Here is a 57,671-nt window from a genome sequence, read left to right on the forward strand (position 1 = left end):
CCTAGGCATTACTCACCCGTCCGCCGCTGAATTCAGGAGCAAGCTCCTGTCATCCGCTCGACTTGCATGTGTTAGGCCTGCCGCCAGCGTTCAATCTGAGCCATGATCAAACTCTTCAGTTCAAACATCTTTGGGTTTTGAGAAAACCCTAAACTTGGCTCAGCAATCGTTGGTTACATCTTTGATTTCTCGCGGAGTAACTTGTGATGCTGATAATCTGTTGACTAGCAGTCTGACTCCACAAGCACCCACACGAATTGCTTGATTCAGTTATTAAAGAGCGGTTGGTTAAGATCTTTCGTCTCAACCGAGGCGCGCATTCTACAGCAGCCTCATTTGCTGTCAAGTGGTATTTTTCAGAAGTTTTCAAGGATTTCCTTAACAACTTCAACCACTTGCGCTTCAGATCTCTCGTCAGCGGGACGGCGAATTCTACAGCGTTACACGCTGCTGTCAACACCTCTTTTTCAACTTCTTTCTGGCTTCGATGACCTGAAGCAACCCGCTGCCGAAAACTGCGTAACTCTTTGTTTTCCAAGGAGTTTTCCGTTTCGACTGCGCCGGAAGTGGGGCGAATTATAGACATCTGAAATCTGCCGTCAACACCTATTTACGCCTTTTTGGCAGAAGTGCCCTTTTTAGTCACTAAACAGGGGATTCGGCGAGCAAGAGGCGGTAATCGCAGCACTAATAGCACTGCACCTATAGATGCATAGATAGTCCACTCCTTCAGATCGGCGCGCACAATCCAGAGCATATGCAGCAGCCCAAGCCCGAGAACTACGTAAACCAGGCGGTGCAACTTCTTCCAGCGAGCACCAAATCGGCGCTGACTGTATCGATTGGAGGTCACCGCCAACACCAGCAAACACAAGAAGCCCATTACTCCGACAATAATGTACGGCCGGTTACGCAGCTCGACGCCGAGTTGCGACCAATCGAACCCAAGGATAAAAGTCAGGTAGGCAACCAGATGCAGAACCACATAAGCGAAACACCACAATCCCAATTGCCGACGGACAGCAATCCACCCCGCCCAACCGGTGAGTTTCCGCATCGGTGTCATGCTCAGTGTGATGAGCAACAGAATTAGCGTTCCCAATCCCAGCCGGTCGACTAATACCTTGCCAGGATCCGGCCCAAGCACATCCATCCAGGCCTGGTACAACCAGAACATTGGCCACACCATCACAACAACAAACACACCCACACGCCAAGCCGGATATCGCATCAGTAGTTCTTCCGCAGATCGAGCCCCGCATATAGAGAAGCGACTTCATCCCCATACCCATTGAACATCTGCGTCTCACGCACATTCGGCTTGAAGAGTCCGCTTGGCAGTCGACGTTCGCGTGCCTGAGTCCAGCGCGGATGGTCAACCGTAGGGTTCACGTTCGCATAGAAGCCGTATTCGTCCGAGGCGATGCTTTCCCAGGTGGTTTTAGGCTGTTCGCTGACAAGACTGATCCGAACAATGGACTTGATGCTTTTGAACCCATACTTCCAGGGCACCACCAGACGTAGTGGCGCCCCGTTCTGATTCGGTAACTCACGTCCGTACATGCCCACCGCGAGAATCGACAACGGGTTCATCGCCTCATCCAATCGCAGCCCTTCTATATAAGGCCAATCGATCAAAGCAAAACCGGAGCGTTGTCCCGGCATACTCTTGGGGTCCTGCAGGGTTTCGAACCGGATGAATTTGGCGCTGGAGGTTGGCTCAACTTCCTTGAGCAAAGCCGAGAGAGGAAATCCGATCCATGGAATCACCATCGACCATGCCTCAACACAACGAAGTCGATAGATACGCTCCTCCAATTGGTAAGGCTTCATGAAGTCTTCCAACGCATATCGCCCCGGCTTACCCACCTCACCATCCACAACAACGGTCCACGGCTGAGTCTTCAGCGCACCGGCGTTGGCAGCTGGGTCACCCTTATCCGTGCCGAACTCATAGAAGTTGTTGTAGTGGGTTGCGTCCTTGAACGGCGTGACCGCCTCATCCTTGACGTTTACTGCCCCCCACTCAATTGAGGGAAGCTTTTTGCCGAACCAGGAAGGTGCCTTTCCAGGTTCAACGCCCGCATAGCGCTCCACATCGTCGGCCGCCGCCGCCCACCGAGGTAGCCCGCTGATGGCCAAACCGGCAACAGCAGCACCCAATACATGGCGTCGAGAAAGATAGAGGGACTCAGGCGTGACATCCCACTCATGGCAGTCAGATGCTTTTGGGACTTTGATCAGCATGGCTACTCCGCAGCATTGGAGAACAGATGCACCAACAGACTGCGGAGTATGAGGGAAATTACATCACTCGGCGCTTTTGCGCCGACGAAGATGTAACAAGTACTGCACCGGACCGGATGCTGCATAGGCGAGGAAAACCAGCAGCAGAATGCGCGGTGGATCACTGAACACCACGGCGAACACCAGCACTACGACAAGGATCGCCACAAAGGGCACACGCCCCTTCAGATCCAACTCCTTGAAGCTGTTGTACTTGATGTTGCTGACCATCAGCATGCCCGCCGCCGCAACCATCAACGCAACCAGGAAAGACATCTTCGAACCCTGGATGCCGTAATCGCTGAACGCCCAGACAATGCCCGCCACCACACCAGCAGCCGCCGGGCTGGCCAGACCGATGAAGTAGCGCTTGTCGGCGGTACCGACCTGCGTGTTGAAACGCGCGAGACGCAACGCCGCACCCGCCACATAGATGAACGCCACCATCCAGCCAACCTTGCCCATGTCACCCAGGGCCCAGCCAAATGCCAGCAACGCCGGGGCAACGCCGAAGGCGACCATGTCCGACAGCGAGTCGTACTCGGCACCGAAGGCACTCTGGGTGTTGGTCATGCGCGCAACGCGGCCGTCGAGGCCGTCGAGCACCATGGCGACGAAAATCGCGATAGCGGCAAAAGCGAAATACTTGCTCGCGTTGACGGCGTCGCCAGCACTCAAGGCCGCCTGAGCACTCATCGAGTTGATGATGGAATAGAACCCTGCGAACAGGTTCGCAGTGGTGAACAGGTTCGGCAGAAGATAGATACCACGATGCCGGACTTTGCGACCTTCAGCGTCATGCCCTTCCTCGACATGTTCATCGATGGGCAGCAGGCTTTCGGCGTCAGGAGCCTGGTTTGGCTCTTCGGGGCGTTCGCTCATGGACATTACCTTGCAACGGGGTGGAAAGTTTGGACAGGTGTCTGGGACCACGATTCGGCCGCAAACGATGCAGCTTTATACCAGAACCGATCCTCCAAACGAAAAAACGCGGCCTAAGCCGCGTTTTTCGTACAAGCGCGTGACTTAGTTTTTAGCTTTGTCGACGATCTTGTTGGCACCGATCCACGGCATCATGGAGCGCAGTTGCTCGCCGATGACTTCGATACCGTGAGCGGCGTTGTTACGACGCTTGGCGGTCATCGAAGGATAGCCGGTAGCGCCTTCGCTGATGAACATCTTGGCGTATTCGCCGTCCTGAATACGTTTCAGGGCGTTGCGCATGGCCTGACGGGATTCAGCGTTGATGACTTCCGGACCGGTCACGTATTCGCCGTATTCGGCGTTGTTGGAGATTGAGTAGTTCATGTTGGCGATACCGCCTTCGTACATGAGATCAACGATCAGCTTCAGTTCGTGCAGGCACTCGAAGTAGGCCATTTCCGGCGCGTAACCAGCTTCAACCAGGGTTTCGAAACCGGCTTTGACCAGTTCAACGGTACCGCCGCACAGAACGGCTTGCTCGCCGAACAGGTCGGTTTCGGTCTCGTCCTTGAAGGTGGTTTCGATGATGCCGGTACGACCGCCACCAACGCCAGCAGCGTAGGACAGTGCAACGTTCTTGGCGTTGCCCGATGCGTCTTGATAGATCGCGATCAGGTCAGGGATACCGCCGCCCTTCACGAACTCGGAACGTACGGTGTGGCCTGGAGCCTTCGGCGCGATCATGATCACGTCGAGGTCAGCGCGCGGCACAACCTGGTTGTAGTGGATCGCGAAGCCGTGGGAGAAGGCCAGGGTGGCGCCCTTCTTGATGTTCGGCTCGATTTCGTTCTTGTACAGGGAGGACTGGAACTCGTCCGGGGTCAGGATCATGACCAGGTCGGCAGCTGCAACAGCGGAAGCAACGTCAGTCACTTTCAGGCCATGAGCCTCAGCCTTGGCAACGGTGGCAGAACCTTTACGCAGGCCAACAGTCACGTCAACACCAGAGTCTTTCAGGTTGCACGCTTGAGCATGGCCCTGGGAACCGTAACCGATGATGGCGACTTTCTTGCCCTGGATGATCGACAGGTCGCAGTCTTTATCGTAGAAAACTTTCATGAATTTCCCCTATATCAGGCCGTTCAGGCCATTCGCTAATTTGGTTTAGATGCTGAGTACTTTGTCGCCGCGTGCGATCCCGGTCACGCCGCTACGGACGGTTTCCAGAATCGAGGCAGTGCCAATGGACTGAATGAAGCTGTCGAGCTTGTCGCTGGTACCGGTCAGTTGAACGGTATACACGCTGGCGCTGACATCGACGATCTGTCCACGGTAAATATCGGTGGTGCGCTTGATCTCGGCGCGCTGGGCGCCGGTGGCCTTGACCTTGACCAACATCAGTTCACGCTCGATGTGAGCACTCTCCGACAAGTCGACCAGTTTTACCACTTCGATCAGTTTGTTCAGGTTCTTGGTTATCTGCTCGATAACTTCATCGTGACCGACAGTGGTCAGCGTCAGACGCGAAAGGGTCGGGTCTTCGGTTGGCGCCACGGTCAGGCTTTCGATGTTGTAGTTGCGCTGCGAGAACAGGCCGACCACACGAGACAGAGCGCCCGGTTCGTTTTCCAGAAGCAAGGAAATAATGTGCCGCATGATTAGGTACGCTCCGTCTTGCTCAGCCACATATCGCGCATGGAGCCGTCTTTGATCTGCATCGGATAGACGTGCTCGCTGGTGTCGACCGAAATATCGATCACCACCAGGCGATCTTTCATGGCAAACGCTTCTTCCATCTTCGACTTCAAATCTTTCGAATCGGTGATGCGCACACCAACGTGACCATAGGCCTCCGCCAGCTTGACGAAATCAGGCAACGACTCCATGTAGGAGTGCGAGTGACGGCTGCCGTAGCTCATGTCCTGCCACTGGCGAACCATGCCCAAGACACCATTGTTCAGGATGACGATTTTTACCGGCAAACCGTATTGCAGGCAGGTCGACAGCTCCTGAATGTTCATCTGGATGCTGCCCTCGCCGGTCACGCAGGCGACATCATCATCCGGGAAGCTCAACTTGATACCCATGGCCGCCGGGAAACCGAAGCCCATGGTGCCCAGCCCACCGGAATTGATCCAGCGGTTCGGCTTGTTGAACTTGTAGTACTGCGCCGCGAACATTTGGTGCTGACCCACATCGGAAGCGACAAAGGCATCGCCCTTGGTCACTTCGCACAGGGTTTCGATCACAGCCTGCGGCTTGATCACGCTGCCGTCGCCCTTGTCATAAGGGAACAGGCCGCGATCACCGCGCCATTCGTCGATCTGCTTCCACCAACTGGCAACAGACTCCTTGTTCGGGGTCTCGCCGATTTCCTTGAGGATCGCGACCATTTCGGTCAGGACGCTCTCAACCGGACCCACGATAGGCACGTCGGCCTTGATGGTCTTGGAAATCGAAGCCGGGTCGATGTCGATGTGAATGATCTTGGCGTTCGGGCAGAACTTCGAAGCGCCGTTGATTACACGGTCATCGAAACGCGCACCGACGGCAAGGATCACGTCAGCATGGTGCATGGCCAGGTTGGCGGTGTAGCTGCCGTGCATGCCAAGCATGCCGATGAACTGACGGTCGGTGCCAGGGAAGCCACCGAGACCCATCAGGGTATTGGTCACAGGCAGGTTGAGCATCTTCGCCAACTCGGTGAGCGGCGCAGAACCGCCCCCCAGAATAACGCCGCCGCCGGAATACATCACAGGACGCTTGGCCGCCAGGAGCATTTCTGCCGCCTTGCGGATTTGCCCGGAGTGACCACGAACAGCCGGACTGTAGGAGCGCAACTTGGCTTTTTTCGGGAAGACGTATTCGAACTTCTCCGCCGGGTTGGTCATGTCTTTCGGGATATCGACCACGACAGGACCAGGACGACCGGATTGGGCCAGATAGAACGCTTTCTTCATGATTTCCGGGATTTCCGACGCGTGCTTGATCATGAAGCTGTGCTTCACGATCGGCCGGGAGATACCGATCATGTCGGTTTCCTGGAACGCATCGGTACCGACCATAGTGCTCGGCACCTGGCCGGAAATCACCACCATCGGAATGGAATCCATGTAGGCCGTGGCGATACCGGTGATGGCGTTTGTGGCGCCAGGACCGGAAGTCACCAGTACCACACCGGCTTTACCGGTGGCACGGGCGTAACCGTCAGCCATATGGGTAGCCGCTTGTTCGTGACGAACCAGGATGTGGGTCACTTCCGGTTCTTTGAACAGGGCATCGTATACATGAAGAAGAGCACCACCCGGGTACCCGTAGATATATTTGACGCCTTCGTCACGCAAGAAGCGGACGAGCATCTCACCGCCAGATAAAAGCTCCACGTTGCTCACCTCTAAAACGCCAGAATACCGCCCACGAAAAATGGAACGGGTCTTAATAGGTTTACTTCTCAGCAGAGCATGAGCGACGGTGGTCGCCGACTACGTCAGCACTGACTGAGCAAGTATTGGGATCGTCCCAAGTGTTGCGGGGCTTTCCCACCCAGCGCGAGGTAACGCGTTGCGGGTGTAACAGGTCGACGCGGATATGCGCCTCATGATCTGCTGAGAGGGTCTGCTTCTGGCAGTCCCTGTACAGCGGACTTTGGATTCTTCTGTTTCGTCCCTTGCAAGTCAAGTCGTCTATGCGCTTTATTCTGGTAAGCGCATGAGAACGCAAGAAAAAACCTGTAAATACCGTGAGTGTTGGCTTCAATTGCGCAACTTTTAGCAAGAAATTGGCAGGCGTACGCACTTCACCGGCAGCGACCGACGATTGACCGGGGAGTATTATCGAAAACCGCCAGCAGGCACTGGCAGCTTTTGCTTCAGCGAGATGCCTTGATCAGCAGATCAAACTCTTTGAGCAACACTTGCAATTGCCGGTCCTTACCCCGGACATTGCGCCCGGCAAAGACCATTTCGGCCATTTCCTGTATGCCCGAGGCGTTGGGCAACGGTAGATCCTGTTCAAGAATCATCTTCATCCGCGGCAGGAAAATCCATTGCAGCCACTGCTCGAAGTCCAGGGTATCGACCGAAAACGGCTCCACACTGGAAAGCGCTTCAGCCGATGGCGCGACTTCGTCCCACCAGCCTTGCACCCGCAGTTCACGCTCGATCAGAAGCAACTGATCGGCAATCTTCAGAAAACGCGCATCCATCATGACGCAACCTTGGCTTTTTGACGGGCCAATGCTGCACCGGAAGAGTCTCCCTGTTTCTCACGCGCCTGCGCGATCAACTCCCACAAACTTGCCTGAAGTGCCGGACGACCATTGGCTAAAGTCAGTCCACGGCGAGCGAACTGCTCAGCCTGTGCTGCGTCACCCTGAGCCATGTGCACTTGCGCCAGGCGATAAAGCACTTGAGGTTCGCGCGGCGCCACACGCTGAGCGCGCTCGAGGCTGGAAGAGGCACCATTTAGATCACCACTGGCCTGTTGTTGCTGGGCCGTGGTCAACAGTGCGAGCACCGGGCCATCCAGTTGCTCGTCCGCGGACAGGCCACCAGCACTGGCCGATGGAATTCCGCTAGGCGTCGACGGCATGCTGTAACCGCCCTGATTGACCGGTGCGGATTGAACCGGCGACGTATCAATCGGGCCCGGCGTGATCGGGCCGGGAGTAATCGGTGTGGTGCTGATCGGCGTCGAGGTCGTCGCACCGCCACCTGGGACCATCACGACAACGCCGGTATCACCCTGCGGAATCGCTTGAGCCTGTGCCTGCACAGGACGTTTTACCGTCGTCTGACGGTAGCCGCCGTTCGCCGAAATCCGCTCGCTGTTGGACACCGCAGTACCGGAATCCACGACCGGAATCGAACCCCGTTGTACGGAGGAGCAACCGCTGAGCAAAGCCATGGCGGCAACCGCTGGAATCAACCACTTGTTCACTTGAAACCCTCTTTGCTTAATTCATCCAGCCTTTGACCCAATCCATCACCGATTCTCCGGAAGCGGGGCTTTCGCTCGCGCATGCGGCACCGGGAGGCGGTTCGCTGCCGCGAATATACGGCATCTGCACAGCGCCTGGGCAACCGGCATCAGAACCTTGGCCGGTGCGTGAATCGACCCAGGCCTGTACAACATTGTCAGGCTGTGGCATGTCCAGGGGAAGTGGGTCAGCCTTGCGCATGAAACTGGTCCAGACCTGCAACGCGCCAGTGGCACCGGTGAACGGCGTCTTGCCGTTGTCATCGCGCCCCAGCCAGACCACCGCCAGCAAATCCTGACTGAAGCCTGCGAACCAACTGTCTCGCGAATCGTTACTGGTACCGGTCTTGCCGGCCAGGGTCAGGGTCTTGGGCAGCACGTTATAAACCGAGCTGCCGGTGCCTTCGCGCATCACGCGCTGCATGGCGCTCTGGATCAAGTAAATAGAAGCCGGATCGAAACGCTGCTGAATCTGGAACGGATAACGCTTGAGCGGCTCGCCCTCGGCGGTCAGCACACTGCGAATCCCGCGCATCGGCGTGTTAAAGCCACCGTTGGCGAGGGTCTGGTACATGGTCGCCACTTCGATTGGCGTCATGCCGCCAGCACCGAGCAACATCGACGGGAAGGCAGGAAACTCGCGAGTCACCCCCAGCCGCCCCAGTGTTTTCAACACGTTTGGCACACCCACGGCCAACCCGAGACGTGCGGTCGACAGGTTGTACGAGTGCGCCAGCCCTTGATAAAGGAAGACCGTGCCATGGGAGCGGCGATCATAGTTCTGCGGTTTCCAGACCTGACCATCCGCCCCTTTGACCGAGAAGGATTCGTCCGACAACCAACTGGTCAACGTGTACTGACTCGGTTTCTCGAGCGCTGTCAGATAGACCGCTGGCTTGATCAACGAGCCTATCGGTCGCACCGCATCCAGCGCCCGGTTGAACCCTGCAAAACTGGCCTGACGACTACCGATCATGGCCTGTACTTCACCGGTTTCCGGATTGGTCACGACCATCGCCGCTTCAACGTCATCGGACCCTTTGCGCCCGGACAGGCGCTTGAAGGTGTCGTTGACAGAGGCTTCAGCCTTCATTTGCAGGATCGGATCGAAACTGGTGAAGATCCGCAGACCTTCTTCGGTCAAGTCTTCGTCGCGATAGTCTTCGCGCAATTGACGCTTGACCAGGTCAAGGAAGCCCGGGAACGAACTGTCCGCCAGACTGCCGCGCTTGGTCACGCCCAGCGGCATCTTCTTCGCGGCTTCAACTTGCTCGGCAGTGGCTACGCCCTGCTCTTGCAGCACATCCAGCACCAGGTTGCGGCGCTCAAGCGCACGCTCCGGATAACGACGCGGATTGTAGGAAGACGGGCCTTTGACCATGCTAACCAACAAGGCCACTTGATGCAGCTTGAGCTCTGCCAATGGCTGACTGAAGAAGAATTGGCTGGCGAGACCAAAACCGTGCACCGCACGCTGACCGTCCTGGCCAACAAACACTTCGTTGAGGTAAGCCTCAAGGATTTCGCGCTTGTCGTAATGCAGTTCCAGCAAGAGCGCCATCATGGCTTCGGTGAGCTTTCGGCTCAGGCTGCGCTCATTAGTCAGATAGAAGTTTTTGACCAACTGCTGTGTCAGCGTACTACCGCCCTGGCGCATGCGCCCAGACGAGCCGTTGACCCAGATCGCGCGGGCAATCGATTTCGGCGAAACACCGAAGTGATGATAGAAATCACGGTCCTCTACGGCGACCAGCGTATCGAGCAGGTACGGCGGAACCTGATCGATCTTGATCAGAATCCGGTCCTCAAGATTCTTCGGGTACAAACCACCGATCAGCAGCGGTTCCAGACGCACCACCGAAAGCTTCGAACCATTGGTCGCCGACAATTCGGCCACGTAATCCCCGGAGAAACGCACGCGAACAGGTTGCGCCTGCTCCATGCCTTCATAGAACTGGAAGCCACGGGTGTTGAGATCGATGGTATTGCCATTGACCGCCGCCGCACCCGGGCCATTGGCCACGCTTTCGCGGCGATAGCCCAAAGCATCGAGCTCGGTCAGAAAGTCCGCTTTGCTCAGCTTTTGTCCGACGAACAGTTCGAGCGGGCGCGCATAGACCTTCGCAGGAATCGTCCAGCGCTTGCCGGAGAACTTTTCCTGGACGATCGCGTCGAGGTAAACCGCGAAGCCGGCCAGCACTACAAGGCCGACCAGACTGAGTTTAATGGCCCAGCTCAACCATGGGCTCATGCCCTTGGCAGGTGGTTTTTTAGGGGTACGGGGAGATCTAGTACGAGTCATGGCGGCGGATTATACGCACTTTATTGCTCCTCAACAGGCACGCTCCGAGGTTTGCGTCGAGCGGACTTGCGGCCATAATGACGGCCTTGAATTTCCCAGACTCTGAAGGATCGCCTGTGAGCCAGTCCCTGATCGCTGCCCTGCAAAACCCTGCCCTCTATCCGCATCCCGTTGAGGAATTCCAGGTCATCGAAACCCATATCTCCTGGGTACTGCTCACCGGCCCCTATGCATATAAGGTGAAGAAGCCGGTTAATTTCGGATTTCTCGACTTCACCGGCCTTGAGGCTCGGGAACATTTCTGCAAGGAAGAATTGCGCCTGAACCAGCGCCTGACCGACGATTTGTACCTCGAAGTGCTACCGGTCACCGGCAGCATCGAAGCTCCGCAATTGGGCGGCGACGGCCCGGCCATCGAGTATGTCTTGAAGATGCGCCAGTTCGCGCAAAACGGACTGCTCAGCACTCTGCAAGCCAACGGCGAACTGACCCCTGCGCACATCGACGAAATGGCCGAACAAATTGCCCGCTTCCACCTCAGCGCACCGAAAGTCCCGAGCGAGCACGAAGCCGGCACTCCCGATAGCGTCATGGCACCGGTACGGCAGAACTTCGAGCAGATCCGCCCGTTCCTCAGCGACAAGGCCGATCTACTGCAACTCGACGCCCTGCAAGCATGGGCCGAAAGCAGCTTCGAGCGTCTCAAGCCATTGTTTGCCCAGCGCAAGGCCGACGGTTTCATTCGCGAATGCCACGGTGACATCCATCTCGGCAACGCAACCGTGATCGACGGCAAGGTCGTCATCTTCGACTGCATCGAATTCAACGAACCGTTTCGTTTTACTGACGTGTATGCCGACACCGGCTTCCTCGCAATGGATCTGGAAGACCGCGGCCTGAAGTGCCTGGCGCGTCGCTTCATCAGCCAGTACCTGGAGCTGACCGGCGATTACCGCGGCCTCGAACTGCTGAATTTCTACAAAGCCTACCGTGCCCTGGTTCGCGCCAAAGTCGCCCTGTTCAGCATGCCAGCCGAAGCCACTGCAGTGCAGCGCGCGACCACCCTGCGCCAATACCGCAATTACGCCAACCTGGCGGAAAGCTACAGCACCATCCCATCGCGCTTCATGGCCATTACCCACGGTGTTTCCGCTGTCGGCAAAAGCCATGTCGCAATGCGCCTGGTGGAAGCGCTGGGTGCGATTCGCCTGCGCTCCGATGTTGAACGCAAGCGCCTGTTCGGCGAGCAAACCGTCAAGAATGACCTGCAGGCCGGCATTTATAGTAACGATGCCAGCGTTGCGACCTATGACCGACTGCATGAAATCGCCGATGTCATACTCCATGCTGGATTTCCGGTGGTGATCGACGCCACTTACCTCAAGCGTGATCAGCGCAACAGCGCAGCGAAAGTTGCCGAGGCCACCGGCGCACCGTTCCTGATCCTCGACTGCAATGCGCCGCAAGCCGTGATCGAAAGCTGGCTGGCTTTGCGTCAGGCAGACAAGAAGGACCCGTCGGACGCCACCCTGGCCGTTATCGAAGCCCAGCAAGCCAACCGTGAAGCGCTGACACCGGCGGAAATTCTCTGCAGCAAGCGCGTACAGACCAATGAGAGCGGGACCCTCGATACCGTAGTCGCGCAAATTCGACAACGCCTTCCCGGGCTGTAAAAAGTATTTCAGCGTGAAGCCTTCATCGGCTTCACGGCTGTTAAATAGCGGCACTATACTGGCGTCATAAAACCAATAGGTGATGCGATATGAGCCAGCCGAAACTTCTCGACACTCCGCTTTATGCCTTGCTGCACAAAGACGACATCAGAGGCTTCAACAGCGAACGCACCACGGATGGCCCGATCGACATGGTCAGTGGCGATTTCCGGGGTCTGGACCTGCGGGAACTCAATGCCGATGGCGTAGACTTCCGCGACGCTTACTTCCGCTCTGCCGACTTGCGCGGCATTGACTTCAGTAAGGCCAACCTCGAAGGTGCAAGTTTGGGCCACGCGCAAATTTCCGGCGCCTACTTCCCCCGCGAACTCAGTGCAGACGAAATCCTGATGTCGATGAATTTTGGCACCCGCCTGCGATATCGAACTCGCTGAACAAGGCTACGCACTGAAAAGTCCAGCGCACTTATCGCGCCGGGTACAGGATGTCATTGCTGCAAAGGGCGATTTCTCACCGCCGTTTCTTGCGCATTTTCGAAGCGACCCACCCTCTCGACATTCGCCCCTTAGAAGCATTTGCGTCAAAAACGACCAAACAATCACGCTTTTCCTACTGATGGCTACACTCCTCAAATGCTTGCCCACGATCTCCATTTGGCCATCGCAAGGAGGCTTGATGAATGATGAATTGCAACACCTGAAGAATCTTGGCAAGACATCGGCGCAGTGGCTGCATGCCGTGGGCATCCACAGCGCCTCGGACTTGCGGCGCCTGGGAGCGGTGGATGCTTATCGGGCCGTGCGCACGCGCGGATTTCGGGCGTCCAAGGTGTTGTTGTATGCGATTGAAGGCGCCCTGATGGACGTGCACTGGAATGACATTCCTGCCGAACGCAAAGAGGCCCTGAATAAACAGCTGGAAGCCATCTCGTCGCGCCATAAGAACTGAGCGCATTAACGTTGTCCACTCCGGCTGCAGGTAGATCAAATTAATGGCCCCCTGAAAACGACAGATCAATACACAATGATTTCAACGACTTACTTCCAGCCTGCGACATGAAGTCGGCAAATGAGAAATCAGCTGTTGACTTGGTAATGAGAATCGCTATGATTATCACAACTGGTCGCGAGACTGGTCGATATTCTTGAAAGCCCTTGGTTCGGACTCTCAGATTATCTCCTCATCAGGCTAATCACGGTTATTTGACCCGGCTCTTGCCGGGTCTTTTTTTGCCTGTGAAAAAGTGCCGGATATCGGCGAATCCATCCGAAGGGTTAATGCAGCGCACCCTCTGGGTAAAAACCGTCAGACAGCCGCTTGATACCTTCCGGCAGACGGGGGCCCAACCCGCCTACCAGCAATGTCGGGTCGAGCTCCAGGACCCGTCCATCCCTTGCCGCGCGAGTAGACGCAAGAATCGGATTCTCCTTGAACAGCGCTGCCCGCGCTGCATCGCCGGCCAATGCACGATCGGCGAACACCAACACGTCAGGGTCCAGGCTGACCAGCGACTCAACAGAAAAAGGCTTGTAGCCGGTATGGATCGCCAGGTTATGCCCCCCGGCGCGTTGCAGCATCCAGTCGGCGGCCGTGCCTTTGCCGGCAATAAGCGGTTTGCCACCTGCGTGACCGAGCAGTAACAGGACACCTGGGGACTTTTGCGTCAACTGCGCCTTGGTCACCCGAATTTTTTGCTGTTCAAGTTGCTGTTGATAAGTTGCCAGTAATTGCGTGGCCTGATTTTCCGCCCCCAGCAGCTTGCCCAAATGTTGCACATTGTTTTGCAATGTCGACAGGTCCGGCTGCGCCGAGAACAATTCAACCTGCACCCCCGCGCTTCGGATCTGCGATAGCACCGGCGGCGGCCCCATTTCTTCGGTGCCGACAAGAATTTGTGGCTGCAGGCTCAAGACACCTTCTGCTGACAACTGCCGCTGATAACCAATGCTAGGCAGCGCTTTGAGGGACGCCGGGTGCTGACTGGTTGTATCGACACCGACCAGTTTCGATTCACCGCCAAGAGCGCTCACCCATTCTGACAGTGCCCCCCCGGCACTGACCCAGCGTTGCGGCAACTCGGCCGCCGCGGCGTGGTGACTGACGAAGAACCCCAAACAGATTGCAGTGACACGGGCGTTCAGGCGCATAAATAGCTTCCTTTGAAGCTTTCCCGGGCATCACATCAGCAGGCCAAGTATCCTCGGCACCATGGCGCGCGTCCCTTGCGGGCAAGTCAGCCATTTGATAATCGACAGCATTTGAACGTCAAGCTCGGACATATTCGGTCACGAGTTGCGAAACAGAGGATAGCGATGAAGTTGCTTTGTGCGGGCGCAGAACTGGTCAACGACCGCAGTCGGGGTTTCGAACTCGAGGGCCAAAAACTGTTTGCCGTGCGCCGTGGCGAACAGGTTTATGTCTACGTCAATCGTTGCCCGCACCGAGGCGTTGCGCTTGAGTGGCACCCTGATCAGTTTCTCGACTCCAGTCAAAGCCTGATCCAGTGCGCCACCCACGGCGCACTGTTCCTGATCGAAGACGGCGCATGCATTGCCGGTCCATGTGAAGGGCGATCACTGACGAGTATTCCCTGCAGCGAGGACGAACAGGGCATCTGGGTCAGCATTTAGTCTTCGAACACAACGTCCAGGCGTCGATCAACGACCATTTCCTCATGACTCAGGCGCACACCGTAAGCCAGCACTTCGACGCCGCTGGCCACCGCCTCGCGCAGTGCAGCGGCATACGCTGAATCGATCTCGACGGCAGGCCGCACCGACTCGATGCCAGTCAGGCACACACAATACAACTGCACCGCACGAATGCCATCCCGGGCTAAATGGGCCAACTCCCGAAGATGCTTGGCCCCGCGCTGGGTCACCGCATCGGGAAACGCTGCCACCGCCGTCCCGTCGAAGCCCAGCGTTACGCTTTTGACTTCGACATAGGCCGGCCCTTCGGGATAGTCGAGGCGAAAATCGATGCGGCTGTTTTCCTGACCGTATGCGACTTCACGCTTTAACCCGGTAAAGCCATTGAGCTCGCCGATCACGCCTGCTCGCAGTGCTTCTTCGATCAAAGCGTTGGCCCGAGCAGTGTTCACACAGAACAATCGCCCTTGCGGGGTTTCACCGACTTCCCAAGTGCCAGGCAGCTTGCGCTTCGGATCGTTGGAGCGGCTGAACCAGACCTGCCCACCCTCGACCTGGCAATTGAGCATCGATCCGGTATTCGGGCAGTGAATTGTCAGTAACTCACCGGTAACGGTTTCGATATCGGCGAGAAAACGCTTGTATCGACGAATCAACCGACCTTCTTCCAGTGGAGGATGAAAGCGCATCAGCCTTGCCAGCTCCGCAAGCCGCGAGCGATACGCTCGACCGCCTCCTGCAGGCGCTGAAGATTTTGCGTGTAGGCAAACCGCACATGATGACCGGCCTGATACCGCCCGAAATCCAGTCCCGGAGTAAACGCCACATGTTCGGTTTCGAGAAAATGCTTACAGAACGCGAAGGCATCGCCGCCGAACTTGCTGATATCGGCGTACAAATAGAACGCCCCTTCCGGCTCTACCGCGATGCCAAAACCCAACTCGCGCAAAGCGGGAAGCAAGAAATCCCGACGTCGACCGAACTCTGCCCGGCGCTCTTCGAGGATGCTGATTGTTGCCGGCTCGAAACAGGCCAGCGCAGCGTACTGAGCCATGCTCGGCGCACTGATGTAGAGGTTCTGCGCGAGTTTTTCCAATTCACCGACCGCGGCATCGGGCGCCACCAGCCAACCTAGACGCCAACCGGTCATTCCGAAATACTTCGAAAAACTATTCAGCACAAAGGCGTCATTGTCGACTTCCAGCACGCTGGCAGCATCGGTGCCATAAGTCAGCCCGTGATAGATCTCGTCCACGACCAGATGGCCGTGGCGCTCTTTGATCGAACGAGACAGCCCGGCCAACTCATCCCGGGTCAGGATCGTCCCTGTCGGGTTAGCCGGAGACGCCACCAGCGCGCCAACGCTATCGTGATCCCAGTAACGCTGGACCAGGTCCGGCGTCAGTTGATAGCGCACGTCGGGACCTACCGGAACCAACTGTGCAGCGCCCTCAACCAGTCGCAGGAAATGTCGGTTGCACGGGTAACCGGGGTCTGCCAACAACCAGTGCTTGCCCGGATCCACCAGCAAAGCACTGGCCAGCAACAACGCACCAGAACCGCCGGGCGTGATGAGGATGCGTCGCGGGTCGATGTTCAAGCCATAGCGCTGCTGATAAAAGCCTGAAATCGCCTCACGCAACTCGGGAATGCCACGGGCAGCGGTATAACGGGTTCGGCCCGATGCCAGCGCAGCCTGGCCGGCCTGAATGATCGGTTCGGCAGTGGTGAAGTCCGGCTCGCCGATCTCCAGATGAATCACATCGTGGCCGGCCGCCTGCAATTCATTGGCCCGCGCCAGCAGCGCCATGACATGGAAAGGTTCGATCGCACGACTGCGGGCACTGTAGGACTGAGCCATGGGCCTTCCTTCAACGGGAAAAAAACCGATTCTACCCAAGCGCAGGAACGAGCGAGAACCTAAAGCGGTCAGAAGCCTTAACACACTGGACACAAACGACTCATGCGGGTGCCCCAGGTTTGACTAAAATCAATAATTGAGCAGCGTTCCAGAGCCACCAGACAGCGCTTTGTCAGCATTTGAAAGCGCAACGGGCCGCAGCCTCGACATCCGGGAGTAGCGCGGTCTGATTTGATCTGGTAAGTTCGCCCGCTTGCAGCCGCAGGGCCGGCAGGTGTCGGTGATGGAGCAATCCTGCGCAGATGGATTACAAGAGTAGAGGCGGTCTATTTCATGTCCACCCAAGCAAAGCAGCAAAATCAGTCGATCAGCGGCTTCGAACCCTACAAAGAAGTGAAGGGCGAGGAGTACATGGGCAAGCCCATGCGCGCGCACTTCACCAAGGTCCTGAACAAGTGGAAACAGGACTTGATGCAGGAAGTCGACCGCACGGTTGATCACATGAAGGACGAAGCAGCCAACTTCCCGGACCCGGCAGACCGTGCCAGCCAGGAAGAAGAGTTCGCTCTCGAACTGCGAGCCCGTGATCGTGAGCGCAAGTTGATCAAGAAGATCGACAAAACGCTGCAATTGATCGAGGACGAAGAGTACGGCTGGTGCGAATCCTGCGGCGTCGAAATTGGCGTCAAACGCCTGGAAGCCCGCCCTACTGCCGACATGTGCGTCGACTGCAAGACCCTGGCGGAAATCAAGGAAAAGCAAGTCGGCAAATAATTGCGGCTTGAACGAAGAACGGAGCGTGCGAACGCTCCGTTTTTGTTTCTGAATTTTGCGATGCCCGTCTCGATATAATATCGCCATCACTGTAGGAACGAGCTTGCTCCGGGCGGCGTTCCGACGATGAACCTGAGATCGCCGAGTAGCAACAGGCTCCCAGCGTTATCGTTGACGACCTTCGCGAGCAAGCTCGCTCCTACGGGAATCTGACGACCGCCTGGAAAAGTAACGTTGCCTTCATGACCGCCATCACCAGACCTGACTACATCGGGCGCTTCGCCCCCACGCCCAGCGGCCATCTGCATTTCGGCTCACTGGTCGCCGCGCTGGCGTCCTACCTCGATGCCCGCGCCGTGGGTGGGCGTTGGCTGATGCGCATGGAAGACCTCGACCCGCCCCGTGAGGAACCGGGCGCGCAGGCAGCAATACTCAAGGCACTGGAGAGTTACGGCTTTGAATGGGACGGCGAACTGGTTCGCCAGAGCGATCGCCACGACGCTTACGCCGAAGTACTCAATGGCTTGTTCAATCATGGCCTGGCCTACGCCTGTACCTGCTCACGCAAGCAACTGGAGCCCTATCACGGCATTTATCCGGGGCTGTGCCGCAACGCTGGCCATAGCACGGAAAATGCCGCCATACGCCTGCGCGTGCCAACGCTGGAATATCACTTCGTTGACCGTGTGCAGGGCGAGTACCGCCAGCATCTGGGCCGGGAGGTTGGCGACTTTGTCATTCGTCGCCGCGACGGGCTTTATGCTTACCAACTGGCCGTGGTGCTGGACGATGCCTGGCAAGGCATCACCGACATCGTGCGGGGTGCAGACCTGCTCGACTCAACGCCCCGTCAGCTCTATCTCCAGGAGTTGCTTGGCCTGCGGCAGCCGCGCTATCTGCACATCCCACTGATTACCCAGCCCGATGGCAACAAACTCGGCAAATCCTACCGTTCGCCGCCGCTAACCGAAGATCAGGCAACACCTTTGTTGCTGCGAGCCCTTCGCGCACTGGGGCAGAATCCGGGCAGCGAACTGGCGTACGCCACGCCACGGGAGCTACTGAGCTGGGGTATTGCGCACTGGGATGCGTCGCTGATCCCGCGCACACTGAACCTGCCCGAGGCACAACTGCTGTGATCTTGCTTGCAGTGGCGCGCCCATCCGTTACCATCGCCGCACGTTTTCGGGCACGCGCATAAAAAAGAGAGGCCGGGATGTACATCTATCGCTTGGTCCTGCTTTTGGTAGTGGGGATTTACCTGTTTTCCCCGGCCATCATGGATTGGTGGATCGACGCCACTGGCGCCTGGTATCGCCCTTATCTGCTCTGGCTGATTCTGATTGTCGTGACCTTCATCCTGCAGAGTCAAAAAGATGCCGATGAGCTTTAGCCTGACCCAGATGATCCTGATCAGCGCCGCGTACCTGGCGGTGCTGTTCGGCGTGGCCTGGATCAGCGAACGGGGCATGATCCCCCGGGCGATTATTCGCCACCCTCTGACTTACACCTTGTCGCTGGGGGTTTACGCCAGTGCCTGGGCGTTTTACGGCACCGTCGGCCTGGCCTATCAATACGGCTACGGCTTCCTGTCCAGCTATCTCGGCGTGTCCGGGGCATTTCTGTTGGCGCCGGTGCTGCTGTATCCGATCCTGAAAATCACCCGCACTTATCAACTGTCGTCCCTGGCCGATCTGTTTGCGTTCCGCTTCCGCAGCACCTGGGCCGGTGCATTGACGACGATTTTCATGCTGGTCGGCGTTTTGCCGCTGCTGGCACTGCAGATTCAGGCGGTAGCCGACTCCATCGGCATCCTCACCCGCGAACCCGTGCAACACCGCGTGGCCTTGAGCTTCTGTGCCTTGATTACACTGTTCACGATTTTCTTCGGTTCCCGGCATATCGCCACCCGCGAGAAACACGAAGGACTGGTATTCGCGATTGCCTTCGAATCGGTGATCAAGCTGATCGCGCTGGGCGGCGTCGGCCTCTATGCGCTATATGGCGTATTCGACGGCCCGCAACAGCTTGAGCTGTGGCTGTTGCAAAACCAGACCGCCCTCGCCGCCCTGCACACGCCGCTGCAGGAAGGCCCGTGGCGCACTCTGCTGCTGGTGTTCTTCGCCTCGGCGATCGTGATGCCGCACATGTATCACATGACTTTCACTGAAAACCTCAACCCGCGCTCACTGGTCAGTGCCAGCTGGGGGTTGCCGCTGTTCCTGTTGCTGATGAGTCTGGCGGTACCGCTGATTCTCTGGGCGGGGCTGAAACTCGGCGCCACCACCAACCCGGAATACTTCACGCTGGGTATCGGCATTGCCGCCAACAGCAAAGCCCTCGCGTTGCTGGCGTATGTCGGCGGCCTGTCCGCCGCCAGCGGCCTGATCATCGTCACCACCCTGGCGCTGTCCGGGATGGCGTTGAACCACTTGGTGTTGCCGCTTTATCAACCACCGGCCGAAGGCAACATCTACCGCTGGCTGAAGTGGACCCGCCGAGCACTGATCGTCGCAATCATCATGGCCGGTTACGGCTTCTACCTGATGCTCGGTGCCGAGCAGGATCTGGCCAACCTTGGCATCGTCGCGTTTGTTGCCACACTGCAATTCCTCCCCGGCGTGCTGTCGGTCCTGTATTGGCCGACCGCCAACCGTCGCGGCTTCATCGCCGGCTTGCTGGCGGGGATTCTGGTGTGGCTGATCACCATGTTGCTACCGCTGGTCGGCAACCTGCAGGGCTTCTATATACCGCTGTTGAACATGATTTACGTGCTGGATGACACCAGTTGGCACATGGCAGCGATTGCCTCCCTGGCCGCCAACGTGTTGATGTTCACCCTGATTTCACTGTTCACCAATGCCAGTACCGAAGAAGCCAGCGCCGCTGAAGCCTGTGCCGTGGACAACGTGCGCCGGCCGCAGCGGCGTGAACTGCATGCCGCGTCGCCTCAGGAGTTTGCTACGCAATTGGCCAAACCGTTGGGCGCCAAGGCGGCGCAGAAGGAAGTCGAGCAGGCCCTGCGCGACCTCTATCTGCCCTTCGACGAACGCCGGCCGTACGCCTTGCGCCGCTTGCGCGACCGCATCGAAGCCAATCTCTCCGGCCTGATGGGGCCCAGCGTCGCCCAGGACATGGTCGAGACCTTCCTGCCTTATAAGGCCGGTGGCGAAAACTATGTCACCGAGGACATCCACTTCATCGAAAGCCGCCTCGAGGACTACCACTCGCGCCTGACCGGCCTGGCCGCAGAGCTCGATGCGTTGCGCCGTTATCACCGCCAGACCTTGCAGGAGCTGCCGATGGGTGTCTGCTCGCTGGCCAAGGATCAGGAAATCCTCATGTGGAACAAAGCCATGGAGGAATTGACCGGGATTGCCGCGCAACGTGTTGTCGGATCGCGACTGAGCACCATTGCCGATCCCTGGAAAGAATTACTGCAAGGCTTCATCAATCTGCCGGACGAACATCTGCACAAACAACATCTGACCCTCGACGGACAGACCCGCTGGTTGAACCTGCACAAAGCGGCGATCGATGAACCGCTCGCGCCAGGTAACAGCGGCCTGGTGTTGCTGGTGGAAGACCTGACCGAAACCCAGATGCTCGAAGACAAACTGGTGCACTCCGAGCGCCTGGCGAGCATTGGCCGGCTGGCGGCCGGTGTGGCCCATGAAATCGGCAACCCGATTACCGGTATCGCTTGCCTTGCGCAAAACCTGCGCGAAGAACGCGAGGAAGACGGTGAGCTGAAGGAAATCAGCGGACAGATCCTTGAGCAGACCAAACGTGTGTCACGTATTGTCCAGTCGCTGATGAGCTTCGCCCATGCCGGCAGCCATCAACACAGTGACGAACCCGTCTGTCTGGCCGAAGTGGCCCAGGATGCCATTGGCTTGCTGGCCCTGAACCGGCGCAATTTCGAGGTGCAGTTCTACAACCTGTGCGATCCGGATCACTGGGTTGAGGGCGACCCGCAACGACTGGCGCAGGTGTTGATCAATCTGCTCTCAAACGCCCGAGACGCCTCGCCTCCCGGCAGCGCGGTGCGAGTCAAAAGCGAAGCCGGCGAACACACGGTCGACCTGATCGTGGAAGACGAAGGCAGCGGTATTCCGTCGAGCATCATGGACCGATTGTTCGAACCCTTCTTCACCACCAAGGATCCTGGCGAAGGCACAGGTCTGGGCCTTGCACTGGTCTATTCCATCGTTGAAGAGCATTATGGACAAATCACCATCGACAGCCCGGCTGATGTACACAGCCAACGCGGCACCCGAATTCGGGTGACCTTGCCGCGTCATGTCGAAGCGACGTCCGCTGTGAACTGAGACCGTCGAGAGTATCGAATCAATGCCGCACATTTTGATCGTCGAAGACGAAACCATTATCCGCTCCGCCTTGCGCCGCCTGCTGGAACGTAACCAGTACCAGGTCAGCGAAGCCGGTTCAGTGCAGGAAGCACAAGAACGCTTCACCATTCCCTCGTTCGACCTGATCGTCAGCGATCTGCGCCTGCCGGGTGCGCCTGGCACCGAGCTGATCAAGCTCGCCCAGGGCACGCCTGTGCTGATCATGACCAGCTATGCCAGCCTGCGCTCGGCGGTCGACTCAATGAAAATGGGGGCTGTGGACTACATCGCCAAGCCGTTCGACCACGACGAGATGCTGCAAGCTGCCGCGCGAATCCTGCGCGACCGGCAATCAGCCCAGTCTGGTGTTGAGCCGGTGGCCAGCAAGGCCACCAATGGCGCAGTGAAATCCGCTACCGACAACAGCAATGGCGAAATCGGCATTATCGGCTCGTGTCCGCCCATGCAGGACCTGTATGGCAAGATCCGCAAAGTGGCACCGACTGACTCCAATGTCCTGATCCAGGGCGAGTCCGGAACCGGTAAAGAACTGGTCGCGCGCGCGCTGCACAACCTGTCCAAACGCGCCAAGGCACCGATGATCTCGGTGAACTGCGCAGCCATTCCGGAAAGCCTGATCGAGTCCGAACTGTTCGGCCACGAAAAAGGCGCTTTCACCGGCGCCAGCGCCGGGCGTGCCGGCCTGGTCGAAGCGGCGGACGGCGGCACGTTGTTCCTCGATGAAATCGGCGAGCTGCCACTGGAAGCCCAGGCTCGCTTGCTGCGCGTCCTGCAGGAAGGCGAAATCCGACGGGTAGGTTCGGTGCAGTCGCAAAAGGTCGACGTGCGTTTGATTGCCGCGACTCACCGCGACCTCAAGAGCCTGGCGAAGATCGGCCAGTTCCGTGAAGACTTGTATTATCGCCTCCATGTGATCGCACTGAAATTGCCTGCCCTGCGCGAGCGTGGCGCAGACGTCAACGAAATTGCGAATGCATTCCTGGCGCGGCAGAGTGCGCGAATCAACCGCACAGACCTGAAATTCGCCGCCGATGCCGAGCAGGCCATTCGTCACTATTCCTGGCCCGGTAACGTCCGCGAGCTGGAAAACGCCGTCGAGCGCGCCGTGATCCTGTGCGAGAGTCCGGAAATTTCCGCCGAATTGCTGGGCATCGACATCGAACTGAGTGACCTGGAAGACGATGATTTCATCGGCCTGCCCCCGCAACAGGGCAACGGTAGCTCCAGTAACACCAACCATGAGCCGACCGAAGATCTGTCCCTGGAGGACTACTTCCAGCATTTCGTGCTCGAACACCAGGACCACATGACCGAAACCGAGCTGGCGCGCAAACTCGGCGTCAGTCGCAAATGCCTGTGGGAACGTCGTCAGCGCCTGGGTATTCCACGCCGCAAGACCGGAGTGCCCAGCGAAAGCTGAATCGCACCTGTCTGATGTGCAGGTAACACGTGTTTTTGTGAAAAAACTGTTACCTCACTTTTTTCACGTAACAGAAGCCGGGGCTTACGGTAACGAAACCCCGGTTTTTTTTCGCCTTCATAAACCCACCTAACCGACCCAACCCCTTGTTTTACTAGGCTTCGCAAAAGTTGGCACGCACCCTGCTATATGTTTGGTACAAGAACAATAACAAGCAATGCACAAGACAATAAAAATAAGACGAATCGACTCACGCACAATAAAAACAAGACGGCGAGAGGCGCAGCTAACTGATTCTTTTGGAGAGGCGTTGTATTTGGGGCTAGCCCCACGACCAGGCCGAGAACAACAAAAAACTGTCCTAAGACAGAGCCTGTACTGGTTGGATCGAAAGATCACTGCAATTCAGCGACCAAAGCAATCCGTTTGCTCTTGGCTCCCGATTGGGAGGGTCATGAAGGAAAAGCTTCATGACGAGGGCACTCAACAAAAATAAAAAGCCCGAAACCAAAAATAAAAATAGAGCATGCAACTACTTCTTGGGGAGCTTCGGCTCCCCTTGTGGTTTCCGCGATTCAAAGAAATCACCCAGCCCCCTGTAGAAGCGAGCGTGCTCGCGAAAAACTCATAGGCGCCGCCTGGGCATCTGATTCCCCGCGTAATCGTTGACGACCATCGCGAGCATACTCGCTCCTACAGGGTCATAACGCGTCGTCCTACACCATCCCCCGACTAAATGCTAGAATCCCCGCCCATCATGCGGTCGTTCTTCTGGTATGGCCGAATATTCCTTCAAACAGTGCATCCCATGCTGAAGAAGCTGTTCCAGTCATTCCGTTCTCCAAAGCGTCATACGCAACACATTCGCAGTACGCCTGAAGTGCTCAACAGCGGCCAACACTCGCTGCAGAAGGCGCAATTCAGCCGTTATGCGGTGAATATCGTCGAACGCCTGCAGAGCGCCGGATACCAGGCCTACCTGGTCGGCGGTTGTGTGCGCGACATGCTGCTGGGTATCACGCCGAAAGACTTCGACGTTGCCACAAGCGCCACTCCAGAACAGGTACGAGCCGAATTTCGCAACGCGCGGATCATCGGTCGCCGATTCAAACTGGTGCACATCCACTTCGGCCGCGAAATCATCGAAGTCGCGACCTTCCGCGCCAATCACCCGCAAAACGAAGAAGAGGAAGACAGCAACCAGTCTTCCCGCAACGAGAGCGGGCGCATTCTGCGTGATAACGTTTACGGCACGCTGGAGGAAGACGCGCAACGTCGCGACTTCACCATCAATGCCCTGTATTACGATCCGGTCAGTGAGCGCATCCTCGATTACGCCAATGGCGTACACGACATCCGCAATCATTTGATCCGTCTGATCGGTGATCCGAAGCAGCGCTACCAGGAAGACCCGGTGCGGATGCTGCGGGCAGTGCGTTTCGCCGCCAAGCTGAATTTCGGCATCGAAAAGCACAGCGCCCAGCCCATCCGTGAACTGGCGCCGATGTTGCGAGAAATCCCTTCGGCCCGCCTGTTCGAAGAAGTGCTCAAACTGTTTCTCTCCGGCCATGCCGCCGATACGTTTGAAATGCTGGTCGACCTGCAACTGTTCGATCCGTTGTTCCCGGCCAGTGCCGAAGCGTTGGAATACAACCCCACGTACACGCACACCTTGATCAGCGAAGCTCTGACAAACACCGATCTGCGGATCAAACAGAACAAACCGGTAACCCCGGCCTTCCTGTTTGCAGCCCTGCTTTGGCCGGCCCTGCCGGCACGCGTCCTGCGCCTGCAAGAACGTGGCATGCCACCGATTCCGGCGATGCAGGAAGCGGCGCACGAGCTGATTGCAGAACAGTGCCAACGCATTGCGATTCCGAAACGCTTCACCATGCCGATCCGCGAGATCTGGGACATGCAGGAGCGCCTGCCACGCCGCAGCGGCAAGCGTGCCGATCTGTTGCTGGACAATCCACGCTTCCGTGCCGGTTACGACTTCTTGCTGCTGCGCGAAAGCGCTGGCGAGCAGACCGACGGTCTGGGCGAGTGGTGGACCGACTATCAGGACGCCAATGAAAGCGAGCGTCGCGACATGATCCGCGACCTCAGTGGCAAAGACGACGGCACCGGGGGGCCGCGCAAACGTCGGCGCAGCGGTGGTTCCAAGCGAAAACGCGCCGCAGGCGCTTCGAGCACCACGGACGAGTAATCCATGGAACGCGTTTATATCGGCATGGGCAGCAACCTGGCTGCACCCGCCGAACAGTTGCGCAGTGCTGTCGAGGCACTGGCGCAGTTACCCCATTCTGAGCTGTTCGGGGTTTCTGCGTTTTACCAGAGCGACTCGCTGCTGCCGGGTCAACCGCGCTACACCAACGCGGTCGCCGCACTCGACAGTACATTGGCGCCGTTGGCGTTATTGGATGCCCTGCAAGCCATTGAAAATGGACAAGGCCGCGAACGCCTTGAACGCTGGGGGCCACGTACGCTGGACCTCGATATTGTGCTGTTTGGTGACCGGTTGATCGACGAGCCGCGCCTCAAGGTCCCGCACTACCATATGCAGGAAAGGGCCTTCGTTCTGTATCCGCTCGCCGAGCTGGCACCGGCGGATCTGCGATTAGCCGATGGCCGGACCCTGGCCGAACTGCTCAAGGCATGCCCGTTCGTCGGCCTGGAGCGACTCCCCCCGAACTGACCCAAATCCCTTGCGCGAGCGGCCTGCTCGCGATGGCGGCAGTACATCCAATATTGGTATGTACTGATCCAGCGCCATCGCTGGCAGGCTCGCTTTTACATTGGTTTGTGGTGAACACAAAAGTGCAACTGGCCGCCGAATCGAACAAACCTGCTGAATCGCATCAGTTACCCCGGTAACACCCCACCCGTAACAATGCGGTAACACACACAATTGACTTCCCTCGTTCTCCTCACGACTATAGGCGTCCCGCTGCCGCCAACACGGCGTTAAAGGGCGCAATCCAGGCCTTAAAAGCACGACAGAAGAACGTGCGCCTGTGTTTATCGAAGAATCACGCGCGTTACTCGCAGTAGTTTCCACAGCGCCTGAATGAGGAACTTTTCATGCCAGCCATCACCCTGACCACCCTGCAAGGTCTCAAGCAAAAAGGTGAAAAGATCACCATGCTGACCTGCTACGACGCGACCTTCGCCCACGCCTGCAATCAGGCGGGAGTCGAAGTGCTGCTGGTGGGCGACTCCCTCGGCATGGTTCTGCAGGGTCACGACAGCACCCTGCCCGTTACCACTGCGGAAATGGCTTACCACGTCGCCTCCGTCAAACGCGGTAACAGCGATGCCTTGATTCTCGCCGACCTGCCTTTCATGGCTTATGCCACCACCGAACAAGCCATGACCAACAGCGCCCTGTTGATGCAGGCCGGTGCGCACATGGTCAAGGTCGAAGGTGCATTGTGGCTGGCCGACTCGATCCGCCTGCTAGCCGAACGCGGCATCCCGGTATGCGCGCACATGGGCCTGACGCCGCAGTCGGTGAACATCCTGGGTGGCTATAAGGTTCAAGGCCGCAACGAAAACCAGGCGCGGCAGATGCGTGCCGATGCAATTTCCCTGGAGCAGGCTGGCGCGGCGATGCTGCTGCTTGAATGCGTACCCAGCGAACTGGCTGAGGAAATTACCCAGGCGGTGAATATTCCCGTGATCGGGATCGGCGCCGGCCATCGCACCGACGGTCAGGTATTGGTCCTGCACGACATGCTGGGATTGTCCATTACCGGCCGCGTACCAAAATTCGTGAAAAACTTCATGACCGGCCAAACCAGTATTGATGCGGCCTTGCGTGCCTATGTGACTGAAGTCAAAGCGGCGACTTTCCCAGGAATCGAACACGGATTTTCTGCATGAACACCGTAAAAACCGTACGCGAACTACGGGCCGCTGTGGCCCGCGCCCGCAACGAAGGCAAGCGCATAGGCTTCGTGCCAACCATGGGCAACTTGCACAGTGGTCACGTGGCGTTGATTACCAAGGCCACCCAACGGGTGGATTTCGTGGTCGCGAGCATTTTCGTCAACCCGCTGCAATTCGGTGCTGGCGAAGACCTCGACAAATACCCGCGCACACTCGCCGCCGACCAGGAAAAACTCCTCGAAGCCGGTTGCGACCTGTTGTTCGCACCCACCGTTGAAGAGATGTACCCCGACGGCATGACGGGCCAGACCCGCGTCAGCGTCCCGCAATTGTCCGAAGGTTTGTGCGGCGCGAGCCGTCCGGGGCATTTCGAAGGCGTGGCGACGGTGGTCAACAAACTGTTCAACATGGTCCAGCCGGACCTGGCGATTTTCGGCCAGAAAGACTTTCAGCAACTAGCCGTGATTCGCGCACTGGTGCATGACTTGAACATGCCGGTCCAGATCATCGGCGAGCCAACCGTGCGCGCGGCCGATGGCCTGGCGCTGTCATCGCGCAACAGCTTCCTGAGCGAAGAACAACGGGCCATAGCGCCGATTGTGTATCGCACGTTGAGCGAGATCGCCGAGTCGATCAAGCAGGGCCAGAGGGATTTCCCGGCGCTGATCGACGCACAAATCAAACAGCTCGAAGCGACGGGTCTGCGTCCGGATTACCTGGAAATTCGCCATGCCCTGACCTTGCACCCGGCAACGGCGGAAGATCGCGACCTCGTGATTCTGGTGGCGGCGTTCCTCGGCACCACGCGGCTGATCGACAACCTGCACCTGAACCTCGACGCGCTCGTCTGAACACGAAAAAACCTGTAGGAGCGAGCTTGCTCCTACAGGGGTTGTGCTGTGCCCACCTGTAATGCATTGCCCCCACCAACCCTTCGGGCCATTTGCCCGCCGACCTGGGAAAGATCCATGCACGCCATCATGCTCAAAGCCAAACTGCATCGCGCCGAAGTCACCCACGCCGTCCTTGATTACGAAGGTTCCTGCGCCATCGACGGTGAATGGCTCGACCTGTCCGGTATCCGTGAGTACGAGCAAATCCAGATTTACAACGTCGACAACGGCGAACGCTTCACCACCTACGCCATTCGAGGCGAAGAAGGCTCGCGCATGATTTCGGTCAATGGCGCGGCCGCGCACAAGGCTAAAGTCGGTGACCGCGTGATCATCTGCGCTTACGCCCACTACAGCGAAGCCGAACTGCTCAACTTCAAGCCGCGCATGCTCTACATGGCGCCAGGCAATGAACTGAGCCACACCAGCAACGCCATTCCGGTCCAGGTCGCCTGATCCGGGCGCTTTCTCCTCCGTTTGTCGGACCGTTCCTAACTTCGATGTTAAAAAAGTACCGGAAACAGGTCAGACAAAGTCAAGACAGATCATGACGCGGGGTTTACTGTATTCGCCCTGCGCCATGAAATCGAATCGTCGCAGTTGACCGGACGCCCACCCACAGCGCTCCGGTATTTTCAGTATTAAAAATGCCGTTCAAGTAAAAAGGAAACCCGCAGCGATGGCGTACTACCGCACCCCTCACGACGTGACCGCTCTGCCCGCCTGGCAAGCGCTGAAAGACCACCGCCAAGCCATGCAGGATTTCAGCATGCGGGAGGCGTTCAATGCCGATCCGCAGCGCTTTACTCAATTCACTCTCAGCAGCTGCGGCCTGTTTCTCGACTACTCGAAGAACCTGATCAACGCCGAGACCCGCAATCTGCTGGTGGGCCTGGCTAACGAAGTCGACCTCAAGGGCGCAATCAAGGCGTTGTTCGACGGCGAAATCGTCAATTCTTCAGAAGGTCGCCCAGCACTCCATACCGCGCTGCGCCGTCCGGTTGGCGACAAGCTGTCAGTCAATGGCGTCAACGTGATGCCTGAAGTGCACAAGGTGTTGAACCAGATCACCGACCTCGTTGGCCGAATCCATGACGGCCTGTGGCGCGGTTACACCGAAAAACCGATCACCGACGTAGTGAACATCGGCATCGGTGGCTCCTTCCTCGGCCCCGAGCTGGTCTCCGAAGCACTGTTGTCCTACGCCCAGAAAGGTGTGCGTTGCCACTATCTGGCAAACATCGACGGCAGCGAATTCCACGAACTGGCCATGAAGCTGCGCGCCGAGACCACGCTGTTCATCGTCTCGTCGAAATCCTTCAACACCCTCGAAACCCTGAAGAACGCCCAGGCCGCCCGTGCCTGGTACCTGGCTCAGGGTGGTTCGGAAGCCGAGCTGTACCGCCACTTCATCGCGGTATCGAGCAACAACGCCGCCGCCGTGGCGTTCGGTATCCGCGAAGAAAACATCTTCCCGATGTGGGACTGGGTCGGTGGACGTTACTCGCTGTGGTCAGCCATTGGTTTGCCGATCGCCCTCGCCATCGGCATGTCGAATTTCAAGGAACTGCTGTCCGGTGCTTACACCATGGACCAACACTTCCAGACCGCGCCGTTCGAACAGAACATGCCGGTGCTGCTGGCCTTGCTCGGTGTCTGGTACGGCAACTTCTGGGGCGCGCAAAGCCACGCGATCCTGCCATACGACCACTACCTGCGTAACATCACCAAGCACTTGCAACAGCTGGACATGGAGTCCAACGGCAAGAGCGTGCGCCAGGACGGCACACCGGTTTCCACCGACACCGGGCCAGTGATCTGGGGCGGCGTTGGTTGCAACGGCCAGCATGCGTATCACCAGTTGCTGCACCAGGGCACCCAACTGATTCCGGCCGACTTCATTGTGCCGATCGTCAGCTTCAACCCGCTGTCCGACCACCACCAGTGGCTGTACGCCAACTGCCTGTCCCAGAGCCAGGCATTGATGTTGGGCAAAACTCTGCCCGAGGCCCAAGCTGAGCTGCGCGAGAAGGGCATGAGCGAAGACGAGGTACAGAAACTCGCCGCGCACAAAGTGATCCCGGGCAACCGACCGAGCAACACCCTGGTGGTTGAACGCATCAGCCCGCGCCGCCTCGGTGCGCTGGTGGCGATGTACGAACACAAAGTCTTCGTGCAAAGCGTGGTCTGGGGCATCAACGCCTTCGACCAATGGGGCGTGGAGCTGGGCAAAGAGTTGGGCAAAGGTGTCTACAACCGCCTGGTCGGCAGCGAAGAAACCCCTGCCGAAGATGCCTCGACACAAGGCCTGATCAACTACTTCCGCGGTCGTCACCGCGGATGATTTGACGGTGCGGCAGTAATGCCCTCCTCTGTAGGAGCGGGCTTGCCAGCGAAGACGGTGTGTCAGTCCGATAAATATTGACTGATCCACCACTTTCGCTGGCAAGCCAGCTCCTACGAGGGTCGTACCGCTCCCCTCTTGAACCCATTGACCTCTCGGCGCATCTTTATCCTTGTCGCAAAACAAGAATAAGGAACCGTCATGTTCGATATCAGCACGTTCCCCAAAGCCGATGCCGTCCGCCGGGCTGCACAATTGAGTCAAGACGACTACCACCGCCTCTACCGCCAGTCCATCGAACACCCCAGCACCTTCTGGGCCGAACAGGCCACACGCTTCCTCGACTGGAGCGCGCCGTGGGACACCGTCCAGCGCTATAACCTGAAAACCGGCGAAGCCAGCTGGTTTGCTGGTGGCAAGTTGAACGTCAGCTACAACTGTATCGACCGCCATTTGCAACAGCGCGGCGACCAGGTCGCAATCATTTGGGAAGGCGACGACCCTGCCGACTCCCTCTCGATCACCTACAAAACACTGCATGAAAATGTCTGTCGCCTGGCCAATGTGCTGAAAAGCCGAGGGGTGAAAAAAGGCGATCGCGTGTGCATCTACATGCCTATGATTCCGCAAGCGGCTTTCGCCATGCTCGCCTGTACCCGCATTGGCGCGGTGCACTCGGTCGTATTCGGGGGCTTCTCGCCTGACTCCGTACGCGACCGCATTCTCGACGCCGACTGCCAGACCGTCATCACCGCCGACGCCGGCGTTCGGGGCGGCAAACCCGTACCGCTCAAAGAGAAAGTCGACAAGGCGCTGCAAAGTTGTCCGAATGTCAGCACCGTCATCGTCGTCGAGCACACCCACAGTGAAGTCGAATGGATCGAAGGCCGTGACATCCGGTATCACCAGGCGCTACGAGACGCCAGCGCCGATTGCCCGCCCGAGCCGATGGACGCCGAGGATCCGCTGTTCATCCTCTACACCTCCGGCAGCACCGGCAAACCCAAAGGCGTACTGCACACCACCGGCGGCTACTTGCTACAGGCGACGATGACCTTCAAATACGTGCTGGACTACCGCGACGGCGAAGTCTTCTGGTGCACCGCCGATGTCGGCTGGGTCACGGGCCACAGCTACATCGTCTACGGCCCGCTAGCCAACGGCGCGACCACGCTGATCTTTGAAGGCGTGCCGAGTTACCCCAGCACTTCACGCTTCTGGCAGGTGATCGACAAGCACAAGGTGAACATTTTCTACACCGCCCCGACCGCTTTGCGCTCCCTGATGAGAGAAGGCCCGGAACCCTTGAAGCAAACGTCAAGGGCCAGCGTCAGGCTGCTCGGCACCGTCGGCGAACCAATCAACCCGGAAGCGTGGGAATGGTATTTCCACGCCGTCGGCGAAGAGCGTTGCCCGATTGTCGATACCTGGTGGCAGACCGAAACCGGCGGCATCATGCTCAGCCCGCTGGTCAGTGCGCAACGAATCAAACCTGGCTGCGCCACGCAACCGATGTTCGGCGTGCAACCGGTGTTGCTCGACGAACAGGGTAAGGAAATCAAAGGCGCCGGTAGCGGCGTGCTGGCGATCAAATCCAGCTGGCCCGCGCAAATCCGCAGCGTCTACGGTGACCCGCAGCGCATGGTCGACACCTACTTTAAACCTTACCCCGGCTACTACTTCACCGGCGATGGCGCGCGACGCGATGAAGATGGCGACTACTGGATCACCGGACGCATCGACGATGTGATCAATGTGTCCGGCCACCGCATCGGCACCGCCGAAGTCGAAAGCGCCCTGGTGCTGCACGACAGCATCGCCGAGGCTGCCGTGGTCGGTTACCCCCATGACGTCAAGGGCCAGGGCATCTATGCCTTCGTCACCCCCATGAATGGCGTCGAGCCCGACGATGAACTGAAGAAGGAGCTGTTGGCTTATGTCAGCAAAGAGATCGGCAGTTTCGCCAAACCGGACTTGATCCAATGGGCGCCGGCCTTGCCGAAAACCCGTTCGGGCAAGATCATGCGGCGTATTCTGCGCAAGATCGCCTGCGGTGAACTCGACACCCTGGGCGACACTTCGACCCTTGCCGACCCAAGCGTGGTACAAGGCCTGATCGATAAACGCCTGAATCAATAACGTACTGCCTTGCGTAGGAGCGAGTTCACTCGCGATGGACTCAAACGCACCGCGTATCCTCACGTCCATCGCGAGCATGCTCGCTCCTACAGGTTCATTATGGAATTCATCCGCACCCGCATCGAAACCCAGATCATGAGCCTGACCGGTTTATCCCTCGGCAAGCTCGATCTGGAAAATCCCAAGGGCGACCCTGGCCTGTTCGGACCCGATTCGGTGAGCTGGCAAGTCCACGGCGACTTCAGCAGCATGCTGATCGGGGGCATCAGTGCCTTGATGCTGCAAGCCCTGCATCCGCTGGCGCTGGCCGGGGTCTGGGACCATTCGAATTTTCGCGAGGACATGCTCGGGCGCCTGCGGCGCACCGGGCAATTCATCTCCGGCACGACCTTCGGCTCACGCCAGGACGCCGACTGGCTGATCGAAAAAGTGCGCACCATTCACCTGCAAGTGACGGGCACGGCGCCGGATGGGCGCCCTTACGCGGCCAGCGATCCGGACCTGCTGACCTGGGTACACGTCGCGGAAGTCAGCAACTTTCTCGCCGCGCACCTGCGCTATCGCAATCCACACTTGTCCCTCGCGGATCAGGATCGCTATTACGCCGAAATTGCCTTGGTCGCCGAACGGCTCGGCGCCCGAGATGTGCCCCGCTCGCGGCAAGAAATTCGCGACTACCTTGAACGCATTCGCCCGCAACTGTTGTGCGATGAACGCAGTCGTGAAGTGCTGCGCCTGCTATTGAATGCTCCCTCCCCCAGCCGCCTGGCCAAGCCTTTCGGCGGGTTGATGATGCAGGCCGGGATAGATTTGCTGCCGGACTGGGCCAGCGACATGCTCGGCGTCAGCCAGAACCCGTTGCAACGCAAACTGATCCGCGCCAGCGTCAATCGCAGTGCGCCGATGTTGCGCTGGGCGGTACGCAATGGCTCGGTGCAACGTGCCAGGCGGCGGATGGGCCTGTAGGAGCTGGCTTGCCAGCGATAACCAAAATGCGGATTGTCAGATAAGCTGTGTTGCGGCCTTCGCTGGCAAGTCGCAAGGCCGCATCGCAGCGCCTACAGGTTGCGCTCCAAACTGTTAAACTCCCGCGCCCAAATCCTCCAGCAAGGCGCCCAGCATGTCTTCCTTGAATCAGGCGCTGCGCGCCGCCCTCGAACATCGCCAGGACCTGCTTGCCGAACTGCATCAGCAGGGCACCGATTGCTACCGCCTGTTCCATGGCAGCCAGGAAGGCGCCGGTGGCCTGACCATCGACCGCTACGGGCCGCAATTGCTGGTGCAGAGTTTCCACCAGCCGCTGGAACGCGAGGCGCTGCTGCAATTGCACCAAGCGATCAATCAACACCTGGGCCTCGACTTGCTGCTGGTCTACAACGACCGTTCCCGTGGCAACTCACGCATCGACCGCGAAGACATCGTGTACCGTGCCGACGATGCCGCCCTGCAAGACCTGGTCGGTCACGAGTGGGGCCTCAATTACCGGGTTCGCGGGCGTCATGCCGGTCAGGACCCGCTGCTGTTTCTCGACCTGCGCAATACACGCGGTTGGGTCAAGGATCACAGCAAGAACAAAAGCGTATTGAACCTGTTTGCGTATACCTGTGGCGTCGGCCTCAGCGCCGCGGCCGGTGGCGCAAGCGAGGTATGCAACCTCGACTTCGCCGAAGGCAACCTGGCGGTGGGTCGGGAAAACGGCCTGCTGAACCCGCAGTTGCCGACCATGTCATTCATCCAGTCCGATTACTTCCCGGCGATTCGCCAATTGGCCGGACTGCCGATCAGCCAGCGTCGCGGGCAAAAACTCCCGAGCTATCAACGCCTGGAGCAACGTCAGTACGACCTGGTGTTGCTCGACCCACCAGCCTGGGCCAAGAGTGCTTTTGGTACCGTCGATCTGCTGCGCGACTATCAGAGCCTGCTGAAACCGGCGCTGCTGACTACCGCTGACAACGGCGTGCTGATCTGCTGCAACAACCTGGCAAAGGTCAGCATGGACGATTGGCGCGAGCAGGTCCTGCGCTGCGCCGAGAAGGCCGGGCGGCCCGTTCGGGAGTGGACGGTGATGAAACCGGGTGCCGATTTCCCGTCGGCGGATCAACAGCCGCCTCTGAAAACGCTTATTTTGCAGCTGTAAACTGACGTCGGATAAATCTGAAGTTTCCTGAATCGGGCGATTCCTTCGGAACCGTAATCGCATGCCATACTCCAAGGCACTCCGATTCAGACAGATGAAGCCACACATGCCCAAAGGATTGATTCGCGCCATCGGCGCCTTGTTGACTGCTCTGGCCCTCTACAGCTTGCTGGGCTTTCTGATCTTGCCGGGAATTGCGCTGCGCGTAGCCAATCAGCAACTGGCCAATTACGCCACCATGCCCGCCAAGATTCAGCGGATCGAACTCAATCCGTTCAGCCTTGAACTGACGGTCTGGGGCTTGAACATCGGCGAACCTGGCAAGGAACACGTAGGCTTCGAACGCCTATACGCTAACCTGCAGATCGACAGCCTCTGGACCAAGGCACTGCACCTGTCCGATGTTGAACTGGACAAAGCCAAGACAGAAATCCTGTTCGCCAAGGACGGCAAGCTCAATCTGCTCGGCTTGTTCAAGGTGCCCGCCAGTGAGCCGACGCCGACTGACCCGGACGCCAAGCCGTTTCCGTTGCGCATAGAGCGAATCAAATTCGCTGGCGGCGCCGTGCATTTCGAAGATGCCCGCCCCAGCGAGCCCATCGAATTCCTCTACGACACACTCGATTTCGAGCTGAAAAACCTCAGCACCCTGCCCGAAGACAGCGCCGACATGACCTTGGTGGCTATCGGCCCCAACGGCGGACAGATCGACTGGACCGGCAACTTCAGCCTTATCCCGCTCGCCTCCGAAGGTAAGCTGAAAATCACCGATGGCAAGATGAAAGCCTTCTGGCCCTATGTACGCGACGCCGTGCCGCTGGACCTCGAAAGCGGCATTCTCAGCGTCAGCACCGACTACAAACTCAACCTGTCCAAGGAAACCGAACTGCTGTTGAGTAACGTCTCGGCCACCATCGCCCCTTTCGCCATCAAGGCCCCAGACGGGCGTCCGCTGGTGAAGCTTGCGCGTCTGGACGTCAGTGAAACCACTGTGGACCTGGCGAAGCAGCAAGTAGTGGTCGGCAAGATCCGCAGCAACAAGCTGGAAACCTGGGCAGCGCTGGAGTCCGATGGCCAGCTCGACTGGCAGAAACTCTTCGCCAGCCAGCCAGCCAAACCGGTGGCCAAAGCCAAGGCTGACGCCGAACCCGCCACCGCACCTGCCTCCGCCGATTCGCCAAAACCCGAACCCACCGCGCCGAGCAAACCGTGGCAAGTGCTGCTCAAGGATGTGCAACTGCGCGATTACAAGGTGCATCTGGCGGATCGCAAGGCGCAACCTGCCGTGGAGCTGGAGCTGGCACCGCTAAATATCGATCTGGAAGGATACGACAGCCTCAATGGCTCGCCCTTCAAGCTCAGGCTCGATACCGGCGTAGGCAAACAAGGCAAGATCACGGCCGATGGCGAAGTCAACCTGGCACCGGTCAGCGCCAGACTGAATGTCCAGACCAAGGACATCGACCTGCGTGTCGCGCAGTCCTACATCAACCCATTCATTCGCCTGGAACTGCGCAGCGGCATGCTCGGCAGCGATCTGGCGGTCAACCTCAAGAGCACCGAACCGCTGGCTTTGAGCGTCACCGGCCGCGCCCGGATCGATCAGTTGCATACGCTGGACACCCTGAAAACCCGAGACTTCCTCAAATGGCAACAAGTGGTGGCCGAGGGTCTGAATTATCAGCACGGCGATAGCCTTTCGATCGACAGGATCAATCTGCTGCAGCCTTACGCGCGTTTCATGATCAACGATGACCGCACCACCAATATCGATGACCTGCTGATCCCCCAACCGGCCGATTCCGCTACCAAGACGACCACCGCCCAACCTGCCAGCAAAGACAAACCGTTGGGCATCCACATCGGTGGCATTTTCATCAATGATGGTTCGGCCAACTTCGCCGACTTCAGCCTGACACCGAATTTTGCGACCGCGATCCAGCAGCTCAACGGTCAGATTGGCACCATCGACAGCCGCCAGCCGAAACCGGCCAGTGTAGACGTCAAAGGCAAGGTAGATCGCTATGCGCCAGTGACCATCAAGGGCGCGGTCAACCCGTTCGACCCGATGGCCAGCCTCGACATCGCAACCAGCTTCAAACGCGTCGAATTGACCACGCTGACACCTTACTCGGGCAAGTTCGCCGGTTACCGCATCCGCAAGGGCCGACTCAACCTGGACCTTCATTACCGGATCACCAAGGGTCAGCTCAAGGCCGACAACAAAGTGGTGGTCGAGCAACTGCAACTGGGTGAAAAAGTCGACAGCCCGGACGCCGTAAGCCTGCCATTGAAGCTGGCCATTGCCCTGCTCAAGGACGTCGATGGCAAGATTTCCATCGAATTGCCCGTCACCGGCGACCTGAACAATCCACAGTTCAGCGTCATGCCGATTGTCTGGCAAACCCTGCGTAACCTGATCGTCAAAGCGGCGGCAGCGCCATTCAAGTTGATCGGCGGGTTGGTCAGTGGTGGCGGTTCGGAAGACCTGGGCACCGTCTCGTTCGCAGCGGGGTCCAGCGAATTGAGCAAGGATGCCGAAGGCGCGTTGGACAAACTGGCCAAGGCCCTCAAGGAGCGTCCGGCCCTGCGCCTGGAAATCGAAGGCACCGCCGCCAAGAGCAGCGATGGTCCGTTGATTGCCGAGCAACGCCTGGAACGGGAATACCAGTACAACTACTACAAAATGCTCCAGCGTCGTGGCGACAAGGTTCCCGCGCAGGCCTCATTGCTGGAAGTACCGGACAGTGAAAAGGGTCCCCTTCTGGAAGGCATCTTCCGCACTCGCCTTAAGACGCAACCAGCGCCGGAGTGGGAGGACTTGGGCAAGGAAGAACGCACCGCAAAAATGCGTGCCGAAGTGATCAAGTTCTGGAGTTCCAGTGATGTGCTGTTACGTCAACTCGGCCAGGAACGCGCCAGCAGCATCAAGGATTACCTGGTCGACAAGGGCCAGCTGGAAGATGACCGGGTGTACTTTATCGATGCCAACCTGGGCGAGGCGCAAAGTGACGGCCGGGTGATAACACCGTTGCATCTGGATGCGGAGTGAAAGCCCAGTCTTGCAACTGACGATCAATGTAGGAGCGAGCTTGCTCGCGATGGCTGACTGACATTCAACACAAATATTGAATGAAAGACCGCTTTCGCGAGCAAGCTCGCTCCTACAGGAATCATGTTGATTCCCCAAAAAAACAGGCCCCGGCACGAATGCGCGGAGCCTGTGGTGGCCAAATCCTTATGGCCGGTCGCATGAACTCTTCAAAGGCGACAGACGTATGACTTTTCCCGTCTGCCGCAACTTCTCCCGGTCCAGGCGAGAAGCATTGCCTTACTCGGCTTTCAGGCCGTCAGCGGAAACCGCTTTGACGCCTTCGATTTTCTTGGTGATCGCCACTGCGGTATCTTTCTGGGATTTAGTGACCGCTACGGTGGACGACAGGGATACAACACCCTTGTTGGTTTCGACTTTGATGTCGGTGCCTGGAATGCCTTTTTCGGTCATCAGGTCACTTTTGACTTTGGTGGTGATCCAGGTATCGGAAGTGTCCTGTTTCATTTCGGTCACTTCACCGGTAGCCAGCACCATTGGCGATTGGGTTGCCTGGCTGGTTTGAGCGAATGCAGCATTGGCCATGGTCAGGGTCAGCGCGGTAGCAGCAGCGGCAGTGATAGCGAACTTCTTCATACGAGTAACTCCTGTTTTTCGGAAAAGTCTGCCGGGTGTCATGTCGGCAGGGTTGTCTGGAGTATTGCGAACGCTGTGCCAACTTTTCGATTAGATAAAAAACTATAAAAATCAATAAGTTATAGAATTTCAATTTTCCCGGAATCATGCAAAATGCATGAGTAGCAAAAACACTGCATGCAAGTTGCAGGTTTGAAGAAAGTTCCTAAGCTCATGAATTTTTTGAGCTTTTTTTAGTAAATGACATGAGTTCTCGACATGCGATTGCTCACACTTGTGCAGGAGCGAGCTCGCTGCGGGCGGCGTTGCGACTATGGACTCGAGAACTCCGCGCTTAGCCAGTAAATACGCGTTATCGTTAACGACCATCGCTAGCTGGCTCGCTCCTACAGGGTACTGCGTCAGGTTGCAGAACCGATGCAACCCTTAGGCACGTAATCCTGCGACACGGTACTCGCGCAGGACCAGCCGGTGGTGCCGTTGCGGGTCAGGGTGATGGTTTTGCCTTGTACCTGACCGGGCGCATTCTGTAGCGTGCAAACAATTTTGCCGTCACCCGACTCGGTAGTGGCTGTCACCGTCAGTGCACAGTTGCTGGTCGAGGTCCCGCCTCCCGGGACCACGTTTTCGGTAGCGGGTGTACCGCCCTGATTGATCACATCCTCGAAAGGCACCTTCATCGCGGAAATTTCGGCCAGTCCGGCCGTGACTTTGGCTCGGGCCTGATACTTGGAATACATCGGCAAAGCAAAGGTGGCCAGGATCCCGATGATTGCCACCACGATCAGTAGCTCGATCAGAGTAAAACCTTTGTGATTGTTCATAGCAAAACTCCGTGCATGAGTGGAAATCTCATGATCTGACCTTGGGGGAGCACAGCTTGTGCCAAGGCTCTGCCCTCGTGTTTTCAAGGGATGCGACCCGTGCGAAGCACTTTCCTACCCTCAGGATCCGCACTATCTGACGCTTTTTGTCACCTGACCGACGCGGGTTGGGCTTCGCCCGTTGACTAGGCTATAAGTCTCGCGAGGCAGTTCGACTAATCGAGTCACCAAGGGCAGAACATGGCGGTCAAGGCAGCAAAAATCAGTGTCTATACGTGGGAAGGTACAGACCGCAAAGGCAGCAAAGTCACCGGCGAGCTCAACGGGGCGAACCCGGCACTGATCAAGGCGCAATTGCGCAAGCAGGGCATCACGCCCGCCAAGGTACGCAAGAAACCACCGTCACTGTTCAGCATCGGCAAACGCATCAAAGCCCACGACATTGCCCTGTTCACCCGGCAAATGGCGACCATGGTGAAGGCCGGCGTGCCGTTATTGCAGTCGTTCGACATCATCGCCGAAGGCTTCGATAACCCGGCCATGCGCAAAATGGTGGATGAGCTGAAACAGGACGTTGCAGCGGGCAACAGCTTCGCCGCGGCCCTGCGCAGGAAACCTCAGTATTTCGATGATCTCTACTGCAACCTGGTCGACGCTGGCGAACAGGCCGGCGCCCTGGATACCTTGCTGGAACGCGTTGCGACCTATAAGGAAAAGAGCGAGCGCCTCAAGGCCAAGATCAAGAAGGCCATGACTTATCCTCTGGTGGTGGTATTGGTCGCGGCCATTGTCACCGGGATTCTCCTGGTCAAAGTGGTGCCGCAGTTCGAATCCGTGTTCAAGGGCTTTGGCGCCGAACTGCCGGCGTTCACGGTGATGGTCATCAGCCTGTCGCAGTTCATGCAGGCTTGGTGGTGGGCGGTGCTGGGCGCACTGCTCGTTGCGATCTTCGGTATGCGCCACGCGCTCAAGGCATCCCGGGTTTTTCGCGAACGAGTGGACGCCTGGCTCCTCAACCTGCCGCTGGTGGGCAGCCTGATGTACAAGTCCGCCGTGGCCCGGTTCGCCCGCACCCTGTCGACGACCTTCGCTGCTGGCGTCCCATTGGTGCAAGCCTTGGGGTCCGTGGCCGGTGCCACCGGTAACGTCGTGTTCAAACGCGCCGTGCTGCGCATCAAGCAAGACATCGCAACCGGCATGCAATTGAATTTTTCCATGCGCACCAGCGGAGTCTTTCCGAGCATGGCGATCCAGATGACCGCCATCGGCGAAGAGTCCGGCACGCTGGACGCTATGCTCGACAAGGTCGCCGGCTTCTATGAGGACGAGGTCGATAACCTGGTCGATAACCTCACCAGTCTGATGGAGCCATTCATCATGGTGGTACTGGGTGTTATCGTCGGCGGACTGGTAGTTGCGATGTACCTGCCCATCTTCCAACTCGGCTCAGCGATCTGACATGCCCTTGAACGAAATTCTGATGCTCCATCCGCTGGCTTTTGTCGTCATCGCCGGGGTGATCGGCCTGTTGGTCGGCAGCTTCCTCAATGTGTTGATCTGGCGCTTGCCTAAAATGCTCGAACGCGACTGGCGCCTGCAAGCCCATGACATTCTCGGGCTCCCCGCCGAAACACCGTTGCGGACCTACAACCTGATGCTGCCGCATTCCGAGTGTCCGCACTGCGGTCACCGGATCCGTGCCTGGGAAAACATTCCTGTGCTCAGTTTTGTATTTCTGCGCGGACGCTGCTCCGCCTGCACGACACCGATCAGCAAGCGCTATCCACTCACCGAACTGGCTTGCGGCCTGTTGTCGGCCTTCATTGCCTGGCACTTTGGTTTTGGTTGGGCGGCCTGCCTGGTGCTGATCCTGACCTGGGGCTTGCTGGCGATGAGCCTGATCGACGCCGGGCATCAGATTTTGCCGGACGTGCTGGTGCTGCCATTGATGTGGCTGGGATTGATCGTCAACAGCTTCGGCCTGTTCGTGCCCTTACAAGAAGCCCTGTGGGGCGCAATCGCTGGCTACACAGCGCTGTGGGTGGTGTTCTGGCTGTTCAAGCTGATCACGGGCAAGGACGGCATGGGTCACGGCGATTTCAAGCTGTTGGCCATGCTGGGCGCTTGGGGAGGCTGGCAAATCCTGCCGTTGACCATCCTGTTGTCGTCACTGGTGGGGGCCATCATCGGGTTGGTCAGCCTGCGTCTGCGCCACGCAAAAACCTCAACTCCGATCCCTTTCGGCCCCTATCTGGCAATTGCCGGCTGGATTGCCTTGCTCTGGGGTGGTCAAATAACCGACTTCTATTGGCAGTTTGTCGGTTTGAAATGAATACCCCTGTGGAAAAACCCTGGATTCTCGGCCTGACCGGCGGTATCGGCAGCGGCAAAAGCGCGGCCGCCCAACACTTCATCGACCTGGGCGTGCACGTGGTCGACGCCGATCACGCTGCCCGCTGGGTGGTGGAGCCGGGTCGTCCGGCACTGGTGCAAATCGCTGAACACTTTGGCCCCGGCGTGCTGCAGGCCGATGGGCAATTGGACCGCGCCGCCTTGCGCAAGCTGATTTTTGAAGTCCCGGATGAGCGCCTTTGGCTGGAGGCCTTGCTGCATCCGCTGATCGGCGAGGAGATTGCCCATCACCTGGCGCTGGCAAAATCACCCTATGCGATCCTGGTTTCGCCCCTTCTCATCGAGTCCGGACAGTACGCCATGACTCAGCGAGTGCTGGTCATCGATGCCCCCGAGCAGCTCCAGATCGAACGCACATTGCGGCGTGACCAGACCAGCGAACAGCAAGTCCAGGCGATCCTCAAGGTGCAGTCCAGCCGCCACGATCGCGTGAGCCATGCCAACGACGTCGTGGTCAATGACCGCGACCTTGCCTGGTTGCACAGCGAGGTCGAACGCCTGCATCACTTTTATCTTTCTTTGCGTGGAGGCCAGTCATGAGCCAACCAACAACCGTCGAATGCCCAACCTGTGGCGCCCCCGTGGAATGGACCGCCGAGAGCAAGTTCCGGCCATTCTGCTCCGACCGCTGCAAGCTGATCGACCTGGGCGCCTGGGCATCCGAAGAACACAAGATTCCGGTGGCGCCCGATGCCGAGGACGAAATGTTCAGCGGCGATTTCGACCCGCGGCATTGATCCATCGAATCGGCGATTCCAGGTTTTGACGTGAATCAGGACTTGGGATCGTCGTCCTTCCACGGCGCCGAGAGATAGCGCGTGCGGTTGAATGTCTCGAGCCACTCGGGGCTGAATACCACCAGCGCACTGACGATCATGCCGTTGATGAACGCTTCAGGAAAAATGATCAGCCACAGGTATCCGACGAAATCCTCCAGCCAGTACGGCATCTCGAAACGCTCATCGAACCATAACAACCAAAGCGCCAGCAGCAGGCACAGCAACGCCGACAGTGCGGCGGCGAAGAAACCGGACACGAAGATATACACAAAGGGATTTCGTGGCTGCGCACGCTCCACCAGAAGGGCGCAGCACTCCGTGACCAGCACCGGAAGCGCAATCAACAGTGCGCCATTGACCCCAACCGCCGCCAGATCCTGTCGGCCAAGCAACACCAGCCCCATTTGCGCCACCAACCCGCCGACCAGCGCCAGCGGCCAGTCCAACAGCAGTGTCACCGCCGTCATGCCGATGAAGTGGTATGACACGCCAGTATCGAAGTCACGCCGTACCAGCCACAACAGAAACAGCGCAAACACTGTTCCGAACAGCAAATGCTGACGTCGGCTATCGGTGAACAATTCAACCCACGGTGCGCGGCTGATCGCCCAGATCAACACCGGCACGTAGATCAGCCAGCCGACCGCAAGGGTTTGCGATGACAGCAACTCTGCACCGATCATGGCTACGCGCGCCTCCTAGGCGAAGAACAACAGACACACAGTCTACACCGCCGCTGGCCCGCCCTTCGACTTCAAGCCCAATGCCGCGGATCGTTCATCACTGCCTCATGTTCGGCGAACACCTTCGGCAGTTCAGACTTGAGAAAGTCCACCCAGGTGCGCACCTTGGCATCGAGAAAACGCCGCGACGGATACAGTGCATACACATTCCGTTCGCGCAGGCGCCATGCTGGTAACACGCGCAGCAAAGTGCCGTCGCTCAAGGGCCGCGTCGCGGTGTAGAACGGCAGCAGGCTGATGCCCATGCCCGCCTCCGATGCCTTGACCATCGACTCGGCGACATTGCACTGAAAGGTCTTGGCCGGGCTGACGGCAAGCTCGCCGTGCTCGTCCTGGAACAGCCATTGATCGCTGTACAATGGGTCGAGCATGCGCAGGCATTGGTGATCGTTCAGCGCCAACGGCTGCTGCGGCACGCCCCGGCGTTGCAGATAGCCCGGGGAGGCGCAGGGTACGCTGTAGATCTGTCCGATGGCCTGCGCAACCATTTGCGAGTCGGCCAATTCGGCAGCGATCGAAATCACCACATCGTGCCCCTCCTCCAGCGGATCGGGATTGCGCTGCGACAAGGTCAGCTCGAACACCACATCGGGATAAAGCTCACTGTAGCGGGCGATCAAGGGTGTGAGCAGCACGCCCAGGCCGGTCATGCTGTGCACCCGCAGGCGTCCGGCCGGATTGATATGAGCGCCACGGGCCTCGGCCGTTGCCTCGTCCATGGCTTCGACAATTTGCCGACTGCGCAACAAAAAGCGTTCGCCGGCTTCGGTCAGGCTCAGGCGCCGTGTGGTGCGGTGCAGCAGACGCGCCTGTAGATGTTCCTCCAGATCCGCCACCAGTCGAGATACCTGTGCGGTCGACAAATCCAGTGCATCGGCGGCCCCGGTGAAACTGGCGCAATCGACAACGCGCATGAATACACGCAGGTTGTTAAGCACATCCATAAACCCTCCCCCGGGCGGTGACTGTTACGTTTTATGTAAGGCTGCATCCGCCGTTCACCCCTTTATCCGTCGGTGGCGAAGACTAAAATTCAAACATCAGAACCGACACGGAGCACACCATAATGAAAACGTTGATCAGCCTGTTGCTGACCGTCATCGCCACCTCGGCCATGGCCGCCGACAACGAACCTCTCGCGGTCCTGTACAACCCTGCGCAGCCGCTGGACATCGCCAAAGTTGTTTCCGTGTCGAACACGGCGACCGCGTGCGGGGTCGTACCGGCGACCATGGAGTATATCGATCATCAGGGCCAGACCCACCGCGTGACCTACAACGTCATGGGTGATTGCACCAGCAACCTGTGATCAATGGCTCACAGCAAGGTCCACGTGTAGCTGAGGATCAAGCGGTTCTCGTCGATATCACTGCGGTAGTTTGAGCGCGCCATCGCGTTGCGCACCCGGATGCCAAGGCCTTTGAGGCTGCCGCTCTGCAACACATAGCCAATGTCCAGGTCACGCTCGCGGTCCTTTCCTTCATAGCCCTTTCCGGTATCGACGTTATTGCCGCTGATGTAGCGCACGGTGCTGGTCAGCCCCGGGACACCGAGCGCGGCGAAGTCATAGTCGTAGCGGGCCTGCCAGGAACGTTCATCGGTGAAGGCGAACTCGTAGGTCGGCACTTCGTTGCCCAATGGCGAGATGTTGGCAAACACCCGGGGGAACGCGCTGTCGCCAAACATGCCTTGATAGCCGACGTAAAACGTATGGCCACCCCGCTTGGCCGACAGCAACGAGAAGAACGCCTGGTTGTCGATGTTGCCCAGCAGCTTTTTGCCGTCCTCTCGCGAGTCGAAATAACCGAGGTTCGCACCGAGGGTCCAGTCCCCCACCGGCTCGCTGTGCTTGAGACCGAAAAACCGTTGGCTGTAGATATCTTCCAGTTGCCCATACCAGGCGCTGACCGAGCTGCGCTTGTCGTTGAAGGCATAGTCGGCGCCTGCGAAATTGAAACCGTCACTGCTGACCTGGCGCTGCGGCACATGTCCCAGCATCGCTTGCATTTTTTCGTCGCCGGCCTCATTGCGCAGGCTGGTCGAGCTCAATTGACCACCCTGCAAGGTCAGGCCGTTGATCTCGCTGGAGGTGATGCTTGCGCCCTGATAACTCGGCGGCAGCAGGCGAATATCGCTGAACACCAGCACGGGCAGGTTGGGTTGCAACTCACCGACTTTCAGCTCGGTCTTGGAGTAGCGCATCTTCAACGCGCCTTCCAGACGACTGTAGTTGTCCGCCGCGCGGCCGTCGTCCTGCACCGGCAGCAAACCGGTATTGACCCGGTCCGGGCTGCTATCGAGCTTGAGGCCGAGCAAGCCGATGACGTCCACCCCAAACCCGAGGGGGCCCTGGGTGTATCCGGACTTCACGTTGAGGATGAAACCCTGAGCCCACTCTTCAGCCTTCGACTGCTGGTTGGCGCCGACGATGTCTGAATAGTCGCGACTGAAGTAATAATTGCGCGCCTGCAACGTCGCGGTGGTGTCTTCGATAAAGCCTTTTTCGGCGGCCATCGCGCCCGTGGAAAAACTCGAGACGACAGCCAGGGACAACGCCGAACCGGTTGTTGGGAGAATCTGTTTCATCGTTTTTCTCTTATTGTTATTGATCGACAGGTTGAAGGACTTCAGTTGCAGTGGATTTGCGAGTGGGAACGGGACGACGCACGCTCAACAGCACATGGGTGACCATGCCGAAAATCAGCCCCCAGAACGCTGCGGACAAACCGAACAACGACATGCCGCAAGCCGTGACCAGAAAGGTCACCAGCGCGGCTTCTCGATCGCTCGGCACAGCCATCGCGCCCGTCAACGCGCCGGCAATGGCGGCGAACAAAGCAAGGCCGGCCAGCGCCGCAATCAACTCTTTGGGGAACGCTGAAAACAGCGAGACCAGCGTGGCGCCGAAGATCCCCAGCAGCAGGTAACACAGGCCGCCGACGACCCCGGCCACGTAGCGTTTGCGAGGATCTTCGTGGCATTCGCGACCGGCGCAGATCGCCGCGGTGATTGCCGCCAGGTTCAGTCCATGGCAACCGAACGGCGCCAGCAGTGCCGTGCCCAGCGCGCTACTGGCGATGATCGGGCTTGCTGGTGTTGGGTAACCACTGGCTCGCAGCACCGCCATGCCGGGCACGAACTGACCGGTCAGCGCCACCATCACCAGTGGCAATGCGATGTTCAGGATCGCCCCCAGGCTAAACTCGGGGGTGATCCACACCGGCGTGGCCAGGCCGATCACCAGCGCGTCACGATGCAAATCACCGGTGAACGCGGCAATCGAACAGCCAACCAGCAGCACCATCATCACTGCATAACGCGGCATCACCCGCTTGCAGATCAGGTAGCAGGCAAACATCGCCAGGACCAGCAACGGCTTGCGCTGCATCGACACGAACAAGCCGGTGCCGAAGCTGAACAGGATCCCCGCCAGCATCGCCGCCGCGATGGCAGCGGGCAGCTTGCTGATGATCCGGTCGAAAGCACCCGAGATGCCAACCACGAAAATGATCAGGCTGCTGACCAGATAAGCTCCAACCGCCTCGGCCATGGAAATGTCCGGCAATAGCGTCACCAGCAATGCCGAGCCCGGCGCCGACCAGGCGATGATCACCGGAACGCGGTAGCGCAGGCTCAAACCGATACCGAGCACAGCGCTACCAATGGAGATTGCCCAGATCCAGGACGACAACACTTCCCGCGAAAGATGAGCCGCTTCTGCCGCCTGAAAGATGATCACCAACGGGCCGGCATAGGAAATAACCGTGGCAATGAACCCAGCCACAGCGGCTGACAACGAGAAGTCCTGGAAAAACGCTTTCATGTTTCAGGCACCCGTCGCTGACAACGCTGGGTTGACACCAGCAGCGCTGCGTCGGCTGCTGATGGCGAACACAGTCATGGCCAGGGCCGCCACCGCACCGGGCAAGGCAAACGCCATGAAGTTAAGTTGCAAGGGCAGACTGATCCCGAGCAAGGCACCACCCAGCAGCGGACCGACGATGGCCCCGTTGCGCCCAATGCCCGACGCCCAGCCCAGGCCGGTAGAGCGAATCGTCATGGAATAAAACTGCGCGGCGCAGGCGTACAAAAGAATCTGCGAGCCAATGGTGGTCGCACCCGCAATGGCGATCAGCAGGTACAACACCGGCATCGGGCTGTTGAAGCCCAACAGCGTGATCGATACCGCCGCCATGGCGAAAAACACCGCCAGCACTCTCGGCAGATTGAGTTTGTCGCCCAGCACCCCGCCGCCGACCGCGCCGAAGATTGCACCGAAGTTCAACACCAGCAGGAACGACAGGCTCGAACCCAGGCTGTAACCGGCGTTGGCCATCAGTTTCGGCAACCAGGAACTCAGCGCGTACACCATCAACAGGCAGCAGAAAAACGCCAGCCACAGCATCAGCGTGCGCAGCGCGCGGCCTTCACGGAACAACTGCAACACCGGGGTGCCCGTACCTTTCACTTCGGCCATGTGCAATTGATCAGACGTTTGCGCGACGTAGGCCGGATCGATGCGCTGAAGAATGTTGCGCGCCTCTTCATTACGCCCCTGACGCAACATGAAGCCCACCGATTCGGGCAGGAAATACATGATCAGCGGCAACAACAGCAACGGCAGGACCGCCACGTAAAACACCGACTGCCAGCCGAAACTCGGGATCAGCACAATGCCCAGCCCCGCGGACAACATGCCGCCCACCGAATAACCGCTGAACATGATCGCAACCAACGTGCTGCGGATTTTTTTCGGCGCGTACTCGTTCATCAGCGCCACCACGTTAGGCATCACGCCGCCGATGCCGAGCCCTGCAATGAAGCGACAGAGGCCAAACTCGGTGGGGTTGCGTGCGAAACCATTGAGCACGGTGAAACCACTGAAGAGCATCACGCAGATCGTGATGGCTTTCTTGCGGCCGATCCTGTCCGACAGCGGTCCGAAGAACAGCGCGCCAAACATCATGCCGAACAGTGCATAACTGCCCAGTGCACCGGCTTGCAGAGGACTGAGCCCCCACTCTTTCATCAGCATCGGCAAGACCACGCCGTAGATCACCAGATCGTAACCGTCGAAGATGATGATCAGGGCACACCAGAACAGCACCATCCAGTGAAAGCGGTTGAAACGTGCGTTGTCGATAACCTCATGTACGTCGATCTTGCGCATGGCATATATCTCTTGTTGTTGTTTTTTTAGAGCATCGGTAACACGGCTTACGTCCGTACAGCCGAGGGTAGAGCTGTCCGGTGCGAGGCAATATCCAGTGAGCGCAGATCACTATCCGTTTTGTGCAGAGCCCTGAAACGGGCATGAGGAGCAGAGGAATTGACCCAATGAGGCAAATTGTCTTCTTTGCGATCACGTTTGAACGCTAAGCTTGGGCCTATGGATGACTCAGATTATTTACGCCTGCTGACCATTGCGGCCGAGCAAGCCAACGCGTTCCTGTCCAATGCCCGCAAATGGGAGCGTGAGCGTTGGGTCTGCCAGCGCCTGTTACAAGGCTTGAACATCCCCTACCGCGCCGACGAGTTTGCCCCTGCCGGCGAGCCGCCGGACGTGCTGTTTCGTGATGCCAATTTCGAAGTGTTCTTTGTGCTCGATGAAGGCCGTCGCCTCAATGATGAATGGCGCGACGAACTGCAACGCCGCCGCAGTGCGTTCTCCCTGAGCCAACTGGTGCGCCGTGAAGCCAAGCCTCGACGCATCCCCGCCAACGAGTTCTTGCTGCGACTGGCGCCGACCTTGCGCAAAAAAGCCCACAACTACAAAGAACGTGGCATGGATCTGGGCGAACTGGACATCATCGCGTTCGCCAGCCTCAAGCGAGAAGTGCTGGACCTCAACAGCCACTTCCCTCCGCCCACCGAATACCTGCGCCAGGGCTGGCGATCGTTGTCGCTGGTCGGTCCGACCTTCGCCCGCGTGCTGTTCGCCCATCCGGACGCACCGGACTTTCTGCGCAGTAACCTGGGACGCAGCATTGTGTTCGACGTCGGGATCAGCCTGTGAGCCCATTGCAACAACTGATTGCCGACGTGCCGCAGCAAGGGCGCGTGCGCTGGATTGGCGTACGACCGTTCTCACATTCGCAGATGATTGAACTGGACGCCGTGGAAGCGCGTCTTGAAGCCGGCCTGACCGGCGATCACGCCCGCCCGGGCGTGCGTAATGCGCGACAGGTGACACTCCTTCAGTGGGAACATCTGGCCGTGATCAGTTCGCTGATGGGCCGTGCCCAGGATCATCCGGTTGGGCCTGAAGATCTGCGGCGCAATCTCGTTATCAGTGGGATCAACCTGTTCAGCCTCAAGGGCCGACGATTTCGCATCGGCCAGGCGATTTTCGAAACCACCGGTTGGTGTCAGCCCTGTGCACGCCTTGAAAACAACCTCGGCCCCGGTACCTTCCAGGCTGTGCGTGGGCATGGCGGAATCACCGCACGGGTGTTACAAAGTGGCATCATTCGCCTGGACGATACAGTGAGCGTCGAGCCCATTCCGGACAGCGGCTATGCTGCGTTCAACCCCGGATAAAACCACTGTAGCTTCTACAGATTTAGCAACGTCTACTGACGAGGCCCAAATATGACCAGCCGCCTGAACCCCGACGACCAAAAGCATGTCGAAGAGTACCTGCAGTTGTCTCAGCACCAAGTCGAGCGCCGGCCTTTTCGGCCGTGGATGCTCCTTGTACTGGTCCTGGCAGTGACCATTGGTCTGGGCCTGTTGAGCCGATTTATCAGTTACCTAACGCTATGAGCTGCCGAGGGTCTGTTGACGTTTAATGACGAACTGCGTTGCGTTCCAACGAGTGCGAGGCAAGGCGCGGGATGCCGCCAATGGTTGTTCCCTTGGCAAATCCCGCAACGCAGCCTCGCGCTCGTTGGAGCGCAACCCGAAGGGACGGACGCCCACGTGGCGGTCGTCATCAAACGTCAACAGACCCTCATGCTCGCTTGGGTAACGAAAAAGATTTCTTTTAGCCTTGCGAGTTATCCCCATGTCCCATCGTATTGTTATTGTCGGCGGCGGCGCCGGCGGTCTGGAGTTGGCTACCCGTCTGGGTAAGACTCTGGGCAAGCGCGGCACAGCCAGCGTGATGCTGGTCGACGCGAACCTGACCCACATCTGGAAACCGTTGTTGCACGAAGTGGCGGCCGGTTCCCTGAACTCCTCCGAAGACGAACTCAACTATGTTGCCCAGGCGAAATGGAACCACTTCGAGTTCCAGCTGGGGCGCATGAGCGGGCTAGATCGTGCGAGCAAGAAAATCCAGCTCGCCGCCACATATGACGAAGCCGGCCTGGAATTGGTACCTGCACGCGAAGTGCCTTATGACTCGCTGGTGATTTCCGTCGGCAGCACCACCAACGATTTCGGCACCCAGGGCGCGGCACAGCATTGCCTGTTCCTCGATACCCGAAAACAGGCCGAGCGCTTTCACCAGCAACTGCTCAACCACTACCTGCGAGCGCATGCCGGGCAGACCGACACCGTCGAGCAGATCAGCGTGGCCATCGTCGGTGCGGGTGCCACCGGCGTCGAGCTGGCCGCCGAGCTGCACAACGCCGCTCATGAATTGGCGGCTTACGGTCTGGACCGAATCAAACCGGAAAACATGCACATCACCTTGATCGAAGCCGGCCCACGGGTATTACCCGCGCTGCCGGAACGGATTGGTGGACCTGTGCATAAAACCCTGGAGAAGCTCGGGGTCAACGTCATGACCAATGCGGCGGTCAGTGAAGTCACCGCCGACAGCCTGATCACTGCCGACGGCAACGAGATCAAGGCGAGTCTGAAAGTCTGGGCTGCGGGGATTCGTGCACCGGGTTTCCTCAAGGACATCGACGGCCTGGAAACCAACCGCATCAATCAACTGCAAGTGCTGCCGACCCTGCAAACCACCCGCGACGAGAACATCTTCGCTTTCGGTGACTGTGCAGCCTGCCCACAACCGGGCAGTGATCGTAACGTGCCCCCACGAGCCCAGGCCGCTCACCAACAGGCTTCGTTGCTGGCCAAATCGCTGAAACTGCGCATCGAAGGCAAGGCACTGCCGGAGTACAAGTACACCGACTACGGCTCACTGATCTCACTGTCGCGTTTTTCGGCTGTGGGTAACTTGATGGGCAACCTTACCGGCAGCGTGATGCTCGAAGGCTGGCTGGCGCGGATGTTCTATGTGTCGCTGTACCGCATGCACCAAATGGCGCTGTACGGACCGTTTCGCACGGCAATGCTGATGCTGGGCAGCAAAATCGGGCGAGGTACCGAGCCGCGCTTGAAGCTGCACTAAGATCCGAGGGCCTCTTCGCTGGCAAGCCAGCTCCTACAGGACCGCATCGATCTTGTAGGAGCTGGCTTGCCAGCGAAGCTTCTCATGGGCTCCACAAAAAACCGGAACAAAAAAAATCCCCGTATCTTTCGATACGAGGATTTTTAATATGGTCGGGGTAAGGGGATTCGAACTCCTGACATCCTGCTCCCAAAGCAGGCGCGCTACCGGACTGCGCTATACCCCGGTAAAAAAAAGGCGACCTTACAAAAGTCGCCTTCTTCGATCAGCGCTTTTGGCCTCTGATCTTAAGATTCGATCCCAGCGTTAACTGGTTTCAAAAATGGTGGGTCGTGTGGGATTCGAACCTACGACCAATTGGTTAAAAGCCAACTGCTCTACCAACTGAGCTAACGACCCAAAAATGGTCGGGGTAAGGGGATTCGAACTCCTGACATCCTGCTCCCAAAGCAGGCGCGCTACCGGACTGCGCTATACCCCGGTTTGAAATTGGCTCCGTGACCAGGACTCGAACCTGGGACCCAATGATTAACAGTCATTTGCTCTACCGACTGAGCTATCACGGAACTACATATTTCAATTTACAACTTTGAAGCTTTACTGCGTTCTCTTCGACCCGTTTGCATCGCTGCGTTCGTGTGTCTGAGGCGCGCTATTCTACAATCTTCAGAACCTCTGTCAACCCCCTAAATTGCTTTCAAGTTAATGATTTGCAACTTATTTTGGATTCCTGCTTGGGGAGCGGAAACCCTGGCGGGTGACTTACTGCGGGGCGCACTTTACAAGCCTTTTCCTTTGAGTTCAACAGCCTAACGAAAAAAAGGTCCCGCAATGCGGGACCTTTTCAATTTTGTTGCGGTTATGGATCAGGCGAATACGATTTCGTCGTTTTCCACGACCCCGTGCGCAGTGTCGCCCGGCATGAACCGCCCCGACAGAATCAACTGTGCCAGCGGGTTCTCGATCCAGCGCTGGATCGCTCGTTTGAGCGGCCGTGCGCCGTATACCGGGTCGTAACCCACCGCGATCAGCTTATCCATCGCCTCGGGACTGAGATCAAGCTTCAGCTCCCGTTCGGTCAGGCGGCTGCGCAGACGACCCAACTGGATCTCGGTAATGCCGGCGATCTGATCCCGCGCCAAAGGCTCGAAGATCACCACTTCGTCGACACGGTTGATGAACTCCGGCCGGAAATGGCTGGAGATCGCATCCATCACCGCCGCACGTTGCGCCTCACGATCACCGACCAGTTCCTGGATCTGTACCGAGCCCAGGTTGGAGGTCATGACAATCACGGTGTTCTTGAAATCCACCGTGCGGCCATGGCTGTCGGTCAAGCGACCGTCTTCAAGCACTTGCAGCAGGATGTTGAACACATCCGGATGCGCCTTCTCGACCTCGTCCATCAGGATCACCGAGTAAGGCTTGCGACGCACTGCCTCGGTCAGATAACCGCCTTCTTCGTAACCGACATACCCTGGTGGCGCACCGATCAGGCGAGCCACGGAATGTTTCTCCATGAACTCGGACATGTCGATCCGCACCATCGCCTCTTCCGTATCGAAGAGAAATTCGGCCAACGCCTTGCACAGCTCGGTTTTACCGACACCGGTCGGGCCGAGGAACATGAACGAGCCGCTTGGCCGATTCGGGTCGGACAACCCGGCACGGGAACGCCGCACCGCGTTGGAAACCGCGACCACCGCTTCGTCCTGGCCGATCACACGCTGGTGCAACAGGCTTTCCATCTTCATCAGTTTGTCGCGCTCGCCTTCGAGCATTTTCGATACCGGGATACCCGTCCATTTCGAAACGACTTCGGCGATCTCTTCCTCTGTCACTTTACTGCGCAGCAACTGGTTTTCAGGTTTGCCATGCTGGTCAACCATTTGCAGGCTGCGCTCCAGATCCGGGATCACCCCGTACTGCAATTCGGCCATGCGGTTCAGGTCGCCTTTACGACGAGCGGCTTCCAGTTCCTGCCGGGACTGTTCAATTTTCTGCTGAATCTGCGCAGAACCCTGCACCTCGGCTTTCTCCGAGTTCCAGATTTCTTCCAGATCCGAGTACTCACGCTCAAGCCGAGCGATTTCTTCCTGCAGCTTTTCCAGACGCTTCTTCGCGGCATCGTCGCTTTCTTTCTTCAGCGCCTGGGATTCCACCTTCAGCTGAATCAGGCGACGCTCCAGACGGTCCAGCACTTCGGGCTTGGAGTCGATCTCCATGCGGATGCGGCTGGCGGCCTCGTCGATCAGGTCGATGGCCTTGTCCGGCAACTGCCGGTCGGTGATATAGCGATGGCTGAGCTTGGCCGCAGCGATGATCGCACCGTCGGTGATCGCCACCTTGTGGTGAACCTCATAGCGCTCTTTCAGGCCACGCAGGATCGCAATGGTGTCTTCCTCGCTCGGCTCGTCCACCAGAACCTTCTGGAAGCGTCGCTCAAGGGCCGCATCCTTCTCTATATATTGGCGGTACTCGTTGAGCGTGGTCGCACCGACGCAATGCAGCTCACCGCGCGCCAGGGCTGGCTTGAGCATGTTGCCTGCGTCCATCGAACCTTCGCCCTTACCGGCACCGACCATGGTGTGCAGTTCGTCGATGAACAGGATGATCTGCCCTTCCTGCTTCGACAGTTCATTAAGCAGGGACTTCAGCCGCTCTTCGAACTCACCGCGATATTTGGCACCGGCAATCAACGCCCCCATATCCAGGGACAGCAGGCGCTTGCCCTTCAGGCCATCCGGCACTTCGCCGTTGATGATGCGCTGGGCCAGACCTTCGGCAATGGCGGTTTTACCCACGCCAGGCTCACCGATCAGCACGGGGTTGTTCTTGGTACGGCGTTGCAGCACCTGAATCGTGCGGCGAATTTCATCGTCGCGGCCGATCACCGGGTCAAGCTTGCCGTCCTCGGCGCGCTTGGTCAGGTCGACGGTGTACTTGTCCAGCGCCTGACGCGATTCTTCGTGGTTTGGGTCGTTGACGGCCTCACCACCACGCAGGTTATTGATCGCATTTTCCAGGGCTTTCTTGCTCACCCCCTGGCCGAGCAACAGCTTGCCGAGCTTACTGTTCTCGTCCATGGCGGCCAGCAGCACCAGCTCACTGGAGATGAACTGGTCGCCTTTCTGCTGGGCCAGACGGTCGGCCTGATTGAGCAGACGCGCCAGATCCTGCGACATGTTCACGTCACCGGTCGGGTTCTGGATTTTCGGTAGCTGGTCGAGCTCTTTCGTCAGCTCTTTACGCAAACTGTTGACGTCGAAGCCCACCTGCATCAGCAGCGGCTTGATCGAACCGCCCTGCTGTTCGAGCAAGGCTTGCATCAAGTGCGCCGGCTCGATGGCCGGATGATCGAGCCCGACTGCCAGGGATTGAGCATCGGACAACGCTAACTGCAATTTGCTGGTTAAACGGTCTATACGCATAAGTCACCTTCCTTTTGAGCAGGTCGGACCTATAAAACGTCCTGAATGAAGAAACCTGCCAGATACCACAATAGATGCGGTCGATTCTGGGAGTTTCAAGCGTCAAGACATTGATGCAGATCAGACAAGCTTAGCGGGCGAGCCAGATCAGGGAGGCGAACCGACCGGTGCGAGGGGCACGGCGATAGGAAAAGAATCGTGGGTCGGTCACGGTGCAGAAACCGCCACCGTAGACAGCGGTGACGCCGCGAGCTGCCAGACGCAGACGTGCAAGCAGATAGATGTCGGCCATGAACTTGCCGGGGTTTTGGCTCGGCACAAAGGCTTCAGCCGCTTGCGGCAACTGGTGCACGAAGGTTTCACGCACTTCCGGGCCGACTTCAAAGGCTTGTGGGCCGATGGCTGGACCGAGCCAGACCAATACTTCTGCTGGTGGCACCGCCAGACTGTCGAGGGTGGCTTCCAGCACGCCCGCCGCCAACCCGCGCCAACCGGCATGGGCCGCCGCTACACGAGTGCCGGCGCGGTCGCAAAACAGCGCAGGCAGGCAATCGGCCGTCATCGCCGCGCAGGCGATCCCCGGTGTTGATGTCCAGCTGGCATCAGCCGTATCCACCCGACCCGGATCAGCATGGGCCACGACAATGCCGTGGACCTGCTGCAACCAGGCCGGTTGAACGGAGAAATGCTCGGTCAGACGACGGCGATTCTCGGCGACGGCTTCAGGGCTGTCGTCGACATGATCGCCGAGGTTGAGGCTGTCGAACGGCGCCAGACTGACGCCGCCCGCACGGGTGGTGACACAGGCTTTGACCCCGGCCGGCGTGGGCCAGTCAGGAATCAGCCAGTCACTCATCCGATGAACGCCTCGCGGTCTTGCTTGAGCAGGGTCAACAGCCAGACGAAGTCTTCCGGCAACGGCGACTCCCAGCTCATGCGCTTACCGGTGGTCGGATGATCCAGCTCCAGGAAACGCGCATGCAGCGCCTGACGCGGGAAGTTTTTCAACGACTCGACCATGGTCGGGTTGGCTGCCGGCGGGATACGGAAACGACCGCCGTAGGCAGGATCTCCGACCAACGGGTAGTTGATGTGCGCCATGTGTACGCGAATCTGGTGCGTACGGCCGGTTTCCAGCTTCACCCGCACATGAGTGTGGGAGCGGAAGCGCTCGAGCACGCGGTAATGGCTGACGGCTTGCTTGCCACCTTCCATTACGGCCATGCGCTGGCGTTGCTGGCCGTGACGACCGATCGGCGCGTTGATCTTGCCGCCCGCTGTCACCACACCGATCACGATGCATTCATAGATGCGGCTGACGCTGCGGCTCTGCAACTGTGTAACCAGCTGCGTCTGCGCTTGAATGGTCTTGGCCACCACCATCAGACCGGTGGTGTCCTTGTCCAGACGGTGCACGATACCGGCGCGGGGCACGTTGACGATGTCCGGCACGTGGTGCAGCAAGGCATTGAGCAAGGTGCCGTCGGCATGACCGGCAGCCGGGTGCACCACCAGGCCCGCAGGCTTGTTGATCACCAGGATGTCGTCGTCTTCATAGACGATGTCCAGGGCAATGTCTTGAGCGACCCACTCGCCCTGAGCTTCCTGCTCGGCAGTCAACTCAAGGATGGCGCCACCATGGACGATGTCTCGCGGGCGGATAACCGCCCCATCCACAGTCAGGCGGCCGTCTTTGATCCAGGCGGAAAGGCGCGAGCGCGAGTGCTCAGCGAATAATTGTGCGGCGACTTGATCGAGGCGTTGGCCGCCCAATTCGGACGGCACCTCTGCGCGAAGTTCAATTTTATCGGACATGCTCAGACTAGGCGTCGGCACAGCTTTTGGTTTCGGCTGCGCGCTTGTGGTTAAATACGGCGTCTTTTGCCCCGAGGCTATTCAACGGGGCGCTCATCATAACAGGACGGCCACGCCCAAGACAGCGGCCGTCATAGGGACGCAAGCCGCCATGCAAGTGAAACACCTGCTGCTGATCGCCATCCTCGCATTGACCGCTGCTTGCTCATCGAAGGAAGTCGTAGACGAAAACCTGAGTGAAGTCGAGTTGTACCAACAGGCTCAAAACGACCTGGACAACAACAACTACTCCAGCGCCACCACCAAGCTGAAGGCTCTGGAATCGCGTTATCCGTTCGGTCGCTATGCCGACCAGGCGCAACTTGAGCTCATCTACGCCAACTACAAGAACACCGAGCCAGAGGCAGCCAAGTCTGCCGCAGAGCGCTTCATTCGCTTGCACCCACAGCATCCGAACGTGGATTACGCGTACTACCTCAAGGGCCTGACATCTTTCGATCAGGACGTTGGCCTGCTGTCGCGCTTCCTGCCGCTGGACATGACCAAGCGTGACCCAGGTGCCGCGCGTGACTCGTACAACGAGTTCGCCCAACTGACCAGCCGCTTTCCCAACAGCCGTTACTCGCCTGACGCCAAGCAGCGCATGATTTACCTGCGCAATCTGCTGGCGGCCTACGAAATTCACGTTGCCAACTACTACTTGACTCGCCAGGCCTACGTTGCCGCTGCGAATCGTGGCCGTTATGTCGTGGAAAACTTTCAGGAAACCCCTTCTGTCGGTGACGGCCTGGCGGTGATGACCGAGGCTTACCAGCGCCTGCATCTGGATGAGCTGGCGACCACCAGCCTGGAAACCCTGAAACTCAACTACCCGAACCATCCAAGTCTGGTAGACGGCCAGTTCGTACCGTCGATGGCGGAAGCCGACAACCGTTCGTGGCTGAGCAAGGCAACCCTGGGTCTCATCGAGTCGCGTCCACCACTGCCACCGGGTGAAACCCGTGCCAACCAGGATGTGCAGAAGCAGTT

At 58.3% G+C, this 57,671-nt stretch carries 51 protein-coding genes, 4 tRNA genes and 1 rRNA gene (1 of these 56 running past the window's edge); 29 read left to right on the forward strand and 27 right to left on the reverse strand.

Annotation, left to right across the window (positions count from 1 at the left end; all coding sequences use genetic code 11):
• The 10 genes from AD668_RS22730 to mrcB form a co-directional block, all read right to left on the reverse strand.
• A 16S ribosomal RNA gene (locus AD668_RS22730) occupies positions 1–122 on the reverse strand; the annotation flags it as partial.
• Between the two features lie 488 nt (positions 123–610).
• Positions 611–1,231 carry a protein-methionine-sulfoxide reductase heme-binding subunit MsrQ gene (gene msrQ, locus AD668_RS22735; protein ID WP_053162424.1) on the reverse strand — a complete coding sequence of 207 codons (621 nt, stop codon included), beginning with the start codon at positions 1,229–1,231 and terminating at the stop codon, positions 611–613.
• Entirely contained in the window at positions 1,231–2,247 is a 1,017-nt protein-coding gene (gene msrP / locus AD668_RS22740; protein WP_053162427.1) for a protein-methionine-sulfoxide reductase catalytic subunit MsrP, read from the reverse strand. The genes msrQ and msrP overlap by 1 nt, the downstream gene beginning before the upstream one ends.
• A 63-nt stretch (positions 2,248–2,310) precedes the next feature.
• On the reverse strand, positions 2,311–3,168 hold the full coding sequence (gene pssA, locus AD668_RS22745; protein ID WP_053162429.1) for a CDP-diacylglycerol--serine O-phosphatidyltransferase: 858 nt from the start codon (positions 3,166–3,168) through the stop codon (positions 2,311–2,313).
• Positions 3,169–3,312: 144 nt separating this feature from the next.
• Positions 3,313–4,329: a ketol-acid reductoisomerase gene (gene ilvC / locus AD668_RS22750; RefSeq protein ID WP_007909969.1), complete on the reverse strand. Its 1,017-nt coding sequence runs from the start codon at positions 4,327–4,329 to the stop codon at positions 3,313–3,315.
• Between the two features lie 45 nt (positions 4,330–4,374).
• Positions 4,375–4,866, reverse strand: coding sequence for an acetolactate synthase small subunit (gene ilvN, locus AD668_RS22755; protein ID WP_003176102.1), 492 nt, complete (start codon positions 4,864–4,866; stop codon positions 4,375–4,377).
• Positions 4,867–4,868: 2 nt separating this feature from the next.
• Positions 4,869–6,593, reverse strand: a complete 1,725-nt coding sequence (locus AD668_RS22760; protein ID WP_053162846.1) for an acetolactate synthase 3 large subunit — start codon at positions 6,591–6,593, stop codon at positions 4,869–4,871.
• 485 nt (positions 6,594–7,078) lie between these two features.
• Positions 7,079–7,414: a YqcC family protein gene (locus AD668_RS22765; RefSeq protein ID WP_053162431.1), complete on the reverse strand. Its 336-nt coding sequence runs from the start codon at positions 7,412–7,414 to the stop codon at positions 7,079–7,081.
• Positions 7,414–8,148 (reverse strand): tetratricopeptide repeat protein, encoded by a 735-nt coding sequence (locus tag AD668_RS22770; protein ID WP_053162432.1) that lies wholly within the window; start codon positions 8,146–8,148, stop codon positions 7,414–7,416. Before AD668_RS22770 ends, AD668_RS22765 begins: the two co-directional genes overlap by 1 nt.
• 16 nt (positions 8,149–8,164) lie before the next feature.
• Entirely contained in the window at positions 8,165–10,489 is a 2,325-nt protein-coding gene (gene mrcB / locus AD668_RS22775) for a penicillin-binding protein 1B (RefSeq protein WP_053162434.1), read from the reverse strand.
• 116 nt (positions 10,490–10,605) lie between these two features.
• Between mrcB and AD668_RS22780 the strand changes: the two genes are divergently transcribed.
• The 3 genes from AD668_RS22780 to AD668_RS22790 all read left to right on the forward strand — a co-directional run bounded on the left by AD668_RS22780 (position 10,606) and on the right by AD668_RS22790 (position 13,110).
• On the forward strand, positions 10,606–12,162 hold the full coding sequence (locus AD668_RS22780; protein ID WP_053162436.1) for a bifunctional aminoglycoside phosphotransferase/ATP-binding protein: 1,557 nt from the start codon (positions 10,606–10,608) through the stop codon (positions 12,160–12,162).
• An 89-nt stretch (positions 12,163–12,251) separates the two neighbouring features.
• Positions 12,252–12,596: a pentapeptide repeat-containing protein gene (locus tag AD668_RS22785; protein ID WP_053162438.1), complete on the forward strand. Its 345-nt coding sequence runs from the start codon at positions 12,252–12,254 to the stop codon at positions 12,594–12,596.
• A gap of 241 nt (positions 12,597–12,837) precedes the next feature.
• Positions 12,838–13,110: a TfoX/Sxy family protein gene (locus AD668_RS22790; protein WP_007971093.1), complete on the forward strand. Its 273-nt coding sequence runs from the start codon at positions 12,838–12,840 to the stop codon at positions 13,108–13,110.
• A 326-nt stretch (positions 13,111–13,436) separates the two neighbouring features.
• Here the strand turns inward: AD668_RS22790 and AD668_RS22795 are convergent, their stop codons facing one another.
• Positions 13,437–14,309, reverse strand: a complete 873-nt coding sequence (locus tag AD668_RS22795) for a hemin ABC transporter substrate-binding protein (protein ID WP_053162440.1) — start codon at positions 14,307–14,309, stop codon at positions 13,437–13,439.
• Positions 14,310–14,474: 165 nt separating this feature from the next.
• On the opposite strand from AD668_RS22795, the gene AD668_RS22800 reads away from it, so the two are divergent.
• A complete protein-coding gene (locus AD668_RS22800) occupies positions 14,475–14,792 on the forward strand; it encodes a Rieske (2Fe-2S) protein (RefSeq protein ID WP_053162442.1) in 318 nt (105 codons plus the stop codon).
• On the opposite strand, the gene sfsA is transcribed toward AD668_RS22800, so the two are convergent.
• Both sfsA and AD668_RS22810 read right to left on the reverse strand, forming a co-directional pair.
• Positions 14,789–15,502 carry a DNA/RNA nuclease SfsA gene (sfsA, locus tag AD668_RS22805; RefSeq protein ID WP_053162444.1) on the reverse strand — a complete coding sequence of 238 codons (714 nt, stop codon included), beginning with the start codon at positions 15,500–15,502 and terminating at the stop codon, positions 14,789–14,791. The two genes, AD668_RS22800 and sfsA, sit on opposite strands and share 4 nt — an antisense overlap.
• Positions 15,502–16,674, reverse strand: a complete 1,173-nt coding sequence (locus tag AD668_RS22810; protein ID WP_053162446.1) for a pyridoxal phosphate-dependent aminotransferase — start codon at positions 16,672–16,674, stop codon at positions 15,502–15,504. The genes sfsA and AD668_RS22810 overlap by 1 nt, the downstream gene beginning before the upstream one ends.
• 333 nt (positions 16,675–17,007) lie before the next feature.
• Here AD668_RS22810 and dksA point away from each other — a divergent pair, with 333 nt between their 5' ends.
• The 15 genes from dksA (at position 17,008) to AD668_RS22885 (ending at position 37,697) form a co-directional block, all read left to right on the forward strand.
• On the forward strand, positions 17,008–17,448 hold the full coding sequence (gene dksA, locus AD668_RS22815; RefSeq protein WP_053162448.1) for an RNA polymerase-binding protein DksA: 441 nt from the start codon (positions 17,008–17,010) through the stop codon (positions 17,446–17,448).
• A gap of 242 nt (positions 17,449–17,690) precedes the next feature.
• Complete coding sequence (gluQRS, locus tag AD668_RS22820) at positions 17,691–18,587, forward strand: tRNA glutamyl-Q(34) synthetase GluQRS (protein WP_053162450.1); 897 nt, start codon at positions 17,691–17,693, stop codon at positions 18,585–18,587.
• 77 nt (positions 18,588–18,664) lie between these two features.
• Complete coding sequence (locus tag AD668_RS29585; protein ID WP_003176118.1) at positions 18,665–18,841, forward strand: hypothetical protein; 177 nt, start codon at positions 18,665–18,667, stop codon at positions 18,839–18,841.
• Positions 18,825–21,779, forward strand: coding sequence for a sensor histidine kinase (locus AD668_RS22830; RefSeq protein WP_172681857.1), 2,955 nt, complete (start codon positions 18,825–18,827; stop codon positions 21,777–21,779). The genes AD668_RS29585 and AD668_RS22830 overlap by 17 nt, the downstream gene beginning before the upstream one ends.
• Before the next feature lie 22 nt (positions 21,780–21,801).
• Entirely contained in the window at positions 21,802–23,241 is a 1,440-nt protein-coding gene (locus AD668_RS22835) for a sigma-54 dependent transcriptional regulator (protein WP_053162454.1), read from the forward strand.
• Positions 23,242–24,049: 808 nt separating this feature from the next.
• Positions 24,050–25,450 (forward strand): polynucleotide adenylyltransferase PcnB, encoded by a 1,401-nt coding sequence (locus tag AD668_RS22840; RefSeq protein WP_053162456.1) that lies wholly within the window; start codon positions 24,050–24,052, stop codon positions 25,448–25,450.
• Positions 25,451–25,453: 3 nt separating this feature from the next.
• Complete coding sequence (folK, locus tag AD668_RS22845) at positions 25,454–25,939, forward strand: 2-amino-4-hydroxy-6-hydroxymethyldihydropteridine diphosphokinase (protein ID WP_053162459.1); 486 nt, start codon at positions 25,454–25,456, stop codon at positions 25,937–25,939.
• A gap of 386 nt (positions 25,940–26,325) precedes the next feature.
• Complete coding sequence (gene panB / locus AD668_RS22850) at positions 26,326–27,126, forward strand: 3-methyl-2-oxobutanoate hydroxymethyltransferase (RefSeq protein WP_053162461.1); 801 nt, start codon at positions 26,326–26,328, stop codon at positions 27,124–27,126.
• The gene (gene panC, locus AD668_RS22855; protein WP_053162463.1) at positions 27,123–27,983 is read left to right on the forward strand and encodes a pantoate--beta-alanine ligase; all 861 of its coding nucleotides are present in this window, start codon (positions 27,123–27,125) and stop codon (positions 27,981–27,983) included. Before panB ends, panC begins: the two co-directional genes overlap by 4 nt.
• Before the next feature lie 117 nt (positions 27,984–28,100).
• Complete coding sequence (gene panD / locus AD668_RS22860; protein WP_003228271.1) at positions 28,101–28,481, forward strand: aspartate 1-decarboxylase; 381 nt, start codon at positions 28,101–28,103, stop codon at positions 28,479–28,481.
• A gap of 223 nt (positions 28,482–28,704) precedes the next feature.
• Complete coding sequence (pgi, locus tag AD668_RS22865) at positions 28,705–30,369, forward strand: glucose-6-phosphate isomerase (RefSeq protein WP_053162465.1); 1,665 nt, start codon at positions 28,705–28,707, stop codon at positions 30,367–30,369.
• Between the two features lie 201 nt (positions 30,370–30,570).
• Positions 30,571–32,508, forward strand: a complete 1,938-nt coding sequence (gene acs, locus AD668_RS22870; RefSeq protein WP_053162467.1) for an acetate--CoA ligase — start codon at positions 30,571–30,573, stop codon at positions 32,506–32,508.
• A 99-nt stretch (positions 32,509–32,607) separates the two neighbouring features.
• Positions 32,608–33,474: an oxygenase MpaB family protein gene (locus AD668_RS22875; RefSeq protein WP_053162468.1), complete on the forward strand. Its 867-nt coding sequence runs from the start codon at positions 32,608–32,610 to the stop codon at positions 33,472–33,474.
• 154 nt (positions 33,475–33,628) lie between these two features.
• Positions 33,629–34,645 (forward strand): class I SAM-dependent rRNA methyltransferase, encoded by a 1,017-nt coding sequence (locus tag AD668_RS22880; RefSeq protein ID WP_053162470.1) that lies wholly within the window; start codon positions 33,629–33,631, stop codon positions 34,643–34,645.
• Between the two features lie 61 nt (positions 34,646–34,706).
• Positions 34,707–37,697 carry a DUF748 domain-containing protein gene (locus AD668_RS22885; RefSeq protein WP_053162472.1) on the forward strand — a complete coding sequence of 997 codons (2,991 nt, stop codon included), beginning with the start codon at positions 34,707–34,709 and terminating at the stop codon, positions 37,695–37,697.
• A 279-nt stretch (positions 37,698–37,976) separates the two neighbouring features.
• Here the strand turns inward: AD668_RS22885 and AD668_RS22890 are convergent, their stop codons facing one another.
• Both AD668_RS22890 and AD668_RS22900 read right to left on the reverse strand, forming a co-directional pair.
• The gene (locus AD668_RS22890) at positions 37,977–38,333 is read right to left on the reverse strand and encodes a BON domain-containing protein (protein ID WP_053162474.1); all 357 of its coding nucleotides are present in this window, start codon (positions 38,331–38,333) and stop codon (positions 37,977–37,979) included.
• A gap of 401 nt (positions 38,334–38,734) precedes the next feature.
• On the reverse strand, positions 38,735–39,157 hold the full coding sequence (locus AD668_RS22900; protein WP_053162478.1) for a pilin: 423 nt from the start codon (positions 39,155–39,157) through the stop codon (positions 38,735–38,737).
• A gap of 240 nt (positions 39,158–39,397) precedes the next feature.
• Between AD668_RS22900 and AD668_RS22905 the strand changes: the two genes are divergently transcribed.
• The 4 genes from AD668_RS22905 to yacG are packed head-to-tail and all read left to right on the forward strand — an operon-like array spanning position 39,398 to position 42,306.
• The gene (locus tag AD668_RS22905) at positions 39,398–40,615 is read left to right on the forward strand and encodes a type II secretion system F family protein (protein WP_053162480.1); all 1,218 of its coding nucleotides are present in this window, start codon (positions 39,398–39,400) and stop codon (positions 40,613–40,615) included.
• 1 nt (position 40,616) lies between these two features.
• Entirely contained in the window at positions 40,617–41,489 is an 873-nt protein-coding gene (locus AD668_RS22910) for an A24 family peptidase (protein WP_053162482.1), read from the forward strand.
• A complete protein-coding gene (gene coaE / locus AD668_RS22915; protein ID WP_053162484.1) occupies positions 41,486–42,109 on the forward strand; it encodes a dephospho-CoA kinase in 624 nt (207 codons plus the stop codon). The genes AD668_RS22910 and coaE overlap by 4 nt, the downstream gene beginning before the upstream one ends.
• Complete coding sequence (yacG, locus tag AD668_RS22920) at positions 42,106–42,306, forward strand: DNA gyrase inhibitor YacG (protein WP_007970539.1); 201 nt, start codon at positions 42,106–42,108, stop codon at positions 42,304–42,306. The genes coaE and yacG overlap by 4 nt, the downstream gene beginning before the upstream one ends.
• Positions 42,307–42,341: 35 nt before the next feature.
• Here the strand turns inward: yacG and AD668_RS22925 are convergent, their stop codons facing one another.
• Positions 42,342–43,031: an energy-coupling factor ABC transporter permease gene (locus tag AD668_RS22925; protein WP_053162486.1), complete on the reverse strand. Its 690-nt coding sequence runs from the start codon at positions 43,029–43,031 to the stop codon at positions 42,342–42,344.
• Between the two features lie 71 nt (positions 43,032–43,102).
• Positions 43,103–44,035, reverse strand: coding sequence for a LysR family transcriptional regulator (locus tag AD668_RS22930; RefSeq protein WP_053162488.1), 933 nt, complete (start codon positions 44,033–44,035; stop codon positions 43,103–43,105).
• A gap of 122 nt (positions 44,036–44,157) precedes the next feature.
• Here AD668_RS22930 and AD668_RS22935 point away from each other — a divergent pair, with 122 nt between their 5' ends.
• A complete protein-coding gene (locus AD668_RS22935) occupies positions 44,158–44,400 on the forward strand; it encodes a DUF2790 domain-containing protein (protein ID WP_053162490.1) in 243 nt (80 codons plus the stop codon).
• 8 nt (positions 44,401–44,408) lie between these two features.
• On the opposite strand, the gene AD668_RS22940 is transcribed toward AD668_RS22935, so the two are convergent.
• Genes AD668_RS22940 through AD668_RS22950 form a run of 3 tightly spaced genes read right to left on the reverse strand, consistent with a single transcriptional unit; the run spans position 44,409 to position 48,261 of the window.
• Complete coding sequence (locus AD668_RS22940) at positions 44,409–45,677, reverse strand: OprD family porin (RefSeq protein WP_053162492.1); 1,269 nt, start codon at positions 45,675–45,677, stop codon at positions 44,409–44,411.
• 16 nt (positions 45,678–45,693) lie between these two features.
• Positions 45,694–46,914: a benzoate/H(+) symporter BenE family transporter gene (locus AD668_RS22945; RefSeq protein ID WP_053162494.1), complete on the reverse strand. Its 1,221-nt coding sequence runs from the start codon at positions 46,912–46,914 to the stop codon at positions 45,694–45,696.
• Between the two features lie 3 nt (positions 46,915–46,917).
• Positions 46,918–48,261, reverse strand: coding sequence for an aromatic acid/H+ symport family MFS transporter (locus AD668_RS22950; RefSeq protein ID WP_053162496.1), 1,344 nt, complete (start codon positions 48,259–48,261; stop codon positions 46,918–46,920).
• A gap of 219 nt (positions 48,262–48,480) precedes the next feature.
• Here AD668_RS22950 and AD668_RS22955 point away from each other — a divergent pair, with 219 nt between their 5' ends.
• The 4 genes from AD668_RS22955 to AD668_RS22970 all read left to right on the forward strand — a co-directional run bounded on the left by AD668_RS22955 (position 48,481) and on the right by AD668_RS22970 (position 51,396).
• A complete protein-coding gene (locus AD668_RS22955) occupies positions 48,481–49,107 on the forward strand; it encodes a DUF1780 domain-containing protein (protein WP_003228301.1) in 627 nt (208 codons plus the stop codon).
• On the forward strand, positions 49,104–49,631 hold the full coding sequence (locus AD668_RS22960; RefSeq protein WP_053162498.1) for an MOSC domain-containing protein: 528 nt from the start codon (positions 49,104–49,106) through the stop codon (positions 49,629–49,631). The genes AD668_RS22955 and AD668_RS22960 overlap by 4 nt, the downstream gene beginning before the upstream one ends.
• A 51-nt stretch (positions 49,632–49,682) precedes the next feature.
• Positions 49,683–49,856 (forward strand): DUF3094 domain-containing protein, encoded by a 174-nt coding sequence (locus tag AD668_RS22965; RefSeq protein WP_008022453.1) that lies wholly within the window; start codon positions 49,683–49,685, stop codon positions 49,854–49,856.
• A 241-nt stretch (positions 49,857–50,097) separates the two neighbouring features.
• Complete coding sequence (locus AD668_RS22970; RefSeq protein WP_053162500.1) at positions 50,098–51,396, forward strand: NAD(P)/FAD-dependent oxidoreductase; 1,299 nt, start codon at positions 50,098–50,100, stop codon at positions 51,394–51,396.
• 149 nt (positions 51,397–51,545) lie between these two features.
• On the opposite strand, the gene AD668_RS22975 is transcribed toward AD668_RS22970, so the two are convergent.
• The 7 genes from AD668_RS22975 to rluD form a co-directional block, all read right to left on the reverse strand.
• Positions 51,546–51,622 (reverse strand) — tRNA-Pro (locus AD668_RS22975).
• Positions 51,623–51,719: 97 nt separating this feature from the next.
• Positions 51,720–51,795: transfer RNA gene (locus AD668_RS22980), tRNA-Lys, on the reverse strand.
• 5 nt (positions 51,796–51,800) lie between these two features.
• Positions 51,801–51,877, reverse strand: a tRNA-Pro gene (locus AD668_RS22985).
• A gap of 9 nt (positions 51,878–51,886) precedes the next feature.
• Positions 51,887–51,962 (reverse strand) — tRNA-Asn (locus tag AD668_RS22990).
• A 300-nt stretch (positions 51,963–52,262) separates the two neighbouring features.
• Positions 52,263–54,827: an ATP-dependent chaperone ClpB gene (gene clpB, locus AD668_RS22995; RefSeq protein WP_053162503.1), complete on the reverse strand. Its 2,565-nt coding sequence runs from the start codon at positions 54,825–54,827 to the stop codon at positions 52,263–52,265.
• A gap of 130 nt (positions 54,828–54,957) precedes the next feature.
• On the reverse strand, positions 54,958–55,683 hold the full coding sequence (gene pgeF, locus AD668_RS23000) for a peptidoglycan editing factor PgeF (RefSeq protein ID WP_053162505.1): 726 nt from the start codon (positions 55,681–55,683) through the stop codon (positions 54,958–54,960).
• On the reverse strand, positions 55,680–56,642 hold the full coding sequence (rluD, locus tag AD668_RS23005) for a 23S rRNA pseudouridine(1911/1915/1917) synthase RluD (protein ID WP_053162507.1): 963 nt from the start codon (positions 56,640–56,642) through the stop codon (positions 55,680–55,682). The genes pgeF and rluD overlap by 4 nt, the downstream gene beginning before the upstream one ends.
• 151 nt (positions 56,643–56,793) lie before the next feature.
• On the opposite strand from rluD, the gene AD668_RS23010 reads away from it, so the two are divergent.
• Positions 56,794–57,671: the 5' portion of an outer membrane protein assembly factor BamD gene (locus AD668_RS23010; RefSeq protein WP_053162508.1), read on the forward strand. Its footprint extends 145 nt past the window's final position; only the first 878 of its 1,023 coding nucleotides appear in the window; the start codon lies at positions 56,794–56,796; the stop codon falls past the right edge of the window.

Source organism: Pseudomonas sp. P1.8 (assembly GCF_001269805.1).
Lineage (GTDB): Bacteria > Pseudomonadota > Gammaproteobacteria > Pseudomonadales > Pseudomonadaceae > Aquipseudomonas.

What these genes read in the sequence shown, in the direction of transcription:
- msrQ (WP_053162424.1), bottom strand. Translation starts at nt 1,231, where the DNA reads ATGCGATATCCGGCTTGGCGTGTGGGTGTGTTTGTTGTTGTGATGGTG.
- msrP (WP_053162427.1), bottom strand. Translation starts at nt 2,247, where the DNA reads ATGCTGATCAAAGTCCCAAAAGCATCTGACTGCCATGAGTGGGATGTC.
- pssA (WP_053162429.1), bottom strand. Translation starts at nt 3,168, where the DNA reads ATGAGCGAACGCCCCGAAGAGCCAAACCAGGCTCCTGACGCCGAAAGC.
- ilvC (WP_007909969.1), bottom strand. Translation starts at nt 4,329, where the DNA reads ATGAAAGTTTTCTACGATAAAGACTGCGACCTGTCGATCATCCAGGGC.
- ilvN (WP_003176102.1), bottom strand. Translation starts at nt 4,866, where the DNA reads ATGCGGCACATTATTTCCTTGCTTCTGGAAAACGAACCGGGCGCTCTG.
- AD668_RS22765 (WP_053162431.1), bottom strand. Translation starts at nt 7,414, where the DNA reads ATGGATGCGCGTTTTCTGAAGATTGCCGATCAGTTGCTTCTGATCGAG.
- mrcB (WP_053162434.1), bottom strand. Translation starts at nt 10,489, where the DNA reads ATGACTCGTACTAGATCTCCCCGTACCCCTAAAAAACCACCTGCCAAG.
- AD668_RS22785 (WP_053162438.1), top strand. Translation starts at nt 12,252, where the DNA reads ATGAGCCAGCCGAAACTTCTCGACACTCCGCTTTATGCCTTGCTGCAC.
- AD668_RS22790 (WP_007971093.1), top strand. Translation starts at nt 12,838, where the DNA reads ATGAATGATGAATTGCAACACCTGAAGAATCTTGGCAAGACATCGGCG.
- AD668_RS22795 (WP_053162440.1), bottom strand. Translation starts at nt 14,309, where the DNA reads ATGCGCCTGAACGCCCGTGTCACTGCAATCTGTTTGGGGTTCTTCGTC.
- AD668_RS22800 (WP_053162442.1), top strand. Translation starts at nt 14,475, where the DNA reads ATGAAGTTGCTTTGTGCGGGCGCAGAACTGGTCAACGACCGCAGTCGG.
- sfsA (WP_053162444.1), bottom strand. Translation starts at nt 15,502, where the DNA reads ATGCGCTTTCATCCTCCACTGGAAGAAGGTCGGTTGATTCGTCGATAC.
- AD668_RS22810 (WP_053162446.1), bottom strand. Translation starts at nt 16,674, where the DNA reads ATGGCTCAGTCCTACAGTGCCCGCAGTCGTGCGATCGAACCTTTCCAT.
- dksA (WP_053162448.1), top strand. Translation starts at nt 17,008, where the DNA reads ATGTCCACCCAAGCAAAGCAGCAAAATCAGTCGATCAGCGGCTTCGAA.
- gluQRS (WP_053162450.1), top strand. Translation starts at nt 17,691, where the DNA reads ATGACCGCCATCACCAGACCTGACTACATCGGGCGCTTCGCCCCCACG.
- AD668_RS29585 (WP_003176118.1), top strand. Translation starts at nt 18,665, where the DNA reads ATGTACATCTATCGCTTGGTCCTGCTTTTGGTAGTGGGGATTTACCTG.
- AD668_RS22830 (WP_172681857.1), top strand. Translation starts at nt 18,825, where the DNA reads ATGCCGATGAGCTTTAGCCTGACCCAGATGATCCTGATCAGCGCCGCG.
- AD668_RS22835 (WP_053162454.1), top strand. Translation starts at nt 21,802, where the DNA reads ATGCCGCACATTTTGATCGTCGAAGACGAAACCATTATCCGCTCCGCC.
- AD668_RS22840 (WP_053162456.1), top strand. Translation starts at nt 24,050, where the DNA reads ATGCTGAAGAAGCTGTTCCAGTCATTCCGTTCTCCAAAGCGTCATACG.
- folK (WP_053162459.1), top strand. Translation starts at nt 25,454, where the DNA reads ATGGAACGCGTTTATATCGGCATGGGCAGCAACCTGGCTGCACCCGCC.
- panB (WP_053162461.1), top strand. Translation starts at nt 26,326, where the DNA reads ATGCCAGCCATCACCCTGACCACCCTGCAAGGTCTCAAGCAAAAAGGT.
- panC (WP_053162463.1), top strand. Translation starts at nt 27,123, where the DNA reads ATGAACACCGTAAAAACCGTACGCGAACTACGGGCCGCTGTGGCCCGC.
- panD (WP_003228271.1), top strand. Translation starts at nt 28,101, where the DNA reads ATGCACGCCATCATGCTCAAAGCCAAACTGCATCGCGCCGAAGTCACC.
- pgi (WP_053162465.1), top strand. Translation starts at nt 28,705, where the DNA reads ATGGCGTACTACCGCACCCCTCACGACGTGACCGCTCTGCCCGCCTGG.
- acs (WP_053162467.1), top strand. Translation starts at nt 30,571, where the DNA reads ATGTTCGATATCAGCACGTTCCCCAAAGCCGATGCCGTCCGCCGGGCT.
- AD668_RS22875 (WP_053162468.1), top strand. Translation starts at nt 32,608, where the DNA reads ATGGAATTCATCCGCACCCGCATCGAAACCCAGATCATGAGCCTGACC.
- AD668_RS22880 (WP_053162470.1), top strand. Translation starts at nt 33,629, where the DNA reads ATGTCTTCCTTGAATCAGGCGCTGCGCGCCGCCCTCGAACATCGCCAG.
- AD668_RS22885 (WP_053162472.1), top strand. Translation starts at nt 34,707, where the DNA reads ATGCCATACTCCAAGGCACTCCGATTCAGACAGATGAAGCCACACATG.
- AD668_RS22890 (WP_053162474.1), bottom strand. Translation starts at nt 38,333, where the DNA reads ATGAAGAAGTTCGCTATCACTGCCGCTGCTGCTACCGCGCTGACCCTG.
- AD668_RS22900 (WP_053162478.1), bottom strand. Translation starts at nt 39,157, where the DNA reads ATGAACAATCACAAAGGTTTTACTCTGATCGAGCTACTGATCGTGGTG.
- AD668_RS22905 (WP_053162480.1), top strand. Translation starts at nt 39,398, where the DNA reads ATGGCGGTCAAGGCAGCAAAAATCAGTGTCTATACGTGGGAAGGTACA.
- AD668_RS22910 (WP_053162482.1), top strand. Translation starts at nt 40,617, where the DNA reads ATGCCCTTGAACGAAATTCTGATGCTCCATCCGCTGGCTTTTGTCGTC.
- coaE (WP_053162484.1), top strand. Translation starts at nt 41,486, where the DNA reads ATGAATACCCCTGTGGAAAAACCCTGGATTCTCGGCCTGACCGGCGGT.
- yacG (WP_007970539.1), top strand. Translation starts at nt 42,106, where the DNA reads ATGAGCCAACCAACAACCGTCGAATGCCCAACCTGTGGCGCCCCCGTG.
- AD668_RS22925 (WP_053162486.1), bottom strand. Translation starts at nt 43,031, where the DNA reads ATGATCGGTGCAGAGTTGCTGTCATCGCAAACCCTTGCGGTCGGCTGG.
- AD668_RS22930 (WP_053162488.1), bottom strand. Translation starts at nt 44,035, where the DNA reads ATGGATGTGCTTAACAACCTGCGTGTATTCATGCGCGTTGTCGATTGC.
- AD668_RS22935 (WP_053162490.1), top strand. Translation starts at nt 44,158, where the DNA reads ATGAAAACGTTGATCAGCCTGTTGCTGACCGTCATCGCCACCTCGGCC.
- AD668_RS22940 (WP_053162492.1), bottom strand. Translation starts at nt 45,677, where the DNA reads ATGAAACAGATTCTCCCAACAACCGGTTCGGCGTTGTCCCTGGCTGTC.
- AD668_RS22945 (WP_053162494.1), bottom strand. Translation starts at nt 46,914, where the DNA reads ATGAAAGCGTTTTTCCAGGACTTCTCGTTGTCAGCCGCTGTGGCTGGG.
- AD668_RS22950 (WP_053162496.1), bottom strand. Translation starts at nt 48,261, where the DNA reads ATGCGCAAGATCGACGTACATGAGGTTATCGACAACGCACGTTTCAAC.
- AD668_RS22955 (WP_003228301.1), top strand. Translation starts at nt 48,481, where the DNA reads ATGGATGACTCAGATTATTTACGCCTGCTGACCATTGCGGCCGAGCAA.
- AD668_RS22965 (WP_008022453.1), top strand. Translation starts at nt 49,683, where the DNA reads ATGACCAGCCGCCTGAACCCCGACGACCAAAAGCATGTCGAAGAGTAC.
- AD668_RS22970 (WP_053162500.1), top strand. Translation starts at nt 50,098, where the DNA reads ATGTCCCATCGTATTGTTATTGTCGGCGGCGGCGCCGGCGGTCTGGAG.
- clpB (WP_053162503.1), bottom strand. Translation starts at nt 54,827, where the DNA reads ATGCGTATAGACCGTTTAACCAGCAAATTGCAGTTAGCGTTGTCCGAT.
- pgeF (WP_053162505.1), bottom strand. Translation starts at nt 55,683, where the DNA reads ATGAGTGACTGGCTGATTCCTGACTGGCCCACGCCGGCCGGGGTCAAA.
- rluD (WP_053162507.1), bottom strand. Translation starts at nt 56,642, where the DNA reads ATGTCCGATAAAATTGAACTTCGCGCAGAGGTGCCGTCCGAATTGGGC.